At 40.1% G+C, this 56,788-nt stretch carries 57 protein-coding genes and 4 tRNA genes (2 of these 61 only partly in view); 35 read left to right on the top strand and 26 right to left on the bottom strand.

Going from position 1 to position 56,788, the window contains the following annotated elements; all coding sequences use genetic code 11:
• Window positions 1–474, top strand: the 3' portion of a protein-coding gene (locus ACM44_RS05315) for a T9SS type A sorting domain-containing protein (protein ID WP_048499021.1). The gene continues 426 nt to the left of window position 1, outside the view; the window shows 474 of its 900 coding nt (coding positions 427–900); its start codon lies off the left edge, out of view; it ends in the stop codon at window positions 472–474.
• Window positions 475–565: 91 nt separating this feature from the next.
• On the opposite strand, the gene guaB is transcribed toward ACM44_RS05315, so the two are convergent.
• From guaB to ACM44_RS05295, 4 genes are all read right to left on the bottom strand, one after another.
• On the bottom strand, window positions 566–2,026 hold the full coding sequence (guaB, locus tag ACM44_RS05310) for an IMP dehydrogenase (protein ID WP_048499020.1): 1,461 nt from the start codon (window positions 2,024–2,026) through the stop codon (window positions 566–568).
• 168 nt (window positions 2,027–2,194) lie between these two features.
• A complete protein-coding gene (locus tag ACM44_RS05305; protein ID WP_048499019.1) occupies window positions 2,195–2,911 on the bottom strand; it encodes a DUF937 domain-containing protein in 717 nt (238 codons plus the stop codon).
• A gap of 90 nt (window positions 2,912–3,001) precedes the next feature.
• A complete protein-coding gene (locus ACM44_RS05300) occupies window positions 3,002–4,273 on the bottom strand; it encodes a protein O-mannosyl-transferase family (RefSeq protein WP_048499018.1) in 1,272 nt (423 codons plus the stop codon).
• A gap of 2 nt (window positions 4,274–4,275) precedes the next feature.
• Window positions 4,276–4,785 (bottom strand): DUF2480 family protein, encoded by a 510-nt coding sequence (locus ACM44_RS05295; protein ID WP_048499017.1) that lies wholly within the window; start codon window positions 4,783–4,785, stop codon window positions 4,276–4,278.
• 56 nt (window positions 4,786–4,841) lie between these two features.
• On the opposite strand from ACM44_RS05295, the gene ACM44_RS05290 reads away from it, so the two are divergent.
• The 8 genes from ACM44_RS05290 to ACM44_RS05260 all read left to right on the top strand — a co-directional run bounded on the left by ACM44_RS05290 (window position 4,842) and on the right by ACM44_RS05260 (window position 12,094).
• Window positions 4,842–5,063 carry a hypothetical protein gene (locus ACM44_RS05290; RefSeq protein WP_048499016.1) on the top strand — a complete coding sequence of 74 codons (222 nt, stop codon included), beginning with the start codon at window positions 4,842–4,844 and terminating at the stop codon, window positions 5,061–5,063.
• Window positions 5,048–5,344, top strand: a complete 297-nt coding sequence (locus tag ACM44_RS05285) for a type II toxin-antitoxin system RelE/ParE family toxin (RefSeq protein ID WP_048499015.1) — start codon at window positions 5,048–5,050, stop codon at window positions 5,342–5,344. Before ACM44_RS05290 ends, ACM44_RS05285 begins: the two co-directional genes overlap by 16 nt.
• A 29-nt stretch (window positions 5,345–5,373) precedes the next feature.
• Window positions 5,374–6,480 carry a lipid-A-disaccharide synthase gene (gene lpxB, locus ACM44_RS05280; protein ID WP_048499014.1) on the top strand — a complete coding sequence of 369 codons (1,107 nt, stop codon included), beginning with the start codon at window positions 5,374–5,376 and terminating at the stop codon, window positions 6,478–6,480.
• Window positions 6,481–6,533: 53 nt separating this feature from the next.
• Complete coding sequence (locus ACM44_RS05275; RefSeq protein WP_048499013.1) at window positions 6,534–8,312, top strand: ComEC/Rec2 family competence protein; 1,779 nt, start codon at window positions 6,534–6,536, stop codon at window positions 8,310–8,312.
• The gene (locus ACM44_RS15155) at window positions 8,309–8,488 is read left to right on the top strand and encodes a hypothetical protein (protein WP_152669303.1); all 180 of its coding nucleotides are present in this window, start codon (window positions 8,309–8,311) and stop codon (window positions 8,486–8,488) included. Before ACM44_RS05275 ends, ACM44_RS15155 begins: the two co-directional genes overlap by 4 nt.
• 72 nt (window positions 8,489–8,560) lie before the next feature.
• The gene (locus ACM44_RS05270) at window positions 8,561–9,232 is read left to right on the top strand and encodes a succinate dehydrogenase cytochrome b subunit (RefSeq protein WP_048499012.1); all 672 of its coding nucleotides are present in this window, start codon (window positions 8,561–8,563) and stop codon (window positions 9,230–9,232) included.
• 60 nt (window positions 9,233–9,292) lie between these two features.
• Window positions 9,293–11,305 (top strand): fumarate reductase/succinate dehydrogenase flavoprotein subunit, encoded by a 2,013-nt coding sequence (locus ACM44_RS05265; RefSeq protein WP_048499011.1) that lies wholly within the window; start codon window positions 9,293–9,295, stop codon window positions 11,303–11,305.
• A gap of 21 nt (window positions 11,306–11,326) precedes the next feature.
• Window positions 11,327–12,094, top strand: coding sequence for a succinate dehydrogenase/fumarate reductase iron-sulfur subunit (locus ACM44_RS05260; RefSeq protein WP_048499010.1), 768 nt, complete (start codon window positions 11,327–11,329; stop codon window positions 12,092–12,094).
• Between the two features lie 75 nt (window positions 12,095–12,169).
• On the opposite strand, the gene ribB is transcribed toward ACM44_RS05260, so the two are convergent.
• Together ribB and ACM44_RS05250 are read right to left on the bottom strand one after the other, a co-directional pair.
• Complete coding sequence (ribB, locus tag ACM44_RS05255; RefSeq protein ID WP_048499176.1) at window positions 12,170–13,294, bottom strand: 3,4-dihydroxy-2-butanone-4-phosphate synthase; 1,125 nt, start codon at window positions 13,292–13,294, stop codon at window positions 12,170–12,172.
• A 203-nt stretch (window positions 13,295–13,497) separates the two neighbouring features.
• Window positions 13,498–14,502 (bottom strand): LLM class flavin-dependent oxidoreductase, encoded by a 1,005-nt coding sequence (locus tag ACM44_RS05250; protein WP_048499009.1) that lies wholly within the window; start codon window positions 14,500–14,502, stop codon window positions 13,498–13,500.
• 180 nt (window positions 14,503–14,682) lie between these two features.
• On the opposite strand from ACM44_RS05250, the gene ACM44_RS05245 reads away from it, so the two are divergent.
• From ACM44_RS05245 to ACM44_RS15935, 6 genes are all read left to right on the top strand, one after another.
• Window positions 14,683–15,939, top strand: coding sequence for a DUF4403 family protein (locus ACM44_RS05245; RefSeq protein WP_241477144.1), 1,257 nt, complete (start codon window positions 14,683–14,685; stop codon window positions 15,937–15,939).
• A gap of 33 nt (window positions 15,940–15,972) precedes the next feature.
• On the top strand, window positions 15,973–16,482 hold the full coding sequence (locus tag ACM44_RS05240) for an RDD family protein (RefSeq protein WP_048499007.1): 510 nt from the start codon (window positions 15,973–15,975) through the stop codon (window positions 16,480–16,482).
• 49 nt (window positions 16,483–16,531) lie between these two features.
• Window positions 16,532–16,605, top strand: a tRNA-Cys gene (locus tag ACM44_RS05235).
• A gap of 304 nt (window positions 16,606–16,909) precedes the next feature.
• Entirely contained in the window at window positions 16,910–17,452 is a 543-nt protein-coding gene (locus ACM44_RS05230) for a glycine zipper domain-containing protein (RefSeq protein ID WP_048499006.1), read from the top strand.
• Window positions 17,453–17,534: 82 nt separating this feature from the next.
• Complete coding sequence (locus ACM44_RS05225) at window positions 17,535–19,046, top strand: T9SS type A sorting domain-containing protein (protein WP_160303966.1); 1,512 nt, start codon at window positions 17,535–17,537, stop codon at window positions 19,044–19,046.
• 2 nt (window positions 19,047–19,048) lie between these two features.
• Entirely contained in the window at window positions 19,049–20,680 is a 1,632-nt protein-coding gene (locus tag ACM44_RS15935; protein WP_048499004.1) for an LIC_10190 family membrane protein, read from the top strand.
• A gap of 109 nt (window positions 20,681–20,789) precedes the next feature.
• Here the strand turns inward: ACM44_RS15935 and ACM44_RS05215 are convergent, their stop codons facing one another.
• On the bottom strand, window positions 20,790–21,671 hold the full coding sequence (locus ACM44_RS05215; protein ID WP_160303964.1) for a T9SS type A sorting domain-containing protein: 882 nt from the start codon (window positions 21,669–21,671) through the stop codon (window positions 20,790–20,792).
• Between the two features lie 382 nt (window positions 21,672–22,053).
• Between ACM44_RS05215 and rplK the strand changes: the two genes are divergently transcribed.
• The 6 genes from rplK (at window position 22,054) to ACM44_RS05185 (ending at window position 25,841) form a co-directional block, all read left to right on the top strand.
• Window positions 22,054–22,497 (top strand): 50S ribosomal protein L11, encoded by a 444-nt coding sequence (gene rplK / locus ACM44_RS05210; RefSeq protein WP_048499002.1) that lies wholly within the window; start codon window positions 22,054–22,056, stop codon window positions 22,495–22,497.
• An 11-nt stretch (window positions 22,498–22,508) separates the two neighbouring features.
• Entirely contained in the window at window positions 22,509–23,201 is a 693-nt protein-coding gene (rplA, locus tag ACM44_RS05205) for a 50S ribosomal protein L1 (protein ID WP_048499001.1), read from the top strand.
• Window positions 23,202–23,218: 17 nt separating this feature from the next.
• The gene (rplJ, locus tag ACM44_RS05200) at window positions 23,219–23,833 is read left to right on the top strand and encodes a 50S ribosomal protein L10 (RefSeq protein WP_048499000.1); all 615 of its coding nucleotides are present in this window, start codon (window positions 23,219–23,221) and stop codon (window positions 23,831–23,833) included.
• 101 nt (window positions 23,834–23,934) lie between these two features.
• Window positions 23,935–24,306 carry a 50S ribosomal protein L7/L12 gene (gene rplL / locus ACM44_RS05195; protein WP_048498999.1) on the top strand — a complete coding sequence of 124 codons (372 nt, stop codon included), beginning with the start codon at window positions 23,935–23,937 and terminating at the stop codon, window positions 24,304–24,306.
• A 271-nt stretch (window positions 24,307–24,577) separates the two neighbouring features.
• A complete protein-coding gene (locus ACM44_RS05190) occupies window positions 24,578–24,964 on the top strand; it encodes an START-like domain-containing protein (RefSeq protein ID WP_048499175.1) in 387 nt (128 codons plus the stop codon).
• Between the two features lie 73 nt (window positions 24,965–25,037).
• Window positions 25,038–25,841: an aminotransferase class IV gene (locus ACM44_RS05185; RefSeq protein ID WP_048498998.1), complete on the top strand. Its 804-nt coding sequence runs from the start codon at window positions 25,038–25,040 to the stop codon at window positions 25,839–25,841.
• Between the two features lie 211 nt (window positions 25,842–26,052).
• On the opposite strand, the gene ACM44_RS05180 is transcribed toward ACM44_RS05185, so the two are convergent.
• On the bottom strand, window positions 26,053–26,601 hold the full coding sequence (locus ACM44_RS05180; RefSeq protein WP_048498997.1) for a YqgE/AlgH family protein: 549 nt from the start codon (window positions 26,599–26,601) through the stop codon (window positions 26,053–26,055).
• A gap of 52 nt (window positions 26,602–26,653) precedes the next feature.
• On the opposite strand from ACM44_RS05180, the gene pdxH reads away from it, so the two are divergent.
• On the top strand, window positions 26,654–27,298 hold the full coding sequence (gene pdxH, locus ACM44_RS05175; RefSeq protein WP_048498996.1) for a pyridoxamine 5'-phosphate oxidase: 645 nt from the start codon (window positions 26,654–26,656) through the stop codon (window positions 27,296–27,298).
• 192 nt (window positions 27,299–27,490) lie between these two features.
• Here the strand turns inward: pdxH and ACM44_RS05170 are convergent, their stop codons facing one another.
• Complete coding sequence (locus ACM44_RS05170; protein WP_048498995.1) at window positions 27,491–27,781, bottom strand: HU family DNA-binding protein; 291 nt, start codon at window positions 27,779–27,781, stop codon at window positions 27,491–27,493.
• A gap of 397 nt (window positions 27,782–28,178) precedes the next feature.
• Between ACM44_RS05170 and panD the strand changes: the two genes are divergently transcribed.
• Both panD and ACM44_RS05160 read left to right on the top strand, forming a co-directional pair.
• A complete protein-coding gene (gene panD, locus ACM44_RS05165; RefSeq protein WP_048498994.1) occupies window positions 28,179–28,529 on the top strand; it encodes an aspartate 1-decarboxylase in 351 nt (116 codons plus the stop codon).
• 25 nt (window positions 28,530–28,554) lie between these two features.
• Window positions 28,555–29,595: a lysylphosphatidylglycerol synthase transmembrane domain-containing protein gene (locus ACM44_RS05160; RefSeq protein WP_048498993.1), complete on the top strand. Its 1,041-nt coding sequence runs from the start codon at window positions 28,555–28,557 to the stop codon at window positions 29,593–29,595.
• A gap of 9 nt (window positions 29,596–29,604) precedes the next feature.
• Here the strand turns inward: ACM44_RS05160 and ACM44_RS05155 are convergent, their stop codons facing one another.
• Together ACM44_RS05155 and ACM44_RS14845 are read right to left on the bottom strand one after the other, a co-directional pair.
• Entirely contained in the window at window positions 29,605–31,119 is a 1,515-nt protein-coding gene (locus tag ACM44_RS05155; RefSeq protein ID WP_048498992.1) for a patatin-like phospholipase family protein, read from the bottom strand.
• Window positions 31,120–31,139: 20 nt separating this feature from the next.
• Window positions 31,140–32,057 carry a lysozyme family protein gene (locus ACM44_RS14845; protein WP_152669301.1) on the bottom strand — a complete coding sequence of 306 codons (918 nt, stop codon included), beginning with the start codon at window positions 32,055–32,057 and terminating at the stop codon, window positions 31,140–31,142.
• A gap of 625 nt (window positions 32,058–32,682) precedes the next feature.
• Between ACM44_RS14845 and ACM44_RS05145 the strand changes: the two genes are divergently transcribed.
• Window positions 32,683–34,062, top strand: a complete 1,380-nt coding sequence (locus tag ACM44_RS05145) for a tyrosine phenol-lyase (RefSeq protein WP_048498991.1) — start codon at window positions 32,683–32,685, stop codon at window positions 34,060–34,062.
• Between the two features lie 383 nt (window positions 34,063–34,445).
• Here ACM44_RS05145 and ACM44_RS05140 read toward each other — a convergent pair whose 3' ends face one another.
• Complete coding sequence (locus ACM44_RS05140; protein ID WP_048498990.1) at window positions 34,446–36,644, bottom strand: polyribonucleotide nucleotidyltransferase; 2,199 nt, start codon at window positions 36,642–36,644, stop codon at window positions 34,446–34,448.
• 198 nt (window positions 36,645–36,842) lie between these two features.
• Between ACM44_RS05140 and ACM44_RS05135 the strand changes: the two genes are divergently transcribed.
• Window positions 36,843–37,088, top strand: a complete 246-nt coding sequence (locus ACM44_RS05135) for a GlsB/YeaQ/YmgE family stress response membrane protein (RefSeq protein ID WP_048498989.1) — start codon at window positions 36,843–36,845, stop codon at window positions 37,086–37,088.
• A 47-nt stretch (window positions 37,089–37,135) separates the two neighbouring features.
• On the opposite strand, the gene ACM44_RS05130 is transcribed toward ACM44_RS05135, so the two are convergent.
• The 3 genes from ACM44_RS05130 to ACM44_RS05120 form a co-directional block, all read right to left on the bottom strand.
• On the bottom strand, window positions 37,136–37,423 hold the full coding sequence (locus ACM44_RS05130) for a type II toxin-antitoxin system RelE/ParE family toxin (protein ID WP_048498988.1): 288 nt from the start codon (window positions 37,421–37,423) through the stop codon (window positions 37,136–37,138).
• Window positions 37,424–37,651, bottom strand: coding sequence for a hypothetical protein (locus ACM44_RS05125; RefSeq protein WP_048498987.1), 228 nt, complete (start codon window positions 37,649–37,651; stop codon window positions 37,424–37,426).
• A gap of 104 nt (window positions 37,652–37,755) precedes the next feature.
• Complete coding sequence (locus ACM44_RS05120; protein ID WP_048499173.1) at window positions 37,756–38,478, bottom strand: hypothetical protein; 723 nt, start codon at window positions 38,476–38,478, stop codon at window positions 37,756–37,758.
• 60 nt (window positions 38,479–38,538) lie between these two features.
• Between ACM44_RS05120 and ACM44_RS05115 the strand changes: the two genes are divergently transcribed.
• Window positions 38,539–38,970 (top strand): RNA-binding S4 domain-containing protein, encoded by a 432-nt coding sequence (locus ACM44_RS05115; RefSeq protein WP_048498986.1) that lies wholly within the window; start codon window positions 38,539–38,541, stop codon window positions 38,968–38,970.
• Here ACM44_RS05115 and ACM44_RS05110 read toward each other — a convergent pair.
• Window positions 38,957–39,475 carry a shikimate kinase gene (locus ACM44_RS05110; protein WP_048499172.1) on the bottom strand — a complete coding sequence of 173 codons (519 nt, stop codon included), beginning with the start codon at window positions 39,473–39,475 and terminating at the stop codon, window positions 38,957–38,959. The genes ACM44_RS05115 and ACM44_RS05110 overlap by 14 nt on opposite strands.
• 144 nt (window positions 39,476–39,619) lie before the next feature.
• On the opposite strand from ACM44_RS05110, the gene ACM44_RS05105 reads away from it, so the two are divergent.
• From ACM44_RS05105 to ACM44_RS05095, 3 genes are all read left to right on the top strand, one after another.
• Window positions 39,620–39,692: transfer RNA gene (locus tag ACM44_RS05105), tRNA-Lys, on the top strand.
• A 38-nt stretch (window positions 39,693–39,730) separates the two neighbouring features.
• A tRNA-Leu gene (locus ACM44_RS05100) sits at window positions 39,731–39,813 on the top strand.
• A gap of 99 nt (window positions 39,814–39,912) precedes the next feature.
• A tRNA-Lys gene (locus ACM44_RS05095) sits at window positions 39,913–39,985 on the top strand.
• An 88-nt stretch (window positions 39,986–40,073) separates the two neighbouring features.
• Here the strand turns inward: ACM44_RS05095 and panC are convergent.
• Window positions 40,074–40,922, bottom strand: coding sequence for a pantoate--beta-alanine ligase (gene panC / locus ACM44_RS05090; protein ID WP_048498985.1), 849 nt, complete (start codon window positions 40,920–40,922; stop codon window positions 40,074–40,076).
• 171 nt (window positions 40,923–41,093) lie between these two features.
• Here panC and rpsO point away from each other — a divergent pair, with 171 nt between their 5' ends.
• The gene (gene rpsO / locus ACM44_RS05085) at window positions 41,094–41,363 is read left to right on the top strand and encodes a 30S ribosomal protein S15 (protein ID WP_048498984.1); all 270 of its coding nucleotides are present in this window, start codon (window positions 41,094–41,096) and stop codon (window positions 41,361–41,363) included.
• Between the two features lie 60 nt (window positions 41,364–41,423).
• On the opposite strand, the gene recO is transcribed toward rpsO, so the two are convergent.
• From recO to ACM44_RS05065, 4 genes are read right to left on the bottom strand one after another with little or no spacing between them, the layout of a single operon-like run.
• Window positions 41,424–42,113, bottom strand: coding sequence for a DNA repair protein RecO (recO, locus tag ACM44_RS05080; RefSeq protein ID WP_048498983.1), 690 nt, complete (start codon window positions 42,111–42,113; stop codon window positions 41,424–41,426).
• Window positions 42,113–44,389 (bottom strand): type IX secretion system anionic LPS delivery protein PorZ, encoded by a 2,277-nt coding sequence (porZ, locus tag ACM44_RS05075; RefSeq protein WP_048498982.1) that lies wholly within the window; start codon window positions 44,387–44,389, stop codon window positions 42,113–42,115. The genes recO and porZ overlap by 1 nt, the downstream gene beginning before the upstream one ends.
• A 4-nt stretch (window positions 44,390–44,393) precedes the next feature.
• Entirely contained in the window at window positions 44,394–45,344 is a 951-nt protein-coding gene (locus ACM44_RS05070) for a bifunctional metallophosphatase/5'-nucleotidase (protein WP_048498981.1), read from the bottom strand.
• Entirely contained in the window at window positions 45,337–46,107 is a 771-nt protein-coding gene (locus tag ACM44_RS05065; RefSeq protein WP_048498980.1) for a 5'-nucleotidase C-terminal domain-containing protein, read from the bottom strand. Before ACM44_RS05065 ends, ACM44_RS05070 begins: the two co-directional genes overlap by 8 nt.
• Before the next feature lie 111 nt (window positions 46,108–46,218).
• Between ACM44_RS05065 and dapA the strand changes: the two genes are divergently transcribed.
• Window positions 46,219–47,091 (top strand): 4-hydroxy-tetrahydrodipicolinate synthase, encoded by an 873-nt coding sequence (gene dapA, locus ACM44_RS05060; RefSeq protein ID WP_048498979.1) that lies wholly within the window; start codon window positions 46,219–46,221, stop codon window positions 47,089–47,091.
• An 88-nt stretch (window positions 47,092–47,179) separates the two neighbouring features.
• Here dapA and gcvT read toward each other — a convergent pair whose 3' ends face one another.
• Window positions 47,180–48,262 carry a glycine cleavage system aminomethyltransferase GcvT gene (gcvT, locus tag ACM44_RS05055; protein WP_048498978.1) on the bottom strand — a complete coding sequence of 361 codons (1,083 nt, stop codon included), beginning with the start codon at window positions 48,260–48,262 and terminating at the stop codon, window positions 47,180–47,182.
• 61 nt (window positions 48,263–48,323) lie between these two features.
• A complete protein-coding gene (gene hutH / locus ACM44_RS05050; protein WP_048498977.1) occupies window positions 48,324–49,811 on the bottom strand; it encodes a histidine ammonia-lyase in 1,488 nt (495 codons plus the stop codon).
• A gap of 84 nt (window positions 49,812–49,895) precedes the next feature.
• Here hutH and uvrC point away from each other — a divergent pair, with 84 nt between their 5' ends.
• Window positions 49,896–51,692 carry an excinuclease ABC subunit UvrC gene (gene uvrC / locus ACM44_RS05045; RefSeq protein WP_048499171.1) on the top strand — a complete coding sequence of 599 codons (1,797 nt, stop codon included), beginning with the start codon at window positions 49,896–49,898 and terminating at the stop codon, window positions 51,690–51,692.
• On the opposite strand, the gene ACM44_RS05040 is transcribed toward uvrC, so the two are convergent.
• The 3 genes from ACM44_RS05040 to ACM44_RS05030 are packed head-to-tail and all read right to left on the bottom strand — an operon-like array spanning window position 51,693 to window position 54,448.
• Window positions 51,693–52,442 (bottom strand): hypothetical protein, encoded by a 750-nt coding sequence (locus ACM44_RS05040; RefSeq protein WP_048498976.1) that lies wholly within the window; start codon window positions 52,440–52,442, stop codon window positions 51,693–51,695. It lies immediately after the preceding gene.
• Window positions 52,443–52,472: 30 nt separating this feature from the next.
• The gene (locus ACM44_RS05035; RefSeq protein WP_048498975.1) at window positions 52,473–53,555 is read right to left on the bottom strand and encodes a putative type IX sorting system protein PorV2; all 1,083 of its coding nucleotides are present in this window, start codon (window positions 53,553–53,555) and stop codon (window positions 52,473–52,475) included.
• On the bottom strand, window positions 53,555–54,448 hold the full coding sequence (locus tag ACM44_RS05030; RefSeq protein WP_048498974.1) for a DMT family transporter: 894 nt from the start codon (window positions 54,446–54,448) through the stop codon (window positions 53,555–53,557). The genes ACM44_RS05035 and ACM44_RS05030 overlap by 1 nt, the downstream gene beginning before the upstream one ends.
• A 372-nt stretch (window positions 54,449–54,820) precedes the next feature.
• Here ACM44_RS05030 and ACM44_RS05025 point away from each other — a divergent pair, with 372 nt between their 5' ends.
• Together ACM44_RS05025 and ACM44_RS05020 are read left to right on the top strand one after the other, a co-directional pair.
• Window positions 54,821–56,449 carry an acyl-CoA carboxylase subunit beta gene (locus ACM44_RS05025; RefSeq protein WP_048498973.1) on the top strand — a complete coding sequence of 543 codons (1,629 nt, stop codon included), beginning with the start codon at window positions 54,821–54,823 and terminating at the stop codon, window positions 56,447–56,449.
• Between the two features lie 37 nt (window positions 56,450–56,486).
• Window positions 56,487–56,788, top strand: partial view of a hypothetical protein gene (locus tag ACM44_RS05020; protein WP_048498972.1) — the 5' end (the start) only. Its footprint extends 325 nt past the window's final position; 302 of the gene's 627 nt are visible here — the first part of the coding sequence; its start codon is at window positions 56,487–56,489; its stop codon lies beyond the right edge, outside the window.

Below are 56,788 nucleotides of genomic sequence, written 5' to 3'. Positions count from 1 at the left end.
GATGATTTTTTGCCAGGTGAGTTATTGACTCCAAATATTGCCGCAAATACATGGTATAAAGTTATTGTTACCTATAATATTGCAGAGGGGACGATGAATGTTTCTATCAATGGGGCAAATTATGGGCCTTTCATCAAAGAAGCTTACCATTACCCAACAGAAATTGATCTGGTTTCTGACGGAGCAAACAATGCGGGATATGATAATATCGTGATTGCTGCAGATGCTGCTTTGGCTGTATCAAACGTGAACAAAACTAAAGTAAACGTTTATCCAAACCCAACCACTGATGTCTTGAACATTACTGCGGACAAAAAAGTGACTAATGTGACTTTCTTTGACATGACAGGAAGAAAAGTTAAACAAACCACTGAAAATGTAATCAATGTAGAAAGCTTGGAAAAAGGAAGCTATATTGTTAACATCACATTTGCAGACGGAACTGTGGATAGCAAGAAAGTGATTAAGGAGTAATTTCTTAAAACACCAATAAACAAAATCAGCTGCAAAATTATTTGCAGCTGATTTTATTTTAAAGCAGTCCGAAAACCGCAACCATTAATTTTTATAGAGAGTAATTCGGTGCTTCCTGTGTAATGATCACATCATGCGGATGAGATTCTTTCAGGCCGCTTCCGGTAATCATTACCATTTTGCTGTCCCGTTGCAAGGTTTCGATATCCTTTGTTCCGCAGTATCCCATTCCTGCACGGATTCCGCCGGTCAATTGAAACACCACGTCCTCGAGTTTTCCTTTATGCGGAACACGACCCTCGATTCCTTCCGGTACGAATTTTTTTGCTTCACTTTGGAAATACCTTTCCTTTCCTCCTCTTCTCATGGCAGAAAGACTTCCCATTCCCTGATACGATTTGAACTTTCTTCCTTGGAAGATGATTTCCTCACCCGGTGCTTCATCTGTTCCCGCGAGAAGTGAACCAAGCATCACTGCACTGGCTCCAGAAGCAATTGCTTTCACGATGTCCCCCGAAAGCTTTATTCCTCCATCGGCGATGACGGCTACGTTTTTCGTTTTCGCAAATTCGAAAACATTATAAATTGCAGAAAGTTGCGGAACTCCGACTCCTGCAATTACTCTGGTGGTACAGATGGAACCTGGACCTACTCCCACTTTCAGCACATTCGCACCTGCCTCGATTAAATCTTTTGCAGCTTCTGCCGTTACGATATTTCCACCCACAATATCCAATTCCGGGAAATTTTTTCTGATTTCCGAAATTTTATCCAAAACTCCGCGCGAGTGACCGTGAGCGGAATCCACCGCAATAATGTCCACTCCGGCTTTTACCAATGCGGAAACTCTGTCAATGGTATCTTCGCCGACTCCAACTCCGGCGCCCACAATCAGTCTGCCGTTTTTGTCTTTGTTTGCGTTTGGATATTCCATTTGATTGTCGATATCTTTTATGGTAATCAAACCAACCAGCTTGAAATTTTCATCCACGATTGGAAGTTTTTCCACCCGGTTTTCGAGCAGGATTTTTTTCGCCTGTTCCAAGGTGGTGTTTTTTCCCGAGGTGATGAGATGGTCTTTGGTCATCAGTTCTTCCACTTTCACTTCTAGGTTTTCCTGGTATTTCACATCCCGGTTGGTGATGATGCCGATAAGTATGTTTTCAGCATCTACCACAGGTAATCCCGATATTTTGTAGTTCGCCATCAGTTCTTTGGCCTGTTTAAGGGTGTGATCTTTTGACAAAGTCACCGGATCGGAAATCATTCCGTTTTCGGAACGTTTCACTCGATAGACTTGCGCCGCCTGTTCTGCGATCGGCATATTTTTGTGGATAAAACCAATTCCGCCAACCCGCGCCAAAGCAATCGCCATATCGGACTCGGTCACCGTGTCCATAGCTGCGGAAACGATGGGAACGTTTAATGTGATTTTGTCGGTAAGTCTTGATTTTAGGGAAACCTGGTTCGGTAAAACCTCTGAGTAAGAGGGAATGAGTAGCACGTCATCGAAAGTGATGGCTGTTTCTGTGATTTTGCTGTGAATAGACATCTTTACTTTCTGCGCGAAATTATGACATTTTTGCGAAATTTGAAAATGATTGCAGCTATTGTTAACGAAAATTATTTTTACACCTTTTAAAGAGATGAAAAAAAACCTCCCTTAAATCAAATTAAGAGAGGTTGAGTATTCAGTCTTTGGACAGAATTTTTTTTCGAATTATTTTCCGCCCAAAATATTTCCTAAGATTCCTCCAAGTCCGCCTTGCTGTTGGTTTCCACCGCTGCCAAGAACATTTCCGATAATACTTCCAAGTCCGCCTTGTTGATCACCGCCACCAAGAACGCTACCCAAAAGGTCGCCCAAACCGCCTCCCTGCGATTGCTGAGCACCACCGAGAACGCTTCCCAAAATATCGGTGATTGGATTTCCGCTGCCTTGAGCTTTTTGTTGCTGCACCTGATTGGATGCGTTTCCTAAAATCCCGCCTAACAAATCACCTAATCCGCCACCGGAAGTTACTCCGTTTTCTTGCTTTTGCTGACCGATATAGCCCATGATCAGCGGAGCTAACATTCCCAAAATAGGTCCCATCTTGTCCATGGAGATTCCCGTGCTTTGTGAAAGTTGATTCTCTACATCTGCTTTTTGTCCGCCAAAGATATGGTCCAGAATTGAACCGCCTTCAGCTTGTCTTGCAGCTGCTTGTGAAGGGTCGTTTAGAATGCTTCCGTTGTGGTCTTTGTCTAATGCATTGTTCAATGCATCTGCTTCCGCTGGACTTTCTTGCGATTTTTTTCTAAGGTAAGAAATCACTAGCGGTGCTGCCACTGCCAAAAGTGCAATTACCTGATTTCTGCTGATTCCGAATTTGTTTTCAGCGTCTGCTGCAACTTGATTTCCGGCATTTCCTGTGATGAGGTCGATTAAACTCATAGTTGGTTAGTTTTGTGTTATGATAAAAATCTGATGATTAAAGTTATCAAAAAACTTGCCGAAAAATTTTAGGGAGATCAAGAACGCCTATTAAAATTTCTTGATTTCTTCCAAAGAATAACCCTGAGAAATTTTCAGCTTGATGTATTCTTCAGCACTGATGGTCATCCAACTCATTGGTTCTGGTGCAGTTCTTTTTTCTGCCGTAAATTCTACAATTCCCACATTATTATTCATCCAGGGCAAAAGATAGTATTTTAACCCACCTTTGTAAGCCTTTTTTTCTTTGAAGTCTTTTGATTGTGGCAAACTGGAAATCATTAAAAATGAAAACAGGTAAAACAAAGGAGTGAGCAATACCAAAGGAGACCATTTTTTGACCCAGGTTAGATCCTGATATTTTCTTAAACCCATACCGACCCCAATAATAAAGATAAGGTAAGACGGAATGAAGAAAACGTAATTATCTGAAACGGCATAGAAAGTCGCAAATCCATAATGCAAGACAGCCGCGATAAATAGTGGATAAAAAATCTTCTTGTTGAATTTGTAAAGCTCGAATACCCCTATGATTCCTAAAATTGCAAAAACATTGAAGTTATAAACCAAATAGATCAATGACACCAAAAAGTCCTTTAGGTATTGTCCAAAACTTTTGTTGAGAGAGTTTCTCACCCACCCAATGTCTTCATTAGAATTGAAAGGAGAATTGAGCGGATATCCTTGGAAATAGTTAACCAAAAAAACAGCACCAAAAACCAGCAAAAAAACCAAAAATGAAAGGATTACCGTTTTTCGATTTTGTCTAAAATAGTACAGGAAAAGTAAAAATGAAGGAATGAAGAAAATGTTTTGGATATGCAGCCACAAACATAATCCAAGAAAAAAGGCAGCTGCAATGATCGCTGTGTTTCTTTTCTTTTCACATTGATAAGATAATACCAAGAAATAGAGAAATATCATAATCAACGCGGCATTCTGCGTATAAACTTCCACAATTTCAGCATTGCGCCAAAAACTGAAACTCAAACCAAAAACAAATGCGGATACTGTGGGAATCCAGGTTTTATCTGTGAGCAAGGAAACGGTTTTATACACAAAAAAAACAGTGAGCGCAGCAGAAAATATGACTACAATTCGATTGGCCAAAATGGCGTCAACTCCTGTGATTTTCCTAATTAATATCGCCGTATTGATATAGAGTGGGTGAGAAGTCGAGCTGAAAACCGTTTCCAACTCTCCTTTTTCTGTGTTCAAAACAAAGCCAACACAATCCGCAAAAGGAATCCGTGTGAAACTCCCCAAAGCGTAAATAAAAATAAAAATGAAAAAAATACAGAACGGGTAATATTTGGAATTCATCCTTAATTTTTAAATATTGGAACATTAGAACAAGCTTCGCCAAACATCAGGGATTTCACGATCGGTTTCAGCTGTTCCACCAGTTCGATATAGGCGTTTTCGGGAATGGACTCATCGCTGCATCCTTTTACGAGGACTCTTTTGCCCATTAAATCAGTAAAATCATAGGTCTGTAAGGCGTTGTGCATGAGCAAAACTTCCAAATCTTCACGATTTCCGAAGACGATTTTTTTGGCAGAGTCGGTCAATTTCGCAGTGAGCAGAAAATAGGCCCAAAGCGGAACGATGGCGTCTGCAGAATTGTAGATGTATAGGTAAGAATCGCGGTATTCTTCAGGATTGATGGCGGCAACTTTTTCACGGAAATCTTTTTCCTTCAAAATCAAACCTTCATAAAGGAAATCCTTCAAATCGATTCCGGTTCTTTTTCCTTTCGGAACCAGTTTGGAAAGGTCGAAGTTCACCAAACCGCTTTCTGCAACTTTATTCTTTATTTCAAAATCTTGGGACATTTTTTCGTTATCTTTGAAAAGCAAATTTACTTTAAATATTTATTAAACCTAAAGTGATGATTACAAAAGAACGGAAATTAAGAATTAAGGCTCAAATTGATTTTACGAAAAGTGAGAAACTTATCAAACAGATTGAGGATTTGCTAGAGAAAGAAGAAATCGAGTTTCCTCAAAATATCATCGATGAAATGAAAAATGCTGAAAAGCGAATTGAAGAAGGACGTTTTATCACAAATGAACAATTGGAAAAAGAACTTGAAGAATGGTTAAACGAATAATTATCTGGGATATTGAGGCTGGAAAAAATCGTAAAGCAATTCTAAAATACTGGAGAGACCGAACAAAATCGGTCACTTACAGCAAAAAGCTAAATTTGTTATTTTCTAATTCGGTAAAACGCTTGGTTGATTTTCCTTTTTCGGGTAAAAAATTTGATGAGTCGGAAATTCGCTATATTTTCGTAAAAGATTATCTTATTTTTTATAAATTTAGTGATAGTCAAATCATTATTTTAAAAATCTGGGACGGTAAACAAGTCCAAGAAAATCTGGATATTTAGCTGATTTTTTTTACTCATCAAAATTCTTAATGAAATATTACATCATCGCAGGAGAAGCATCCGGAGATCTGCACGCTTCCAACTTAATGAAGTCCATCCTGAAAAAAGATTCCAACGCTGAATTCAGATTCTGGGGTGGAGATTTAATGCAAAAAGTAGCCGGAACCGCTCCGGTAAAACATTACAAAGAGCTAGCTTTCATGGGATTTTTGGAGGTTGCCAAAAACTTGAACACCATTCTGAAAAACATCAAATTCTGCAAAACGGATATTGAAAACTACCAACCGGATGTCTTAATCCTGGTCGATTATCCTGGTTTTAACTTAAGGATTGCAGCCTTCGCCAAAAGTTTGGGAATTAAGGTAGTTTACTATATTTCTCCCCAACTTTGGGCCTGGAAAGAAAGCCGGGTTGAAAAAATTCAAAAGTTCGTAGATGAAATGTTGGTGATCCTTCCATTTGAGAAAGCGTTCTACAAAAAACATAAGATCGATGCACATTTTGTGGGACACCCATTATTGGATGCGATTTCTGATTTGGAGCCGATCGATATTGCTAAATTTAAAAATGAAAACAGCTTAAATGAGAAGGAAATTATCGCGCTGCTTCCGGGTTCGCGCGAACAGGAAGTTGGCAAAATGCTGGATTTGATGCTTTCGGTTCGGCCGTTTTTCCGCGATTATCAATTCGTGATCGCGGGTGCGCCAAGTTTGCCGAAAAGTTTTTATGAAAAATATGTGGATGAAAATGTCCATTTTGTATCCAATAAAACCTATGATTTGCTGAGGTCTTCAAAAGCCGCTCTGGTAACTTCCGGCACGGCAACTTTGGAAACTGCTTTGCTCAATATTCCAGAGGTAGTGTGTTATCGGGGAAGCAGAATTTCCTATGAAATAGGGAAGCGCCTGATAAAAAACATCAAATATATTTCTCTGGTCAACCTGATTATGGACCGGGAAATTGTGACCGAATTGATACAGGAAAACCTGACCACTAAAAATTTAGTTGCTGAACTGACCAAAATATTGGGGGGAACAAAACGAGAAGAAATCCTCAACAATTATGCGCTGCTCCGGGAAAAGCTGGGCGGAAAAGGGGCAAGTGACCATGCTGCAGAAGTGATCGTAAATGGGTGATTTGACGGTGGGTTTTATCAAAATAATTTGATATTTTTACCCGAAAACGCCCGTTGAAAAAGCAACCCTTATTGATCCTGTGTACTTTTTTTATTCTTGGAATTTTCTTGCAGGATTATTTTTTGCTGAATGAAAAGCTGATCCATCTCTTTTTGGGAATCAGTTTTTTGTTGTTGTTTTCTTTTCTGGTGAAAAATTATTTCGTTTATCGGTTTCGGTATTTTTTCCTAATGCTTTTGTTCTTTTCATTAGGTCTTTTTGCCCATTCCTTGAGTTTGCAGAAATCGAAATTGCCCGAACTTCATGGAAAGGAGTTCATCTATTTCAAAATCAACCAAAAACTAAACTCCAACGAGAAAAATAAACGTTACGAAATTTCCGCTTGGTGCAACAAGGAGTTTTTTAAAAGCGTGCTTTCTATGCCGAGAGCAGAAAAGGATTTGGATTTTCGGCATTATTATAAAGGAGAAGTTTATGTGAACCCGATTTCGAAACCCTACAGTGATTTTCAGTTTGATTATGGGAAGTATCTTGCTAGAAAAGATATTTATTTTCAAAGCTATCTCCCGAATTCGTATCAAAGTGGAGCAAGAAACGATCTCACTTTTGCCGAAAAAATCCGTCAAAAACGCCTGGAAACATTAAATAAAATTGATGCGGCCCATCTCAGCAAACCCACCCGGGAATTTACCAAGGGAATTATTTTGGCAGATCGGACGGAAATGGACAAAGAGACCGTGCAGGATTTTCAAAAATCTGGTTTGATGCATATTTTGGCGATTTCCGGTTCGCACATGGCGATAATTTTTATGTTGATTTTATTGGTTTTAAATCCGATTTTCCCACCGAAATTCCGAAATTCCAAAATCATAATTTCTTTAGTCTTGATTTGGGCATTTGCCATTTTCATTGATTATGGAAGCTCCGTCGTTCGAAGCTGCGTGATGATTTCTTGCTACTATATTTATGTATTGCTCCAAAGGAAGACATATTTGCTTCATTCGATGTCCATTGCGGCATTTGCAATTCTCATTGTGGATACCAATCAACTTTTTGATGTGGGTTTTCAACTGAGTTTTGCGGCGGTCTTCGGAATTTTTTGGTTGAATCAGCCCATTTTGAAATACCTGCCGAAACCCAAAAATAAGATTCAAAACTTTATGGTCAATGTGGTTTCGGTGAGTTTGGCGGCACAGATTTCCACGCTTCCATTGGTGGTTTATTATTTTCACCAGTGGTCGCTAATATCAATTATCGCCAATTTGGTGGTGATTCCGGTAGCGGAAATTCTGATTATTTTCGCTTTATTGATGACGCTTTTAATCGCATTCTCCATGACTTTTTCATGGCTGAATGTCTTGTATGATATTTGTGTGACCTTGATCCTGAAGATGATCCATTTTTTTGCGAACATGGACGTTGCTTTTTATAAGATGATCCCGATTACTTTGCTAGAAGTTTCAGTTTGTTACCTGGTCATTTTCTATTTAAGGTTTGCCATTTTGAAATTCAATGCTAAAAACATTTCTAAACTGGTTTATTATTTTGCTTTATTTGTCGCTTTACGGGTTGTCTTAAATTTTAGGGCCAATCAAATCAATGAAGTTTTGGTTCACCAATATTTTAAAGAAAACCTGGTTTCCATTAAAATGAATGAAAAAGTTCAATTTCTAATTCCGGAGCATTTGGATCTTGAAAAACTGGGAACTTATGTGATTGAACCTTACCTTACTTCCCGTAGAACCAAAAATTTTGAGATTAAATTGATTCCAAAAGATGTAGAGTCCATTAATATAGATGGAAAAAAATATTACCTAAAAAGCAAAAAGTGAGTCTATTCGAAATCAAAGGTCTTCAATTTACCCATCGTGACAAAAATGTGCAATGTCAGTTTGATTTGCAAAAACAACATCATTTCCAGCGTTTCATCATTTGCACATGGTCATTCACCTCTGGTGATTTGGATTTTGATTTGGCCCCTTATTTAGAAACATTACAAACTGAATAATTCTGATGAATCTCACTTTTTAGTAGCTTAACAATTCTTTAACTTTGTGGGAATTCAAATTTAAACACAGTTATGTCAGGATTTTCACGTTCTACCATCGGTAGAAAATACGCAATGGCATTGTCCGCAATGTTCCTGCTTCTTTTCCTAATCATGCACCTTTCGGTGAATCTACTTTCGGTTTGTGGCAAAGATGGGCCATTCAATGAGGCATCCTATTTTATGGGCTACAACTGGATGGTGCAATATATCATGCAGCCGATTTTGGTTTTTGCGGTGATTTTTCACTTCGTCATGGGATTCGTCCTAGAAATCAAGAACCGAAATGCAAGACCAGTGAAATATGCGGTTTACAATGGGAATGCGAACACCACCTGGATGTCCAGAAACATGATTTATTCGGGATTGGTCATTTTGGCTTTCCTGGGACTTCACATGTACGATTTCTGGCTCCATGAGATGACTTACAAATACATTCCGGGAGGTGGCGATCCAACCGATATCGCAAGATTTTGGCCAGATCTTCATGCAAAATTTGCCGAAACTTGGAGAGTTGTTCTATATGTGATCGCTTTCATTTTGCTGGGATTACATTTGGCACACGGTTTCCAATCATCTTTTCAATCCGTGGGAGCTAGACATCCGAAATATACGCCGCTGATCAAGAAGATTGGAACTTGGTATTCGATTTTGATTCCTGCAGGTTTCATCTTCATTGCGCTTTTTCATTTTTTAACTCAATAATTTGAATTTTAGTCAAATTCAAACTCTAAAATTCAAACCTTAAATCTAAAATTTCAAATAATGAGTAAATTAGATTCAAAAATCCCAGCTGGTCCATTAGCCGACAAGTGGGAAAATCATAAAAACCACATGAACCTGGTCTCCCCAAATAACAGAGACAAAATCGATATCATCGTTGTTGGAACTGGTTTGGCAGGAGGTTCTGCAGCGGCTACTTTGGCTGAGCAAGGATATAATGTGAAAGCATTTTGCTATCAGGATTCGCCAAGAAGAGCGCACTCCATAGCCGCTCAAGGTGGGATTAATGCCGCAAAAAATTATCAGGGTGATGGTGACTCCATTTATAGATTGTTTTATGACACGATCAAAGGTGGAGACTACCGTTCCAGAGAAGCAAACGTTTACCGATTGGCTCAGGTTTCTGCAAACATCATCGACCAATGTGTGGCGCAAGGAGTTCCGTTTGGTAGAGATTATGGTGGACAGTTGGACAACCGTTCTTTCGGTGGTGTGCAGGTGAAAAGGACTTTCTATGCCAAAGGACAAACCGGACAACAGTTGTTGCTTGGAGCATATTCCGCAATGAGCCGGCAAATTGGTAAAGGCCGCATCAAAATGTATAACCGTCATGAAATGATGGATCTGGTTATCGTGGATGGCAAAGCGAGAGGAATTATTGCAAGAAATCTTGTTACCGGCGAAATCGAAAGACATTCGGCACATGCTGTGGTGATTGCTTCCGGTGGTTACGGAAACGTTTATTTTCTTTCGACCAATGCAATGGGCTCCAACGTTTCTGCAGCCTGGAAAATCCACAAAAAAGGGGCGTACTTCGCAAATCCTTGTTACGTTCAAATTCACCCAACGTGTATTCCGGTGCACGGAACGCAGCAGTCTAAACTGACTTTGATGTCTGAATCTCTTAGAAACTCCGGAAGAATTTGGGTTCCGAAGAAAATTGAAGATGCGGAAGCCATTCGCGCAGGTAAACTGAGACCTGAAAACATCAAAGAAGAAGACAGAGATTACTATCTTGAAAGAAGATATCCCGCGTTCGGAAACCTTGTTCCTCGTGACGTGGCATCCAGAGCGGCAAAAGAAAGATGCGATGCAGGTTTTGGCATCGAGAATAATGATACAAAAGAAGGCGTTTACCTGGATTTCTCCACAGAAATTATCAAAAAAGGTAACGAAGCCGCTATCGAAAAAAATATTCATAATCCTACTCAGCAGCAGATTTACGATTTAGGCAAAGCTTGGGTTGAAGAAAAATACGGAAACCTTTTCGTAATGTATGAAAAAATTACCGCAGACAATCCTTATGTGACGCCAATGAAGATTTATCCGGCCGTTCACTACACCATGGGTGGTATTTGGGTTGACTATAATTTGCAATCTACAATTCCGGGATGTTTTGTGATTGGTGAAGCGAATTTCTCTGACCACGGAGCAAACAGACTTGGAGCATCAGCACTGATGCAAGGTTTGGCAGACGGTTATTTCGTTCTTCCTTACACGATTGCCGATTACCTATCTGCGGATATTAGAACAGGAGCAATTCCAACAGATACTGCTGATTTCGATGCGGCAGAAAAGGAAATTAAGGATAAGATTAATTTCTTCATGACTAACAACGGTAAACATTCGGTAGATTATTTCCATAAAAAACTTGGTCACATCATGTGGAACAAAGTAGGTATGGGAAGAACACCGGAAGGTTTAAGAGAGGCGATAAAGGAGATTGAAGAGGTAAGAAACGAATTTTGGAAAGACGTGCGAGTTCCGGGAGATGCCAACGAAATGAATATGGAGCTGGAGAAAGCGTTCAGAGTTGCAGACTTCCTGGAATTAGGACAGTTAATGGCAAAAGACGCATTGCAGAGAGAAGAATCGTGCGGCGGACATTTCAGGTGGGATCACGCAACGCCGGAAGGAGAAGCTGAAAGAGATGATGTGAACTTTATGTATGCTGCAGCTTGGGAATATCAAGGTGATGACATCAACGCTGAGGTGATGCACAAGGAGCCCCTACTTTATGAAAATATTGAAGTTAAACAAAGAAGTTATAAATAATCTCCAAAATACAGTAAGAAAATGAGTGCAAAAAAAGGACTTAACCTGACTCTGAAAATTTGGAGACAGAAAAACAATAAATCAAGAGGACAGTTTGAAACCTATAAGATTTCAGACGTGTCCACCGATTCTTCATTCCTGGAAATGCTGGATATCTTGAACGAAAATCTCATCAATCAAGGAAAAGAACCAATCGCTTTCGACCACGACTGCCGCGAAGGAATCTGCGGAATGTGTTCACTCTACATCAACGGAAGACCTCACGGTCCGGATACCGGAATCACAACTTGTCAGCTTCACATGAGGATGTTCAAAGACGGGGAAACCATCACCATTGAACCTTGGAGAAGTGCAGCATTCCCAGTAATCAAAGATTTGGTGGTGGATAGGAGCGCTTTCGACAGAGTGATGGCCGCCGGCGGATTTATCTCGGTAAACACCTCCGGAAATACCACCGATGCAAACAGCATCTTGGTAGAGAAAGAAAAAGCCGACAAAGCCATGGATGCTGCAACCTGTATCGGCTGTGGAGCTTGTGTGGCGTCTTGTAAAAACGGTTCCGCCATGCTTTTCGTGGGAGCAAAAGTTTCCCAATACGCTCTTCTTCCACAAGGACAGGTGGAAAGAAAAAGAAGAGTCCTGAAAATGGTTGCCGCGATGGATGAAGAAGGATTTGGAAACTGTTCAAACACCGGAGCTTGTGAAGTGGAATGTCCGAAAGGAATTTCTTTGGAAGTGATTGCCAGGTTGAACAGAGAATATTTCGGAGCTTCATTAGACCAAGCTTAACGGAGAATTCTCAATAATAAAAAAATCGTCTGAAATTGTTCTTCAGACGATTTTTTATTTTGAATGTTTGTCGGCTTAAACCAGTTCCACCATTTCGGTAACCTCTACATCGTAGCCGCCAACTACTGGTTTTTGGTTCACATTCTGGGTAATTACCCGAAATTTATTGATGCCCAGATTCTTCAAAATTTGAGTTCCAATCCCATAATCCCTGAAGTTCGAAGACAGAGTAGGCCGAACTTCCTGGCCGTTTTGGAAATCCAGAAACTGTTGCAGTTTGCGCATCGTGTTTTCGGAATTGGAAACGTTGTTGATGAAAATCAGGGCGCCTTTCCCTTCATCGTTAATCATTTTGGTGACTTTCGCCAACAATGGTTTTTCGCCCGAAACCAATCTGCTCAACACATCAAAATAGGAGTTGGAAGATTGTACCCGAACCAAAACCGGCTCGTCTTCCAGCCAAGTACCTTTGGTCAGTGCAAAATGGATTTGATCGGTGCTTGTTTCCTTAAAGGCAAAAAAATCAAAATCACCATAGGTGGTTTTCACTTTTCTCTCCTCAATTCTTTCGATGAGGTCGCCTTTCCTTAAAAGATATTTAATGAGATCCTCGATTGAGATAATCTTCAGTCCCAGGTTTTGAGCCAAGGTATAGAGTTGCGGTAATCTGGCCATGGTTCCGTCTTCATTCAGGATTTCGCAAATCACACCTCCTTCTTTCAGGCCTGCAAGTTTCGTCAGATCAATCGCCGCTTCGGTGTGTCCCGCCCTTTTTAAAACGCCGCCTTTTTTAGCACGCAAAGGAAAAATATGTCCCGGTCGCATCAAATCGGTTGGCTTGGTATTTTCATCCATCAATGCGAGGATCGTTTTGCTTCGGTCACTCGCCGAAATCCCAGTGGATACACCGTCTCCCAACAAATCCACAGAAACCGTAAAAGCCGTTTCCTTTGGGTCGCTGCTTCTGGTGACCATGATTTCCAGTTCCAGCTCGTCACATCTTTTTTCAGGTAGCGGCGTGCAAATCAAACCTCTTCCGTGAATTGACATAAAGTTGATGATTTCAGGGGTGGTCAGTTCTGCGGCACAAAGAAAATCGCCTTCATTTTCGCGATTTTCATCATCTACCACGATGATGACTTTTCCGTTTTTCAAATCTTCAATGGCTTCCGGAATCGTGTTGAGTTTTATTTCAGACATTTTACTTTTAGATTTTTGCAAAGGTACAGAGATTTGGAGCGAATCGCAATTTTTATTTGGGCGTCTTTTTCCGTCTTCCGCTCCCAATCTTTTTTCGCCAACAACTAAATCCAACGCAGAAAAAAGGATTTCCGCTCAAGCCGGGACGCGGGAGTTCGCCTGCAAAATAATTTGGGATTTCGCTATGACGGTAGTCTTTTCTTTCAAGCCTTATTCAAAAGATCCACCACCTGCCGGAAAATTTCGTAACTCTTCAATCTCGCTTCCTGTTCGTAAATATGCGAGGTAATCATGAGTTCATCCACCTGAAACCGATCCTGGAAACTATGGATCTGGCCTTGCAAAGTTTCTGGACTTCCCACAAAGCTGTACCGAAGTTTTTGCAGAACGGCGGCTTTTTCCATGGGGCTCCAAATGGCATCCATGTCGTCAACCGGCGGCGAATATGGTTTTCGGTCGTTTCTAATGATATTTAAAAACGCCTGGTAAAGCGTGGTAGTCAATTTTTTTGCCTCTTCGTCAGTTTCCGCGGCAATTCCGTTTACACAAGCAATCAGGTACGGTTCCGGAAATTTTTCGCTCGGTTTGTAGTTTTCTCGGTAAATCTCAAAAGCAAAACTCATCATTTCTGGCGCAAAATGCCCTGCAAATGCATACGGCAATCCGAATTCCGCAGCAAGCCATGCACTGTCTGTGCTGGAACCCAAAACAAATATCGGAATGTCGCAACCTTCGCCGGGAATTGCGCGAACAGCACTATTCTGGTTTTCCACCGAAAAATATTGCTGAAGTTCGCGGATTTGCTTTGGGAACTGTTCGTTGATGGTCATTGGATTTCTTCCCAAAGCTTTTGCGGTCAAACCGTCGGTTCCGGGAGCTCTGCCAACTCCCAAATCGATTCTTCCGGGGAAAAGGCTTTCCAACGTTCCGAATTGTTCGGCAATGACGAGTGAACTGTGATTCGGCAACATCACGCCACCTGAACCGACACGGATTTTTTGGGTTCCGTTTGCGATAAAGCCTATTAAGACAGATGTTGCGGAACTGGCAATAGACGCCATATTGTGATGTTCGGCGAGCCAAAATCTACGGTAATTCCATTTTTCTACATTTCTGGCCAAATCCAAACTGTCATTAAAAGTTTCATGAATGGATTTGTTTTGCTTTACTGGAGCCAAATCAAGTACAGATATTTCTAAGGGTTTCATTGAAGTTTAAAATTTTTCTTGATTCTGATATGAAATTTTTGTTGAAATTTGCGTTTCATACAAAATGTAAAAATGCGAAATTTTCCGGTAATCTTTTTTGTGCTTATTTTCTGCAGAACGTTTTCCCAACAAACAATACAAGATAGTTATAATTTCCCAAAAATAAAGTCGTCGATTTCCATGCCGGTGAAAATTCCGCTTGCAGAGATTTCGAATATCATCAATAATTCCGTTCCACAGCTGGTTTATCAGGATGATTCCTATATTGACAATGATAATGATCAGTTTAAGGTAAAAGTTTGGAAAACCCGACCGATTCGTTTGGTGGGCGGAACCAACCAGAATCTGCTGATCGAGGTTCCGCTTAAAATTTGGGCAGAAAAGGGAATAGGAACTTTGGGGGTTTACAATTATCAAAATACGACTTTCGAGACCGTGATGTATTTTAATGTGCAAATCAACTTTAATAACAATTGGACCATCACCACCAAAACTTCTCCGAATGGTTTCAAGTGGGTAACCAAGCCTGTCCTTGATTTTGGAAAAATTAAAGTTCCCATCACATCTTTGGTGGAAAGCAATCTGAAAAAACAACAACAGGATTTCTGCAAAACGATCGATGAAATGATGGCGGCACAACTGAATTTTCAACAGTATGCGATTATGGGATGGAATCAGTTTGCGCAGCCTTTTAAGGTTTCCGAAGAATTTAACACCTGGTTGAAAGTGACGCCGGTTGCCATTAATATCACGCCGCTGGTTTTCTACCTGGACCAAATTCAGGCAAATATCGGGATTGACACCTATTCCGAAACTTTTACCGGACAAAGGCCCGCAGATTCGCCATTGGTTAAATCGGTTGCCAATTTCAGTTCGGTTCAGGCTCTTCCACAAAAATTCTTAATTCAAACCACTGCAAATATTCCATTTACCGAGGCCACGAAAATTGCTGAAAATATGTTTCTCAACAAGGAATTTGACTTTAGAGAAGGGAAATCAAAAATCAAAATTACGGGAATCAAAGTTTATGGCGAAAACGGGCGAATTATGTTGGAAGCCAAAACGGAGGGCACTGTGGAAGGAACTTCATTCATTTCCGGAATACCGGTTTATGACCAAGGGAAAAGGAAAATTGTCTTGAATAATACCACATTCAATCTGAAGACCAAGAATATCCTGCATAAAGCCGCCACATTGCTTTTCCGGGGAAAAATTGTGAAAATGATTGAGCAAGAATATGGAATTCCGACTGCGGAATTGGAGGATTCTTCCAAAAAAAGCATTGAGGAAACCTTTAACAAAGAATATTACAAAGGCTTGAAAATGCAGGGAAAGGTCTTCAGCTTGAAACCCTCGAAAATCATTTTGAGTGCATCGGTCATCACCGCCGTAATCGATACTGAAGCGCAGTTGAAACTTTTTGTTCAGGGAATGTGATTTTTGTTTATTTTAGCTAAAATTAAAAAGTGTATGGCAAAAGTTTTACAAATTGTGGAAAGAAATCGCGCAAGTTCCGGGCTTCGACTTGCCAATTATTTTATTGATTTTGCTTTGTGTTTTTCGGGCACGATATTGCTTTTTGGAATCCTCGCCGTAGTTTACAGTTTTATTACCGGTTCAGAGATCGATGAGGTGACCTATCAAATGGAAAACATCAATGGTCTGGTTGACCGGGTTTTGACCATGATTGTTTATGCGGTGCTGATGTTTCTAACGGAATGGGGAACCAACGGCAGAAGTGTGGGCAAATATATTACCGGGACCAAAGTGGTCAAGGCAGATGACAGTCCGCTCACCGCAATGGATTTACTCAAACGAAGTTTTTCGCGAATCGTTCCTTTTGATGCACTTTCATTTTTGGGAAAAAATGGATGGCATGACAGCTGGTCAGATACAAGGGTTGTAAAATTGAAGGATTTTGAAAAAGCGAAAAGTTTAGATACCGATATCAATGCCATTGGAATGAAAGAAAGCGGGTGAAAAAAGTTTTTCCATAGTTCAAAAATTGTCTATATTTGCAAACCCAAATGGTACTTTGGCCGAGTGGTTAGGCAGTGGTCTGCAACACCATCTACAGCGGTTCGAATCCGCTAGGTACCTCCATAAAACTCTAATTCTCTTATTTTTAAGTGGTTAGAGTTTTTTTTGTTGGTGATGATAACCGATGGTGCACCGGTGGGAATAGTTTTTACTGCGAAGATTTTTCATATTTGATTCTTCACCTTCTGAATTTTTAAAATTTTTTCCATTTTCGACCTTATTAAAATCATTGAATATTAACTTGTTAACCTCAAAAATTATGATTTTTTTAAATATTTAACATTTCTTTAACTCAAGAATGGTTTCGTTTTTGGCATATCCTTTTCGACGATGAGATAGATATATTGACTTTTAAAAATTTAAGATTATGAAAAATATATTGTTAGCAGGTTTTGTGTCAATGTTAATGATGACTGCCTGTAAGAAAGACAACACCATAGCTGAAAAATCGTTAGAACAGCAAAAGGTAGAGTTCCAACAAAGACAATTGGAAATTGAGCAGCAGAAATTGGCTATTGAAAAAGAAAGAATGGCTTATGAAACCCAGAAAAAGGCAGACAGTATCGCTGAGGTGAATAAGGCCGCAGCTGCAGCCGCTCCAAAAGTAGTGACCAGAACGAAAACCGTCTATGTGAACAGGACCCCACGTAGAGCATCAAGCTCAGGAAGTGTTGCATCAAATTCTGGAGCTAGTGCGGGAAGCACTCAAGGAACCGCTCAAAAACAAGGCATGAGTAAAGCGGCGAAAGGTGCAATTATCGGTACCGTGGGTGGTGCCGCAGCAGGAGCCATTATCAACAAGAACAATCGTGGAGCTGGTGCGGTGATCGGTGGTATCGTGGGTGGAGCAACAGGTTATGCGATTGGTAGAGCACAGGATAGAAAAGACGGCCGAGTGCAGCCGAGATAGTTTTAAAACCAAATCACTCCATATATTCGAAAGATTGCTTATTTTTAGGCAATCTTTTTTTATTGCTATGAAGCTTCCATTTTTGTTTACATTTTTATCCATTGGTTTTTTTCTGGCGCAGCAGAACGTGGTTATCCATTCCGGAACGCCTACTGAACCATCGATCGCAATTCACCCCACCAATCCCAATATTTTGGTTGCGGGTGCCAATATCAATAATTATTACTATTCCACAAATGGCGGTTTGAATTGGACTTTAAAATCCTTAAGTTCAACTTATGGAGTTTGGGGTGATCCGGCTTTGGTTTTTGATAATGCCGGAAATTTATTTTTTGCGCATCTTTCTAATCCAAGTTCCGGTTCTTGGCTGGACAGGATCGTGGTTCAGAAATCAACCAATGGTGGTGCAACCTATGATAACGGAAGCTATGTGGGACTCAACGGGAAACAGCATGATAAGCAATGGCTTGCAGCAGACAGTAACAATAACCTCTACATGACCTGGACTCAATTTGATTCCTATGGCAGTGCAAATCCCAATGACAAATCTTCCATTCTGTTTTCAAAATCAACCAATGGCGGCACATCATGGAGCACACCCATTAAAATAAACCAAATCGATGGAGACTGTGTGGATCAAGACAATACCGTGGAAGGAGCCGTTCCCGCGATTGGACCAAACAACGAAATCTATGTTTCGTGGGCAGGACCCGCTGGTTTGGTTTTTGACCGCTCCCTGGATGGGGGAAATACCTGGCTCACTAATGATATTAAAATTGCCGATATTCCCGGAGGGTGGGATTTTTCGATTCCGGGACTCGACCGCAGCAATGGACTTCCGATTACGGCTTGCGACATCAGCAATGGACCTAATCGCGGCACAATTTATGTGAATTGGAGTGATCAAAGAAACGGTATCGATAACACCGATATTTTTTTGAGTAAATCAATTGATGGCGGGAATACTTGGAGTACACCCACCAAAGTAAATAATGATAATTCCGGAAAGCAGCAATTCCTAACTTGGATGGCCATCGATCAGTCTAATGGAAACCTATATTTCGTTTTCTATGACCGAAGAAGTTACAGCGACAATCAAACAGATGTGTATCTTGCGCGGTCCACCGATGGAGGTCAAACTTTCGTCAATATTAAAATAAACCAAACCACGTTCACTCCCAATCCAAGCATTTTTTTTGGTGATTACACCAATATTGCCGCCAGAAATGGGGTGATTCACGCAATTTGGGGAGACCGAGTCGGTGGAAGCAGTAGAATCGTGACCGCTAAAATTCTTGATAGCAATATTCTGCAAACGGTTGAAAATGTAACCGATCAAAACATCAACTTTTACCCGAATCCGGTAGATAAGGAAGCCTATATTTCCTACAAACTTCACGCGTCATCTTTGGTTGAGATCAATATTTACGATATGTCCGGAAGATTGGTTCGCCAGGTTTTGAGAGAAAATCAAGGCTATGGAAAATATATTCAAAAAATTGATGTGGAACACCTGAAAATGAAAAAGGGAAATTATATCTGCGAATTGAAAGTAGATGGGGTGCTGAAAAAATCGGTTCCGTTTATAAAATAGCTGTGCTTTCTATTCTTTTTTCAGCAATTGTCTTAATACCCGTTTTTCTCGGATTCGGGCGGGTTTCTTGCAGTTTATTTAAAATCGAGGTTGACGGGATTTCCTTAAAGTTGATTTTGGGAACCCTGTCTATTTCAACCCTTTTTTGTTTGATGGCTTTTTTTGTTCCTTTAAACATCTTTGTCGAGATCCCTTTTCTGGTCTTTGGATTTTGGGCCTTCTTTTATTTTAAAGAATATCGCGGAATCTTGCAATTTGCTCCTAATCATAGAAGTATATTTTTATCGGTAACGGCCATCATTCTATTTTTCGGATCTTTCTATCCATTTATTTTAGACCATTTCGGTTATTATGTTCCCACAATCAGTTGGCTTTCAAAAGTGGGTTTGGTCCAGGGAATTTCGAATTTGGATTTACTCTTAGGACAAATGTCTTTTTGGCATATTTTGCAGGCGGGCTTTTCAAATTTCACAGACTCTTTTTTAAGGCTCAATGCGGTAATCCTTGTCATTTTCCTGATTTATATTTTCGAGAAAAAATCTTGGATTCATCTTGTTTTCCTGCCAATTTTGTTTTTATTCGCACAATCTCCAAATCCGGATTTGCCGATGCTCGTTTTTTCACTGATCGTATTAAATGAGATTTTCCTTGGATATAGGGATTCTTCAGTGCTTTTCCTGATTTCCGTTTTTATATTTGCGGTCAAACCGACCATGATTTGGCTGCCTGTATTGAGCTTTTTATATTCGGTCTTCATGTTGCGGTCTGGTTTGAGAGTATTCTTGCCGGGAAAAATCTTATTATTTTTATTCCTATTCAAGAACATTTGGACCTTTGGGTTTCCAATTTTCCCCGTGCCGTTTCCTGACTTTGGTTTTAGTTGGGCGCCTAATTCCGTTGTTTTGGCAAAATCATCAGATATGGCGATTCTTAAAACCTATGATTTGCAATATACTGTGGAAGAGATCCGGCAATTTTCTACAATGGATTACATCAAAAACTGGCTTTTTTTGGATGGGATCAAAGGTAAAATCCATATGCTTTTTGTGGTAAGTTTAGCGCTATTTCTGCTATTTTCTATTTTAAGAAAATCAAAACTTGTTTGGCTCATTTTCATTTCTATTTTGCTGAAAACTATTATGGTTTTATGGTTCTCGGCACAGTATCGGTTTTTTATCGATGTGTTTTTCGTGATTTTCTTTGTGGTTTTTTGGCAGCGGATTTCAAAGTTCGGCTCGCTGCTGATTTTTTCGATATTAACTTTCATTTTTGGTCTGTTTTTTTGTTTTCCAAAATATTTCCAATCTCAACTTCCGAGTTTTAAGATGAGCGGTTTTATGGGTGGTTTCGTTCCGACTCAGTTTTGTTCACCGGCTGTCTATGAATGGAAAAAGTTTGAAAATCACCAGATCGGAAACCTGAAGTTTAATGTGGTCAAAGATTATCCATTTAGTTTTGATACCCCGATTCCTGCTATTTCTCCCTCTTTTGTCCAGCAATATCTCGATGCAGGAATTTTTCCGCAATTGAAAGGTCCAGATTTTAGAGACGGTTTTGTGTGGAAGAAAATCACTCCATTTGAAAAAGCTAAAATTCAAAGGATTTTAGACTTACATTATGATGAAGGTCGGTAAGTTGACATCGATTCGGCGCCAAATTTTGATCGAATTTTTTAGCCTAAAAAACTGCAACCCATAAGATTGCAGCTCTCTCAAAAATACTAAAATAGATTAAAAAAATGGATTATTTTTTTATGATCCTCATGCTTTCGTGTTTTCCATCGGTATATTTAATGTTTAGAATATAAATCCCAGAATTCAACCCCGATAAATTCATTGCCTTGGAGTTTGAACTTGCCACCATTCTTCCGTCATGATCGAATAGGAATACTTGGGAAATTCCTTTGTCTGTTTTTATCGTGAAGAGATCGTTTGCCGGATTTGGAAAAACCGTGGTCTGCGAAATCCCATTCTCGGTGGAAGCCGAAAGCTGATTGATTGCGGAAACTTTTAAATCATCGAAGTTCAAAGTATGAAGTCCGTCAAATGGATCGGAAGTAAACTGAAATCTGTCTGGGGATTTTCCGGCGGCATCTGAAAATGGACCGAAAGTGGCGCCCTCGATCACAATGTAGGACTGGCCATTATTGGAATTATAAGTCATGGTGCAGTCGTACCATCTGTTTTCCTCGACGTTGGAAAATGTTATTGTTCCGTTGGGATCCATATTTTGGCTTCGGAATAGGAATGAACCACTGCTCGCAAAATAGACCAGTTCACCTACTTTGTAGCGTGTAATTCCGTCGGCAAATACTTGAATCGCGGATTTACCAAATCCCCGGCCAGAAAAAATTTTGAAATCCACTTTCAAAATATTATTTCCAGGACTTCGGGAAGACCAAGGAAGAGCTTTGTGCAAGCCGATTTCATCTAGGGTAGAGCGGTCAAACTGGAGTGATTTTCCGTTGGTCTGATTGGGCAAGTTCACTATTTTTATTTGGTCGGGATTTCCTCCTTCTCTTTCCCAGCCTCTCTGTTTTTCAAATTTTCCCAATGGGTAGTTTTCAAAATTTTCAGATATTAAAGCTTGGCCGAAGATGATGGATCCGGCAAGAATTAACGTCAATAGAATAGAAATTTTTTTCATCACAAACTCCAAATGCTTTCATCAGGTATTTGTGCAAATTTATGATGAAGTGTGGTTGGGAAAACCAGTGAAAACGCCTGATTTATCTGGGTGAAAACACGTTGTTTTGCTGGGTGAAAAGACGCAGAGACACCCGTGAAAACACTGAATTAACTTGACCGGTAATTAAAAAGTGGTGCAACGGATCATGAATCCCATTAATTTAAAAATTCTTTCTAAAAATCAACATCTTACACTTGTGGAATTAAAAATATTTCTTAATTTTGCAGTCCGAAAAGTAAAGTAGAAAGGTGAGATAATCTATTTTGCTGATTTATAAATGCTTCCACATTCATAAATTAAAAAATCTTAAAACAAAAAAATGGCTAAAAAAGTCTTTAAAATGGTTAAACTCCAAGTGAAAGGAGGGGCAGCAAACCCTTCTCCACCGGTAGGTCCAGCTTTGGGTTCTGCAGGTGTGAACATTATGGAGTTTTGCAAACAATTTAACGGAAGAACTCAAGACAAGCCAGGACAGGTTTTGCCGGTAGTAATTACTGTATACGAAGACAAATCTTTTGAATTCGTTATCAAAACTCCTCCTGCTGCAATCCAACTTTTAGATGCTTCTAAGCAGAAAAAGGGTTCCGGAGAGCCAAACAGAGCTAAAGTGGGTTCTGTATCTTGGGATCAGGTTAAAAAAATCGCAGAAGATAAAATGACAGACCTTAACTGCTTCAACATCGATTCAGCAATGACTATGGTTGCAGGTACGGCAAGATCTATGGGATTGAGAGTGACAGGAACTAAACCAACTAACGCTTAATACTTATTGAAATGGCAAAATTAACGAAAAAGCAAAAAGAAGTTGCAAGCAAACTGGAGAAGAACAAAGTCTATAACTTAGACGAAGCTTCTGCTTTGGTAAAAGAACTGAACTATGCGAAGTTTGACGCTTCTGTAGATTTGGCGGTTAGATTGGGAGTTGATCCAAGAAAAGCAAACCAAATGGTAAGAGGAGTTGTTTCCCTTCCGCACGGTACCGGTAAGGATGTGAAAGTTCTTGCTTTAGTTACTCCAGACAAAGAAGCTGAAGCTAAAGAAGCGGGAGCAGACTATGTAGGTCTTGATGAATATCTTGATAAAATTAAAGGAGGTTGGACAGACGTTGACGTTATCGTGACAATGCCTGCCGTAATGGGTAAATTGGGTCCATTGGGTAGAATTTTGGGACCGAGAGGTTTGATGCCAAATCCAAAATCAGGAACCGTAACGATGGAAATCGGAAAAGCTGTTTCTGAAGTGAAATCAGGTAAAATTGATTTTAAAGTTGATAAATACGGAATCATCCACGCAGGAATCGGAAAAGTGTCTTTCGACGCTGCCAAAATCAAGGAGAACGCATCTGAATTAATTCAGACGTTGATCAAGTTGAAACCGACTGCTGCAAAAGGAATTTATGTGAAGTCAATCTACTTGTCTTCTACCATGAGTCCTGGAATTTCAGTTGATACAAAATCTGTAAACTAATTTAAATCCTTAAGACAATGACTAAAGAAAATAAAGTTGTAGCAATACAAGAAATTAAAGATTTGCTTCAGGATGCAAAAGTAGTTTATGTAGCAGATCTAGAAGGGTTAAACGCTCAGAAATCTTCAGATTTCAGAAGGGCTGCCTTCAAGCAAAACATTAAGGTAAAAGTTGTAAAAAACACTTTGCTTCAAAAAGCAATGGAGCAGATTGAAGGAGTTGATTACTCTGAAATGTTCGAAACTTTCAAAGGAAACTCTGCCATCATGATTTCTGAAACAGCAAACGCACCTGCGAAACTGATCAGAGATTTCAGAAAGAAAGAGGTGAAACCAGCTTTGAAATCTGCATTCCTTCAGGAAACTTTCTATGTTGGAGACAACAACCTTGAGATGTTGGCAAACATCAAGTCAAGAGAAGAAATGATCGGAGAAATCATCGGATTGCTTCAGTCACCAATTCAGAGAGTTATTGGCGCATTGCAAAACAAGCCTGAAACTGTAGAAGCAAAAGCAGAAGCTGCAGCTGAACCGGTGGAAGCACCAGTGGTTGAAGCAGAAGCACCAGCAGAAGAAACCGCACCGGAAACTCCGGAAGCAACCGCAGAAGGAGAAGCTCCCGCTGCAGAATAATCTTTGAATTATTCAACCCGCCGGAAGCCAAAAGCCGAAAGCAACCTGAGATTTACTCAAAAAAACAAAAATAAATCGTTCAACAACAAAAACATTACAAAATGTCAGATTTAAAAAATTTAGCTGAAACGCTAGTAAACTTAACAGTAAAAGACGTAAACGAATTAGCTGCAATCCTTAAGGATGAGTACGGAATCGAGCCAGCTGCCGCTGCAGTAGTAGTAGCAGGTGGAGCAGGAGCTGGAGAAGCTGCTGAAGAAAAAACTGAATTCGACGTGATCCTTAAATCAGCTGGAGCTTCTAAATTGGCTGTAGTTAAATTGGTAAAAGATTTAACAGGTGCAGGTCTTAAAGAAGCAAAAGATATGGTAGATGGCGCTCCTGCTCCAATCAAACAAGGTATCTCTAAAGATGAGGCAGAAGCTTTGAAAAAGCAATTGGAAGAAGCTGGTGCAGAAGTAGAATTGAAGTAATTCCTTTTTACATACAATTTGGAACTCCCCAATTTGGGGAGTTTTTTTTGGTTTCCGGCCCAAGGTGAGTTTGACTTTTTGCTCCTGAAATGAGCCAGAATTGGTGACTTGTCAAGACGCCATAAAAGTTCAAAGCGATCTTTTCAGGAGTTACCAGCGAATCCTATCAAATATCATGTTTTTCCATCCGCTTTTCTTCGTTTTTAGTTCAAATAGTTTGTACAAATCAAAATTAAATTTATATATTGCGGCACATAAAAAAGTGAGCAATATGGCGAAAACGAAAGTGCACTACGAATTCCCAATGCACTGTCAGTCAGAGATTTTATATGAATATATGGCGAGTGCGGAAGGACTTTCTGAATGGTTTGCGGATGAGGTAGTAGAAAAGGGAGATGATTTTTTCTTCAGTTGGAATAACGGTCCTTCTGAGAAAGCCACTTTGATCCGATACAAACCGGAAAGTTTCGTTCGTTTCCGCTGGGAAGAAGATGAGGGAACCAAAAATTTCTTTGAAATGACCATTGTGATTGATGACATTACAGAGGATTTATCTTTAAATATAACCGATTTTTGCGATCCCGGAGACGAAAATGAAAACCAGCTCTACTGGGAAAATCTTATAGAAAACCTGCAGATCAAACTGGGAGCCGCATAATTTGATCTATAAACGAACAAACATGATGGACGAGTTTTTCGTTCATTATTTTTTTAGCTAAATCCAAAGCAAAGTGCAAAATTATTTTAGTTCAGAAAATTTTCAGGAAATAAACAGGGCTTTCCTTCTCGGAGATGCGGTGAAGGTATCTTTCTTTGTCCGAAATTCAAAACTAATTTTAGCCGAAGAATGTTATTTTTTCCTGATGTCCTCCATGCGGAAAATGCGGATGGATATTCCGCTGACTTATACCCTGGAATTTTTTCAGGAATTATTCCAAGCTGAAATCATTGACAAAGGAATTTCAAGCGGGATCATCAATTTCATGGCCTACCGAAATTCCACCGAATTGCTGCCGTCTAAAGCGGAAGTAGCGTTTTTTTTTAATGTAGATGAAATTCCAGATATACTATCCCTGCAAAGGGGATTCGAAATGGATATGATCAAGGAAATCAACGTCAATACCAATCTTCTGAGTAGTATTCGGGTGCATTGTCCGGAAAATGTCTATGCTGAAATTTATGCCCAGGAAAATGATTTGGACGATGTCATCCTGCAAAATCCAAATAAACGGATCGCCCGATCAATTTATGGCAATCTCCTTTTCCTGAACGGAAATACCATAAAAATCCCGAAACAGTCAGAAGGTGCCTTGATTTCGCCCTTAATGGAAAGCTTTATCACATTTATTCACAACAATAATTTGGCATTGATTGAATTAAGCGAGATGATAGGCTTTGAATCCCAAAAGGCTGACGAGATCCTAATGATTTCCGATGAAAAAGGAATCTTCCCTGTGATGAAAATCCGAAATAAAACCTTTTCTAAAGATCGTTTCGGCGAAATGATCGAAAAATGGAAATCTAATTTACAGTAATAAAGTCTAAGGAATCTTGATTTTTTTAGGCTTTTCCAGCTTCTTTACACGCTCCCAAAAATTGACAAACCCGATAAACAACAAAAAGGTCATTTACCGGGTTTTAGTTTTTTTATGTTACTATGAAAACGAGAACTTTCAGTACAAATTATGTGGTGGGTTGCTAAAGTTTTGTTAAAGTTACTGATTTAGATTTTTCCGCGATTCAGCATTAATTCATGGAAACATCTTCTGGCGAGTTTGCCCAAAGAAGATATTCTCCGCCAAGATTCTGCATGATGTTTTTCCAGAGGTTTTGATCATTCGGGGAGGTGTAATCCAAATTATAAACATCCACCACGGTCCACATTTTTCGGTGGATCTCACTTTCGAGCTGGTGTGCCGCCCAACCTGAATATCCGGAAAAAACTTTAATATCGCTCACCGAAATTCTTTGGTCTAAAATTGCTGCAACCACGTTTTCTACATCTTCAGAAAGGTAGAACTCCTCAGTAATGTCGGAATAATTTTCCGTGACTTTTTGGGATTTGCAAATAAAGAAAATTTTGTCATTTTCCACCGGTCCGCCTTCGTAAACATCTATATTGAACCCAAAAATATCTAAAAGTCGGGCACTTATATTGTTGTTCTTTTTATTTAGAATCAGGCCGAAAGCGCCATTTTCATTGTGGTCAATGATCAAAACCACCGAGCGGGAAAATATGTCGCCGGAAATATCAGGAGTGGAAATTAATATTTTACCTTTGTAAGAGTAATTCATCTTTGTAATAACGAGTTCTAAAACCTCTTATTCAAAAGTAATAAAAAAATTAATGGAAAACCTTCACGATTACCGAAAAGTTTACGACAAATCTCAACTCCTTGAAAATCAAGTCAGGGAAAATCCCATGCAGCAATTTAGGGACTGGTTTTTGGAAGCTGAAGAAAATCCAAATATTTCGGAGGCGAATGCGGTGTCGGTTTCTACCCTGGAGAAAGACGGCTGCCCAAGAACCAGAATGGTTCTCCTTAAATCATACGATTGGGATGGTTTCGTTTTTTATACCAATTATGAGAGCAGAAAGGGAAAAGCGATCGAACAAACCCATAAAGCATGTTTGCATTTTTTCTGGCCTAGTCTGGAAAGGCAGATCATCATTAAGGCAGATCTGGAGCGGGTTCCCGAAAATATAAGTGATGGATATTTTCATTCCAGACCAAAAGGCAGCCAACTTGGTGCAAAAGTCTCTCCACAGAGCCAGGTTATTCCCAGCAGGGAATTCCTTGAAGAAAAACTCAAAGATCTGGAAGTCGAATTTGAAGGAAAAGAAGTCCCACGACCTGAAAACTGGGGTGGTTATCTGGCAAAGCCTTACGAAATTGAATTTTGGCAGGGAAGACCAAATCGTCTTCATGACAGGATTATTTACGAACTCCAAGAAGATTTTGATTGGAAGATTTCTCGGCTCGCTCCATGAAGTTGGAGCTTCTGAAAGCTTCCGGCAAGAGAAATGGTGAATGATGGAGCTTGCGTTTTAAGCGGCTTTTTTTCCGATATAAGTGAATGGTGCCGAAAAGTGATTGAGCTAATTCAAAAGCAGTTATTGAGGTGTTAAAATCAAAAAACCCCGTCTTTCGACAGGGTTTGATTTTTTAGGTCTAGCGAATGACTATTTTTTCTTTCCACCCATTACCGCTCCAGCTAAATCAGCACCAGCTTTGAATTTGGCAACTTTCTTAGCAGCAATTTTGATCGGTTTCTTAGTTGCAGGGTTAATTCCTTGTCTTGCAGCTCTTTCAGCTACTGAGAAAGTACCGAAACCTACCAAAGAAACTTTTCCGTCTTTTTTCTTCAATGTGCTTGTCACATTAGAAATAAAAGATTCAAGAGCAGCTTTTGCCGCTACTTTTGTGATGCTCGCATCCTTTGCGATTGCGTCGATTAATTCAGACTTGTTCATAATGTAATTATTAAGGTTAGTTTATTATAAAAGCAAATTTAAAACAATTTTCAAATTGTGCAAACTTTTTCGTAAAAATTAATCAAAAATTGACAATATTCATTGAATTAACAAAAATATGCAAATTTCATATTTTTGGTTTTATAACCTTTTGGAGATACTAAGATTGTGCCAATTGCTTTTAAAATGGACTTTTTCGTAAATTTTATTGTGAATTTTTCAGATTGCGAATTATTTAATTTGGCTGTAAATGTTTGTGGATTTCTTTCGGTTTGGTAGCAGCGATAGGCTTTCAAATTGCATCAAGAAGTAGTTATTTTGGCTTTTTACACTTCAAAGTTCGTTTCCGGATTTAATTTATTGGTGCTTTTTTGATTAAAAGCTTTAAATTTGCGCCATGCTAATTGAAGTTTTTAAATCGAAAATTCACAGGGTCCGCGTCACCGAGTCAGATCTTAACTATATTGGAAGCATCACTATTGACGAGGAACTTCTGGAGGCATCCGGAATCATCGTGGGTGAAAGAGTTTTTATCGTGAACGTGAACAATGGGGAGCGATTTGATACTTATGCGATTAAAGGAAGAAGAAAATCCGGCGAAATCTGTCTGAATGGTCCTGCTGCGAGGCTCGTTCAAAAAGGAGATATCATCATCATAATGTCCTATGCAAAGATGACGCCTGAAGAAGCGAAATCCTTTCAGCCAAAAATTATTTTTCCCGACGAAAAAACCAACCTTTTAACCTAGGATTTCTTTCCTTCAAAATTCAATTGTGGAATCCGCCAAAAAGAACAATTCCGTAAAAACCTTTCTCACCATTGCCATTTCATTGTCAATTGCCATGTTTTTTATGTGGCTTGCCGTCCGTGGATTGGAGTTTCAAAAAATTGCCGGGTATTTTGCCAAAGCAAATTATTTTTGGGTTTTGGCAGCTGCAGTTTTCGGGGTTTTGGCGTATTGGTTTCGTGCTATTCGCTGGAACTTATTACTTGAACCACTCGGTTATCGCATATCAAATTCCAATTCTTTCTGGACGATTGCTTTCGGGTATTTGATGAATCTCACGATTCCTAGGAGCGGGGAATTAGCCCGGTCAACAGCACTTTTCGGAGTTGAGAAAGTTCCCGTGGAGAAATCTTTCGGAACCATTATTTTGGAAAGGGTAGTGGATTTGGTCTGCATGTTTGGGTTTCTAGGATTGACCATGGCTTTCAAATACAGTGCAATTGTTTCATTTTATAAGTTTGTCACTGAAGAAAACAACAAAACTGCCGAACCTGCAACTGGAAATAAATTGGTCATTATAGCGGGAATAGTTCTGCTGCTGGGTGTTTTGTTTTTTATTTTCCGGAAAAATTTGGAGAAGTTTGCGATTTACAAAAAGGTTGTAGATTTTGGCAAAGGAATTTTCCACGGACTGACTTCGATTTTTAAGCTTAAACAAAAAGTTCGTTTTATTTTGCTTTCCGCCGCGATTTGGATCTGCTATTATTTGGCGGCTTATCTTGTTTGTTTTGCGCTGCCGGAAACTTCAAACTTCACCTTTGCGGATGGTTTTTTCATCATTGTGGTGGGAACTTTAGGTATGATGGTACCGGCTTCAGGTGGAATTGGTGCTTTCCATCTTGCATTAAAATTAGGCATTATGGCTCTGTTTCTTTCGATGGGGAAAAACCCGGATGAAGGTGCGGAAGTTGGACTTTCTTATGCTTTCATTTCGCACACCATGCAGCTTGTCATTATGATTGTAATGGGCGTGATTTCCATTCCTTTTTTGGCGAAATCCAGAGCGGCTCTTGGTAATGGCAATTAATTCTGGATTCTAGGTGTTGTTTTCAAAAAAAACTTTTGCGCGGTTCATTTTGTAGTCAAACCAGTCGAACTCGTCCATAAATTTGATCGCTGATTCTACCCCCTTTAGGAAGAGTGCTCTTTTGGTTTTCTCGTCCATATTGAAATCGAGCCAGTTTGCGTTGGTCAAATAGGTGTCGATATCTGCAATGCTGAATTTTTCGTAGAAATTATTTTTGGTGAGAAAATCTTTGTCGTAATTATTTTTCATGGTGTTTAAGATTCTTCCGGCATAGTTTCCCAGGTTTTTAATTTCGGTTTCCGCGTTTGGTTTGGAGTCATTTATTCTGATTCCGAAAATCGGTACCCGCGGAATGATGATCCTGTGATTATGAAAAATGCTGATGGGAAAATTAGAAATGGAGCCACCATCTACAAATATTCCTTTATTTGGAATTTCATTTTGATAGACAAAAATCTTTTCCCAGCTCTCCACAATTTTGAGATCCGAGCGATCGATTTTCTGAATAACAGGTTCGAAAAACAAGGGAATCGCCATGGAAGCGCGAACAAAAACCGCCGGATTCACATCAAAATTGGGATTACTCCAGTAAAGTCCGGCCTGTGCGGGAAATTCAATTTTCCTTTCGGATGAAATATCCACCGTAATAAAGGTGTAGTCTGCAGTGAGGTTCTTTAGGGTGAAGACACTTTGTAAATTGGTATGGTATTGCTCATTCAGGACATCCATGATGTTCTGATTTTCATCTACGTGTTCGCTCCTGGCCAGGAATTGATAATTTGAATTTCCTTCCACGGTACCATCTTCATTGATTACAAATTTTGCGATGCGGTCCAGTTGGAGTTTTCTGGATATACCTTTTTTTTGCAGATTTTCGACCAGGAATTTCAGGAATATGCTCCCTGAATTAACCCCATAATTGGCCTTTTTAAAACGCATGTACAGATAGACATTGATGGCGACAAATAGGGCCAAAATTCCAAGTGCAACCCAAAATGTAGCACTTGGTATAAGATCGAAAATGTGAAGTATTGGAAATAAAACCATTAGAAATAGCACCAATGCCACAAAGATGAAAACCGTGGTCTGTAACCAGCCATCTTTAGAAATAATGCTTTTGACCGCACGTCTTGCGATCCGGTGACCATCCACAAATGAAAACATATCCATGTTTTTTACAATCTGGAAGAGTTCGGGAGTTGCAGGACATTCCTTGTTTTTTCCTAAAGCAGCCATGAACAAGGTGTTGATGGCGCCTGCGCTAGTTCCTGCAAGCCGGAGAAAACGAATGCCCAGAAATTCCAGCACAAAACAGAATCCTACCAAGGAAATTCCCAATGTTCCGCCGCCTTCCTGTACCAGCTCGGCAAATTGAAACCTGCTGTCATCTTTATCCTTCGTATAAACGTCGGAATAAGTTTTGTTTTGCGCTTTCAGGGCATTCAATTTGCTTACCAGCTCCTTTCCTTCATCATCTTCGCCAATGTAATACAGTATTTCAGAAAAATCGTAAATATTCATCATTATTTTTTTTACTTGAAAAATTAAGCGAAAATGTAATCTTGAGTCCGGACAAAATATTTTGCATTCTCAACTAAGATTGCCTCGCGTTCCCGCCTCAGAAGGAGTCCGCGCATATTGGGTTTGTCTTGCCACAGTCTTTTCATTTTGCGAATTTCATTGGCAATTCCAGGCAGATTTTTCGACTTGACCAGTCCTGCGATATTCTTCATTTCTATTCTGGTGTCGCCGACCAGTGAACCGCCGCGGTTGTAAACCAGCGAAAGCAACGCTCCTTGAGCATCCGGAGGAAGAAGCTCTATGCCGGGATAAACATTGGCCGTCTCTCTCGCATAAGTCGGTACAGAGGATACATAAAATACCGATATAGCATCGTCATAAGGGATCTCGATCTGTCTTAATGATGAATTTAATGCATTTTTTGCCGTATCGCCTTTTAATCCGATCACGTTTTTCAGCATGTTGAGTTTATTTTCACTAACCGAATTTTTCCAGTCTTTTTCAAATTGTTGTTTGGTAACATATCCCAGGTCATAACCGATTCCGATGGTGATTCCGCTGTTTCCTTGCGGCCAAATCGGGAATTTGTATTTGGAATTATAGGATGCCCGTGAACTGATCTCACTTTCAATAACCAGCTCAAGCGATTTTTTTGAAACGATCATTCTAGCTCCGGAAGGGATTACGGGCAGTTTTTCGGTGAGGAACATTTCAATTTTGGTGGTGGTGTTCACTCCAAAAATACCGTCAATGGCTTTTCCGGTGAAGCCGAGTAATCTTTGGATGTTCTTCTTTTTTTCTTCCAGGTTGAAGTCGGTGATTAAACCCCCTAAAAGTATTTCAAGTTGATTGCAGGTTGCTAAGTCAAAAATACCTGTTTCAGTGACGGAAAGTTTTTTCTGGATTTCTTTAATTCTTGTTTCTAATGGATTTGTCGGCATGGCTGTTAATTTTTTGTTGGTTTTTTTTCTAATGATGTTCAATACATTCAGCCCATAAAATTAGAAAGAACCACATCAATAAATAGTAGTGAAAAAACCCTTTTTTCAAACAAATTGATTTTTTTATTTAAAATGGAAAGCTTTTTAATGGAAATTTTAGGCATGCAGCAATATGAAGAACCCACAGAAGTGAAGTTTTTAGTTCAATATTTTTCATTGAAGTGATTTGATTCTTTTGGTTTTTCTGAAGCCGATCTATCTATCCGTTTTTTTTTCAATGTTTCCCGCAATTTGTGGTACGGTACCAACATGGTTTTTCGCAAAATTGCTCGATTTATCATTTTATTTTTATTTAATCCTGTTTGTGGAATGAGGTCAATATTATGACGCAAATCACAAAATCTATGTTATTATATTCCTTAAATTTGTTCAGTTTCAAACCTTATGGGAACAGCAGAACTACACTTCTTAAAATTTTTCGAAAGTACTTTCGATATATTTTCGTTGCTGCTCTATAAGAAATTTCTGCGCAAACCCACCTGATTTGATTTTACATTTTCGGACAACATGGATTTTCAGCTGAATATCCAACTATTTATTATGTTTAAAATTTAAAATCAAAAAAATGCAACTAAAAAGAGATAGCTGGGCAGAACCCTACAAAATAAAAATGGTGGAACTTTTGAAAATGACCACCCCAGAACAAAGAAGAAAAGCACTGGAAGACGCCGGTTTCAACACTTTTCTGCTGAGATCAGAAGATGTATATATCGACCTTTTAACCGATTCCGGAACCAGCGCGATGAGTGACGAACAGTGGAGCGGCATGATGCGTGGCGACGAAGCTTATGCAGGAAGTAAAAACTATTACAATCTGGAAAAAGCGGTTTACGAAGTATATGGTTATAAATATTTGGTTCCAACCCATCAAGGTCGTGGTGCGGAAAATATACTTTCGCAAATCATGATTAAACCCGGCGATATTGTTCCCGGAAATATGTATTTCACCACCACTAGATTGCATCAGGAACTGGCAGGAGCCGTCTTTCACGATGTAATTATCGACGAAGCACACGATTCCAATTCGGAATATCCTTTCAAAGGTGATGTGGATTTAGGCAAAGTTGAAAAACTGGTTCAGGAATATGGTGCTGAAAAAATTCCATACATCTGTGTCGCAGTTACCGTAAATCTTGCAGGTGGGCAACCGGTTTCCATGAAGAACCTGAAAGAACTTCGTGCATACACCCATGAAAAAGGCATCAAAATCATGCTCGATATGACCAGAATTGCTGAAAATGCCTATTTCATCCAACAAAAAGAAGAAGGTTACCGACTGAAAACCATCGCGGAAATCGTGAAAGAAATCTGCAGTTACACAGACGGAGCTACGTTCTCCGGAAAAAAAGATGCGTTGGTCAATATTGGAGGATTTTTGGCTTTGAATGATTTTGACAAATTCGAAGAAGCCCGAAATATGGTCGTGGTTTATGAAGGTTTGCACACCTATGGCGGTTTGGCCGGAAGAGATATGGAGGCGATGGCAATCGGGATTTATGAAAGTGTTCAGGATGAGCACATGAAAGCCAGAATCGGACAGGTAATTTACCTCGGTGACAAAATGCGGGAATTCGGAGTCCCGGTTGTGAAACCAATTGGCGGACACGGAATTTTTGTGGATGCAAAACAGTTTTTGCCCCACATCAACCAAGATGATTTCCCGGCGCAGACTTTAGCTGCAGAAATTTATCTGGATGCCGGAATCAGGACCATGGAAAGAGGAATTGTTTCAGCCGGAAGAAATTCGAAAGGTGAAAACTATCACCCAAAATTGGAACTTGTGCGTTTTACCATTCCAAGAAGAGTTTATACACAAGCCCACATGGACGTGATCGCCGAATCTACCGCGCGAGTTTATGAAAGAAGAAACCAGATCAAAGGTTTGAAAATGATTTACGAACCTAAATATTTGAGGTTTTTCCAGGCGAGGTTTGAGCAGCTATAATTGAATTAATCCTTCCGGGATTTCAAATCCTAGAAATATTTAAAGACAGAACCCTTTCGGATATTTAAACTCCGGGAGGGTTTTTTCATTGGCTTTTAACCTAGTTTCACTCTTTTGAATCCGAGGCGAAATTTTCTTAATAATGGACCTGCAAAACTACATCAGGCGGATTCCTTCCACATGGTGAGCAAATAAAATTACCAGGTTCAATGATAGCTCTTCGAAAACTTTCCACGCTTACTCTTGATGCTTTTTAGCATTAGAAAATTTAAAATCGATTCAGATTTCAAAAGGTGTCTTCTAATACAAAAATCCCGCTTAAAAGCGGGACTTCTATCAATTTTCGCAAATCCCAAAACGGGATTGGCAAAATTATTTAAGCATTATTTTTCACCTTCATTCTGTGGCTTTTGGTTTTCACCATTCCCATTTCTCGGTCTGTCCTGTCTTGGTTTGTCGCCTTCAGGTCTTGGAGGTCTTGGCAGAAGCACTTTTCTGGAAAGTTTCATTTTCTTGCGGTCATCATAACCCATGAATTTCACTTCCACTTCGTCGCCTTCCGCGTAAGGAACTTTGTCCAGTCTTCTCCATTCGATTTCGGAAATATGGAGGAGTCCTTCTGTTCCTTTTGCAATGGCTACAAATGCGCCGAAATCCATTACTTTCACCACTTTTCCTTTGTAAACTTCTCCTACAACCGGTACGAAAGTGATTTCGTTGATCGCTGCAATGGTTGCGTTGATGTTTTCTCTGCTCACTCCGGAAATCTCGATTCTTCCGATTTCGCCAATTTCTTCAATCGCAATCACGGTTTCGAAATCTTTCTGCATCTGCTGAATGATTTTTCCACCAGGTCCGATTACCGCACCAATGAAGTCTTTTGGAATTTCCAGAACTTCCATTTTCGGAGCGTGTGGTTTCACATCGGCTCTTGGTTTATCGATGGTTTTCAGGATTTCTCCTAGGATATGCAACCTTCCTTCTTTTGCCTGGTTCAAGGCAGTCGTCATGATGTCCATTGTCAATCCCTGGATTTTGATGTCCATTTGGCAAGCGGTGATTCCGTCAGCTGTTCCTGTGACTTTAAAGTCCATGTCTCCAAGGTGGTCTTCGTCACCAAGAATGTCTGAAAGTACGGTGAATTTTCCCGATTTTGGATCAGTAATCAATCCCATCGCAATTCCGGAAACCGGTTTTGAGATCTGCACACCGGCATCCATTAGCGCCAAAGTCCCCGCACAAACCGTCGCCATTGAAGATGAACCGTTGGATTCCAAGATATCGGAAACGATTCTGATGGTGTAAGGATTTTCAACAGGAATCATGTTTTGAAGCGCTCTTTGAGCCAGATTTCCGTGACCTACTTCTCTACGCGAAGTTCCTCTCAAAGGTCTTGCTTCACCGGTGGAGAATGGCGGGAAATTGTAGTGCAGGAAAAACTTTTGATCGTATTGAGATGCCACCGAATCCACCATGTTTGCATCTTTGATGGAGCCTAAAGTTACCGCGGTCAACGATTGAGTTTCCCCTCTCGTGAAAATCGCAGAACCATGTGCTCCCGGAAGATAATCGATTTCTGACCAAATCGGACGAATTGTTTGCGGATCACGACCATCCAAACGAACTTTTTCGTTCAGGATCATTTGTCGCATAGCTTCCTTCTCTACGTCGTGGTAGTATATTTTAGCGAACGGCTCTACTTCCGCTCTTTCTTCTTCTGAATACTGCGAAAGGAACTCCTCCAAAACCGCAGCGAAGTTATCATGTCTTTCTTCTTTTGCGGAAGGGGTTTTCGCTATATCGTAAACTTTTTCGTAAGTTTCTTTCCAAACCTTTTCACGGATTTCCTCGTTGTGGTTTTCGTGGGAATATTCTCTTTTTGGGAATGCTTTTCCCACTCTTTCCGCCAATCTTTCCTGGGCAGCGATTTGAACTTTAATCTCTTCGTGGGCATATTGAATCGCTTCAATCATTTCCGCTTCCGAAATTTCGTCCATGATTCCTTCCACCATCACGATGGAATCTTTCGTTGCGCCTACCATGATGTCGATGTCGGCTTTTTTCAGATTTTCGAAACTTGGGTTCACAGAGAGTTCACCGTCGATTCTCACCACTCTCACTTCGGACATAGGTCCATTGAAAGGGATATCCGTAATTGCGATGGCTGCAGATGCCGCTAAACCGGCCAAATCTTCCGGCATGGCTTCTTTGTCATAGGAAATCAGGGAAATCATCACCTGAACTTCAGCGTGGAAATCTTCCGGAAAAAGCGGACGTAGAACCCGGTCCACCAATCTCATGGTCAAAATTTCCTCATCGGAAGGTCTTGCTTCTCTTCTGAAGAAATTGCCCGGAATTTTACCTCCTGCGTAGAATTTTTCTCTGTAATCTACCGTCAGCGGAAGGAAATCCACTCCCGGATTGGCGTCTTTGTTGGCTACAACTGTTGCAAGAAGCATCGTTCCGCCACATTTTACGACCACAGAACCGTTTGCCTGTTTTGCGAGCCGTCCTGTCTCGATGGAGATTTCTCTCCCGTCTTTCAACTGAAATTTTTCAATAATTGCTTCTGGAGCATTCATAAAATAAAACTGTCTTTTGCACTCCGTATTGAGTGCGTTAATATTTAATCTCTTTAAATTTTCGTGTGCAAAGATAGGGAAAAACGCTGGAATTCTTTAAGATAGTTTTGGTTGATATGATGAACTTTCAGTTGGTTTGATTTTACGCTTGGCATAAAATTGGAATTTTAATTTGTCAAATCACTAAAAAATATTATTATGGGAATTTTATGGACATTAATCATCGGTGCAGTTGCAGGATGGTTGGGCGCTCAGATTTTTAGGGGCGGAAGTTTAGGTTTAATTGGCAATATTATTGTCGGAATTGTGGGCGGTTTCATCGGCTATTGGTTATTGGGAACCACTTTTGGTACAGAAATTATCGGCCAGATTCTTACCGGAGCAGTTGGAGCAATCATTTTGCTGGCAATTGTTAATTTAGTAACCCGCGGAAGAGCGGCGTAAATGCTTACCTTTTTAAAAAGCAAAAGCAACCCGGACTAGGGTTGCTTTTAATTTTTATTTTTAGGATTTCTGCTGGTATGAAAAACCGAATAGATTACTATCCTGAATTCATGAATTTCATAGACAATGACAAATGGGAATTTTTTAATATATGCTTCACGAACTTCACCCAATTTCTTCTGAAAGTGGGCAGGGTTTTCTTCGATTTTGTCTAAATATTCTTTAACAGTTTCAATGAATTTTTTCCCCAACCCTTTTGATTTCATTTCATAAAATTCATACGCATCTTCGATTTCAAAAACTGCTTTATCCCTAAAAATTAATTGATATTCCATTTAGGAAATCTTTTGCTCGATTCTCTTTTTCACTTCATCGTAGCTGAAATATACCCCTTCACCACTTAAATATTCTGTTCTTCTTTCGGCAACAATTTTGATTTGTTCCTCAGATAAAAAGGTAGTTTCCTCCTTCTGAAAAATTGCTCTAATTTTTTTTAAAACAGATATTTTGTCGGTATTCATTAGCATTTCGATAAGTTCTAACTTTTCCAAATTGATATCCATGACTTCAAAATTATGATTCAAAGATAATAATAAAAGCAACCCGGACTAGGGTTGCTTTTAAATTTATCAAAAGAATTTTTCAAGCTTTTCGGTTTTAGTCCTGATCAGGGAATAACCCTGGGTGTGGTTTTATAAACCTGGAAATTGAAGATGAAGCTTCTGTTCCTGAAGGAAATATTAGAATAATTAAAATGTGGATCTCTGGCAAATGCTGCTCTGGATGGAACAATGATCACACCTTGCAGATTGTAGTTGTCTTCATCAGGAATGTCAAAGGCTCTGAATTTCTGGAGTGCCTCCCGAAATCCTTCAATCTCATAATAAGAATGGTCATAACTGGTTCCATATTTTGTATTAAAAGCTGCTAATACTGAGTTTTTCACATAGTAATAAGCAGGGTCAACTTCCGGGTTTCCTGTAGAAACTGTATTTCTGAATGGATAAGACGAACCGAATTTCACTTTGCCATCTGTACTTTGTGCCACATAGGTGGTTGCGATATTCATCAGCCTCAAGCTGTCTTTGTCACCGATTTCGGTGCCGGGAACTGGTTGTGAACTTGCTTTCTTTACATAAACCACACCAGAAGGCAGGGTAACCGGATTTAGGTCAAATAATTTAGTATTCACCGTGTCGGTTTCCACAAAATCCTTTACATTTCCCCTTGCATCAAGGTAGTGCGTCTTCAGGAATTCTACTATGGCTTGATCGTCGTATGTGTTTTGAGTTTCTATGCTTACTTCTGGTTCAGTAGAAGTGGGGTCGTCTTTTCTACATGAAATCACTGAGATTGTTGCCAAAATCAGGAGTAAGATTGTCTTTTTCATATTCAATTTTATCATTAAATTGCTGAGATTTTTTTAATACGGCAAAAGTATAAATAAAATATGAGAATAGATAAATTTTTGTGGTGTGTGCGCTTTTACAAAACCAGAAGCATTGCAGCCGATGAAATTAAGAAAAACAGGGTATCTGTGGGCGGCCAGGTTGTAAAATCTTCCAAAGAAGTGAAAATCGGCGATCTCCTTAAAATCAGAAAAAACCAGATCGATTACCAAATAAAGATTTTGGAAATCCCCAAAAGCAGAATCGGCGCAAAACTGGTTCCACTGCATATCCAGGATCGAACGGAAAAAGAACAGTACGAGATTTTGAGGTTGAGGAAAATGTCTCAGGATTATTACCGAACGAAAGGAGAGGGAAGGCCCACCAAAAAAGACAGAAGAGATTTGGAGGATTTCACCTCCGATGAGCTTACTTTGGAAAATACCGATTGGGATTTCTTCTTCAGCGATTTGGAGGATTCTAACGAGGATTAAAAAGTGCCCGGATTTCGGAGGAAATTTCGTCAGGGTTTTTGTGGTCAGTATCCACCGTGAATTTTGCCCTGCTGTAAAAGTGATTTCTCTCGAAGAGGTGCTTTGCTATAAATTCTGGCAGGTCGTCATCATTAATTTTTGCGATTATAGGCCGTCTCGATTTTTGCCTTGCAAGCCTATTAGCTAAAGTTCCGACAGAGGTGCGCAAAAAAACGCTTTCCGTGTTTTGGTTGATGATTTCCATGTTGTTGTAATAAGCCGGAGTTCCTCCGCCAACACTTAAAACGCAGTTTTTTTCCTTTGCCAGGATTTCCTCCAATTTTTCGCGTTCGGCCCGTCTGAAAAACAGCTCGCCTTTCTTTTCGAAAATTTCTGAAACCGGCATCTTGTACTGCAAAGAAATTTCCTTATCGAGATCAATTAATTTCAAATCCATTTCCTGGCTCAATAGTTTGGAAATGTGTGATTTGCCGCTTCCCATGTATCCGATGAGTGAAATGATCATTTTTGAATTTTTCACAAATTTCTAAAAAAATTTTGAGATTTTAAAAAAAGACTTATCTTTGCACCACCAAAAATTAATGGATAAATAAATACTTGACGCTTTGTCAGTCAAGATTTGTGAATTATCAATTACAAATTTGTGACAGACCTGGTAGCTCAGCTGGTAGAGCAATACACTTTTAATGTATGGGTCCTGGGTTCGAATCCCAGCCAGGTCACAAGTAAAGAAATTCCGTAAGATTTACGGTTTTTTTTTGCCTGCGTGGTGAAATTGGTAGACACGCCATCTTGAGGGGGTGGTTTCCTATGGATGTGCTGGTTCGAGTCCAGTCGCAGGCACGACAAATTCTTTCAGGAATTATGAAGAATTAAAAATGAATAATTTTTCTTTCGTCTGATTTCCGAATTTATTAATGCTTAATTATTCATCATAATTAAGACCTGGTAGCTCAGCTGGTAGAGCAATACACTTTTAATGTATGGGTCCTGGGTTCGAATCCCAGCCAGGTCACAATTTACTTCTAGGAGTAAATTTTTTTCATATTAATATTTTGTGATTTGGTGTCCAAAAGCTTTCTGACCAGGAAGCTTTTGGCTTTTTAAGTAAGGTGCATATTGTCTATTAAACGCACGTCTCCCACGAAAACCACGATAAAGGCGCGGTACTTTTTGTCCTGGTAAAAAAAGTCGGTTTCTTTCAAAGTGTCTTCATCGGCAATTTCGAAATACTCTAGCTTCATTTCTTTTTGGTCTTCGAAGATCTCCTGAACCCGTCTGTAGATTTCGGGAATGGTGATGATTCGGAACCAATCGTTGACTTTGACCAGAGTCTGGTGGATGAGTTTCGCGGGTTCTCTTTGCTGTGGACTCAATCTTTCATTTCTAGAACTCATCGCAAGCCCGTTTTTTTCCCGATAGATAGGTACTCCGTGGATATGAACCGGAAGATTCTGTTTTTCAACCAGTTTTTTGATGATGGCCAGCTGCTGATAATCTTTTTCCCCAAAATAGGCATTGTCCGGCTTTACCTGGCGGAACAATTTTTCAACCACCGTGCCAACTCCGTCGAAATGTCCCGGGCGGAATTTGCCTTCCATCTCATTTTCCAAACCATCAAAATCATATTGCTGACTGCTCAAACCTTCAGGATAAATATCGCTCACTTCCGGAATATAAACCGCATCCACGAATCCACAATCCTTCAAAATTTCGATATCTTTTTCTATATTTCTGGGATATTTTTCCAGATCTGTGGGATTGTTGAACTGTGTGGGATTCACAAAAATGGAGGAAATTACCAGATCGTTCTCTTTTTCGGCCGCTTCATACAGGGAGATATGACCCAGGTGAAGAGCTCCCATCGTGGGTGCAAATCCAATCTTTTTTCCCATTTCCTTCTGTCTTTCAATATAGTTTCGAAGGCTTTGCTGGTCGCGAAAAATTTCCATAGTTTATTTTAATAGACCGTGTAAAAATAGAAAATTTTGATAAAAAATGAGATGGGGGAAATATAAATTTCGTTCTTTTCTTTTTTCCCCGATCCAAATTCTACTTTGTGAATTAAGAAAATAGTTGTAATTTTGCAGCCGTTACATAATAATCATTAAAATAATATTGGAATGTACTTAACAACTGACAAGAAGAAAGAAATCTTCGCAAAACACGGAAAGTCTGATGCAGACACAGGAAGCGCAGAAGGACAAGTAGCCCTTTTCACTTTCAGAATCAATCACTTATCTCAACACCTGAAAAAAAACCAAAAGGATTTCAACACTGAAAAATCTTTGGTGAAACTGGTAGGTAAAAGAAAGAGACTTTTGGATTACCTTAAGCAAAAAGATATCGCACGATACAGAGCGATTATTGCGGAACTTGGTTTAAGAAAATAATCTTCCGAAAAAGAAAATAAGCAACTCAGAAATGGGTTGCTTTTTTTTTTGAATTAAATTCTATTCGTAAACCTGGCGCATGATTTCCAGCGATTTCGGGATCCGGAAACCGGAAAAATGAATCTGGTAATAGCGCATCAGCGAATCGGTAAACAGATTTCTGTCAGTTCTTTTCAATGAAATTTCATAGGGATTCGGTGCAGCTAAAAAATGATGCCAAATCTGAGAAAGTTTCTCATCAAATAATTCGTGGATTTCTTCGTGCCCGAAAGTGCCCGATTCTGGATGAAGGAATTGTTGATCGCTGAGTAGTGGGGCAATTCCGGAAATTTGGAGAAATTTCACCAGAAACGCATTATAAGCATTGATGTTTCCGCCCAAGGTTTCCTTCCGGACTACCGTTATTTCATGGAAAATGGTCTCGCTTTGCCTTTCCTCCCTTAAAACCTGATTCAGGAATTCTGCCACGAAAAACAGGATGGTGTTTTGCACAAGATTCCCTTTTTCTTCATGCTCCTCCGCCGGTTCCAATTTCGAAATATTCGGAATTTTCCCTGATTTGTTGGCGGGAATTATCGAGATATTCAGTAAAATCAGCGGAATGAGATAGGGCTTTTTTTTGTTTCTAGGCGCATAAATGCCTCTTGCAAAAAAGCTCTCAAATCCGGATTCCTGCGAGAAACAATGCAGCACAGCATCATTGTCGCCGTATTTGATGTAGGAAAGGAGAAAGCATTTTTGATCTTGCATTAATTCACCACTGCGATTTTGGCGGTCGCTTTATCGGTTGCATCAGCATTGGTCATTAAGACAAAATAGATTCCGGAAGCTACCCGGACTCCACGCTGGTTATTGAGATCCCACTCATAATAACCACCACGCGCAACGGCTTGGTGAACAAGGTTTCCGGCGGCATCCGTAATTCTGATGTTGGTCTTATCTGCTAAACCCCTGATTCTGACGTTTCCTTTGTAATTGGCATAAACCACGGGATTGGGATACACCAATACATCTCCAAAGTTGGAAGTCACATCTAAGACGTCACCTTGGTAAACCATGATTCCGTCTGCAGTCACGAAATAGACTTTTCCGGTTTTGCTGTCAACTTTTATGTCTGTCACGCTATTTGTAGGGAGCGGCGAGTTTTCTTTGGTAAAGTGCAAAATGGTTTGCTCACCCGTGGAACTTAAATAAAAAACACCGCCGCCGTCAATGGATACCCATTTTTGATTTCCGGAATCCACTTCGATCTGCAAAATGATACTGTCCCTGAATAGTTCCTCTCCAAGTCCATTTTGTTCGATGATGATGGGTTCCACAGTGGGCGTGTTCTTGATTTCAGTTGCAGCGGATCTCAAAATCCTTAGTCCACTTTCCGTTCCGATCCATCCGTCACCGTTTTTATCGATCGTGAAAGATAGCGTTCCTCCGGAGTTGCTTGGTAATCCCTGATCTTTTTGAATGACGTAAATCTGGTCATCAGAAACAGGTTGGGTATTTTTGTAATCCACAGCTCCGAAATTGTTGGAACGTGGAAATGGAATCCAAAGGTATCCTTCCGAAATATAAGCTTTTTGTACCGCCTCTCCATTTGGAGCCACCAAAAGGTTTCTCCCGTTGAAACTGTCACTGGATGGGTCGAAAGCCAGATATCCGGTTGAGTGATTGGAATAAGTCGGGGTGTAGTAACTTGCCGTCGCATAGAGGATTCCGGTGTCGGTATAGGTTAATCCAACTGGTCTGTTGTAAGAGTAATTGTTCCCCAGCGAATAGTATTTTTGAAAATCAAAATCTTTAGTGCCTGGATTGTATTTCATTCGATAGATTCCCTGACCTGTGTTCTGATTATAATTTGTAAAAAAGAAATCAGTTTTTACGGATGGATTTTGAACTGCGTCCAAAACATTAAACTGAATAGGATTATTTTTGAAGTAGCTCGGATAAATCCATTCAGAACCATTGAAATAATAGAAACCCAGATTTTTGGGATTGTACCCTGCAAAATTGAAACGAGCTTCCCGGAATCCGGTGGAAACCACCAGTTCGCTGCCATTGACAGTAATTTTATATGAAAAATTATTATAGGGTCCATCTGGTTTCAGGATTTCACCGGATTCCTTTTTCATTCCGGAGAGTACTGTTCCTGCGTATATCACGGAATTGCTGTAGAAACCTGTATTCAAAGATTCGGATGCATCGTATGATTTTACAAAAGCACCTGTAGTACTAAAAATTTGCACAGTCTGGGAATCCGCTACAATAATATTCTGCGGAGTGGCTACCACATCTTTCACTCCATTAAAGGTTTTTGGAATTGCATTAAAAGTGGTGCCGTCACCCACAAATACTGTGGTGCTGTTTGCATAAGCCATCGCTGCTGTTGACAAAGAAATCTGCGTGAAATTACCGGATGCCGCAGTGTTCCAGGTGCTGTAAATCGGGAAAGTTACGTCCATTTTGTGGGTCTTCAGACCCGTGGAGGTTAGTGAATAAACGGTGTCACCTTTAATGACCGATTCTCGTGCTGCATCATAAACTCCACCATTGTTGAAGAAAGCGGAATCCCCGAATTCTTTTTTATCCAGTTTAAAGATGGAAACGCCATAACCCACTGAAATGACCGCTAAATTTCCGGTAATATGAATATGGTTGATTTTTTTGTCTCCCATATATCCGGTTGCAATAGGAATGTCCACTACGAATGTAATTCCCTCCGGGGAAATAATGTCCATGGAACCGCTACTGTAGCCAACAAGGCCTATTTTGGTGTCCGGATTATAGTCAAAAGCAGAAATTTTCACCTCATGTAAACCATTTGCTTTGGAGAGTTTCTTGATTTCCCCGGTAGCCGGAGTGTAGTAAAAAATTCCGTTTTCAGTGGCTGCAATGAGCTTTCCTGCATCTTCACGGATTTCCAGTACGTTGTTGTAAGAAAATAGGTCGCTCCATTTGCTGGAGGTGATTACCTGTGCAAATGTTTGCGAAACAGATATTAACAATAAAAAAAGTAGGGATTTCTTCATCATTGGGCTAAACTAAAATTTTTTCATCTATAACTTGATTGTGCCACGAAATATTTTTCACGGTTTTATTTTCATCGAAATAAAAATCGATTCTTCCCAAAAGCAATCCAGCCCAGCCAACTTGGTTCACCAGGACATTTTTCCCGCTTTTGTTGATAAAGTTTTGTGGTTCAGGCAAAAAGGTGTGGGTGTGTCCGCCCAGAATCAAATCGATTCCGTCTGTGTTTGCTGCCAACAATTTGTCTGAAATCTTTTTGGGATCGTCTTTGTAATCATATCCGATATGCGAGAGGCAAATCACCAAATCGCATTTTTGTTCTTTCCTTAGAAATTCCGAATAGTGCTGAGCGATTTCTATGGGATTTCGGTAAACCGTTTCGCCATAACTTTTCTTCCCGACCAATCCGGCGAGTTCAATTCCCACGCCGAAAATTCCGACTTTAATGCCGTTTTTTTGGAAAGTCTTATAGGGAATTGTGTGTCCGTCTAAAATGGTGTTTTTAAAGTCATAATTCGAACAGATGAATGGAAATTTCGCATTGGGCTGAACTTTTTTGAAGCCTTCCAAGCCATTGTCGAAATCATGATTTCCCATCGTGGAGGCATCATAACCCATCATCGACATTAACTTAAATTCCAGTTCGCCACCGAAAAAATTAAAATACGGCGTTCCCTGAAAAGTATCTCCCGAATCCAATAAAAGGACGTTGTTTTCCTCCTTTCGGATTTTTTGGATCAAAGCCGCCCTTCTTGCAAAACCGCCCTGGTTCGGATTTCTGCTGTAGCTGGAATCAAACGGCTCGATTCTGCTGTGCTGGTCATTGGTGTGGAGAATAGTCAGTTTGGTTGCAGATGATTTTTCCAGAAACTTTAGGTTTTCTGCTAAAAGCAAATTCGGAGCTAAAGTCATCGCTAAAGTTCCGCCACCAATCATTTTCAGAAATTGCTCTCTAGTCATCGGTTTTGTTCTTTTTGTTTTTAAAAAGTAGTCGCACGTCTTTTGGAATGGTGATTTCTGGATTTTCTTTGAATTTTTCCAGGAACAAATCCCGCAGTTTAATTCCGGTCGAAATCATTTCGCCTTTGCCAAAAAACGCCATGTTGTCGCCACCTAAAGCCAAATAATCTGAAGTCGCGATGTAGTAAGTTTTAGCGGGATCCACTTCTTTTCCATTGATCAATTCCTTCACACTCATTCCGTTATCGGTTTCAATATATAGTCTGGAAACAGGATTGTTTTTCTGGGTTTTCGCATAATATTCGTAAAGACCTTTCAAATCCGAACCTTTCATCTTCACGATCATCACCTCATTTTCAAAAGGCATCACTTCGTATACATGTTTGGTCAGAATATCTCCTTTCCCGATCGTGGACCGGATTCCGCCTACATTGATCACCGCAGCATCCACACCGGTTGGGATTCCGTTTTTCCTGGCCCAGTTGTCTGCTCCTTCAAAGGTATAATCTGCAAGCAAATTCCCGAGATTGCTGTTGTCTCCCTGTTTGTTTAAATCCACATTGGTGTGAGAAATCTTGGTATTCATTTTTCCTTCCAACTCGTTTTTGTAAGGTTCGATGAATTGAGTGAATGTGGGATCTTCCGGTAAATCTTTTGCAATGGAAATATTTTTCTCGGGGCTCACTTTGGCCACAGTCATCGCGGTTCGGCAAGATGAAAGCGACAAAACGATCAGTCCAAGAATCAGAAATCTGTTTTTCATTGAGATATTATCTAGAGTTGCAAATATAGAGATATGAATATTAAGTTCTGATTTTTTTTCGCAAATTCTCGCATTAATTTTCGTAATTTTGAAACATTAATTTTATTTAAAATGAGCAATTTAAGAGGAGTTGGTGTTGCTTTGGTAACGCCTTTCAATGAGGATCTTTCGGTTGATTTCGATTCGCTGACAAAACTGGTGGAGTTCAATATTGCAAATGGCACCAATTATTTGGTGGTTCTAGGAACGACCGGGGAATCTGCGACCCTGTCCTCTGATGAAAAAACCGCGGTAATCAACCATATTATTAAAGTAAATAATGGCCGTCTTCCGTTGGTTTTGGGAATTGGCGGAAATGATACGATGGCGGTGAAGAAACAAATTGAAGAAACTGACTTATCCGCATTCGAAGCCGTGCTTTCTGTTTCGCCATATTACAACAAACCGAACCAGGAAGGGCTTTACCAACATTACAAAGTTTTGGCGGGAACCGGCAAAAACATCATTATTTACAACGTTCCTTCCAGAACCGGACAAAATATTGAGGCAGGAACAACCCTTCGACTGGCAAACGATTTCCCGAATTTAATAATGGTCAAAGAAGCCGCGCCGAACATTTTGCAGTATTTCGATATTTTAAGGAAAAAACCGGCAAATTTCAATTTGGTTTCAGGGGACGACGAATTTACGCTCCCTGTAACTTTGGCAGGTGGAAACGGTGTGATTTCGGTGATCGGACAAGCTTATCCGAAAGAATTTTCAACCATGGTACAGCTTGCTTTTGACGGAAAAGTGAAAGAAGCTTATGAAATCCACAACAAACTGGTGGAAATCACCCGACTGATTTTTGCCGAAGGAAATCCTGCCGGAATCAAATTCGTTTTGGCTGAAATGGGAATTGTGAAAAATTATCTCAGACTTCCTTTGGTTGCAGCCAGTGCAGGTTTGCAGGATAAAATTAAGACTGAAATGTCCAAAATCTGATTCGAAGAAAATTCCGTTTACCTAAAAAATGAAGGACTTTATTACAAAGTCCTTCATTTTTTTTTTAGAGCTGATAAGAAACAAATCCTTACACAAAAGGAGTTTTCACCACTTTGGCGGGAACGTTTTTATTTCTGATCTGGATGAAAATATCTGAACCTATCTTGAAATTAGGTTTTGCGACGTAAGCCAAACCGATTCCTATACTTTTCATCGGACTCATCGTTCCGGAAGTCACCACGCCGATTTCATTTCCTTCGGAATCCACCACCACATATCCGTGTCTTGGAATGGCTCTTTCCTGCATTTCAAAACCGACCAGTTTTCTGGAAATGCCTTCTTCCTTTTGTTTTGCAAGAAATTCCCTGTCCACGAAATCCTTGTCGAATTTGGTGATCCAACCCAATCCGGCTTCGAGTGGGGAGGTGGTGTCGTCAATATCGTTTCCATAAAGACAGAACCCTTTTTCCAGGCGCAAAGTATCTCTGGAAGCCAGTCCGCAAGGAATCAATCCGAATTCTTTTCCGGCTTCCGTCAATGCGTCCCAAAGTTTCACGGCATCCTCGTTTTTAAAGTAAATCTCGAAACCGCCGCTTCCGGTGTATCCCGTGTTTGAGATGATGACATGGGAAACGCCGTCCACAGTTCCTTCCACGAAATGATAGTAAGGAATTTCGGAAAGATTGGTGTCTGTCAATTTTTGCAAAGTTTCTGTCGCTTTCGGACCCTGAATCGCAATCAGTGACATTTCATCGGAAGCATTGGTCAATTTTGCTCCGAATCGGTCATTGTATTTTTGGAACTGTTTCCAGTCTTTATCGATGTTTGATGCGTTTACTACGATAAAATATTTTTCATCGTTCATTTTGTAGATGATCAGATCGTCCACAATTCCGCCATTTCCATTCGGCAGACAAGAGTATTGCGCTTTTCCGTCTTCAAGCAAATCCACATTATTGGTGGTGATGTATTGCAGCAAATCTTTTGCAGAAGGACCTTCCACAAAAAACTGTCCCATGTGTGAAACATCGAAGATGCCCACTTTTTCGCGTACCGCAAAATGTTCTTCGGTTACGCCAGAATATTGAACCGGCATTTCGAATCCTGCAAAAGGCACCATTTTAGCCCCCAAAGAAACGTGTTTGTCGTATAACGCTGTTCTTTTTTCCATTCCTAAACTTTTATTTTGAATTTTATTTTTAAAGTTAACGAAGTTAAGGTTTTCAGGTAAATTAATTCACCTCAAATTTCCTGTCTTTTATCAGTTGCGCGATCGCTAAAATATCTTCGCCGATCAACCGGTCATCCTCTAATTTTGGAACTTTCGTTCGAATTAAATCATAAGCGGTTTCCACGAATTTCGAGCATTTCGCAGGTCTTCGGAATTCCAGTCCCTGTGCGCCGAACATCAGTTCCACGGCCAAAATATTTTCAAGATTTCCTAAAACCTGATTGAATTTCCTTCCCGAAATACTTCCCATGGAAACATGGTCTTCCTGTCCCAAACTGGTCGGAATGGAATCTGCCGATGCCGGAAAACAAAGCGTTTTATTTTCAGTAACTAAAGCCGCGGAAGTGTATTGCGGAATCATAAATCCCGAATTGAGTCCGGAACTTTCCACCAAAAGTTTTGGTAGTCCGTATTTTCCTTCCAACAAAAGATAACTTCTGCGGTCGGAAATATTCCCGATTTCTGCCGCCGCCAAAGTGGCGTAATCCAAAGGCAAAGCCAGCAACTGACCATGGAAATTTCCGCCGGAAATTGATTCTTCCGCACTTAAAACTATGGGATTATCGGTAACGGAATTGAGTTCGGTTTCTGCCAGATTTTTCAGATGTTCAAAAGCATTTCTGCTCGCGCCGTGAACTTGCGGAACACATCGCATGGAATACGGATCCTGTACTCTGTCGCAAAATTCATGGCTTTTCAGGTTGTCGGAATTTTTCAGGAATTTCAACATTCTTGCCGCTACTTTTTTGCTGCCCGCAAACGGTCGGATTTCATGAAGTTCTTTCTTGAAAGGACTTGCCGAACCGCGATAAGCTTCCAGACTTAACGCTGCAGTCAAATCTGCCAAATCCAGTAAGTATTCGAATTTATTTAAGCCTAAAATGGCGTGCGCCAAAATGAACTGGGTTCCATTGATCAGTCCTAAACCTTCTTTTGGTCCAAGTTTTAATGGTTTCAAGCCATGTTTTTTCAAAACTTTGGAAGTTTCCGCGGGATGTTCATTTTCCCAAACTTTTCCCAAACCCAGAAGCGGCAAAACCAAATGCGCAAGCGGAGCTAAATCTCCGGAAGCGCCCACAGAACCTTGCTCGGGAACAACCGGAATGATGTCTTTCTCCAACATCAAGATCAGTCGTTCAATCACCTCCAGTGAAACTCCCGAAAATCCTTTTGAAAGGGCGTGGATTTTAGCAATCATCATCACCCGTGAAAAATCTTTGGGAATGGGTTTCCCAACGCCAACTGCGTGAGAAATGATCAGGTTGTGCTGAAGTTGGGCGGTTTCTTCTTCCGATATTTTCACATCGCAAAGTGGTCCAAATCCGGTGTTGATGCCATAAACCGTGCGGTCTGATTCTACGATCTGCTGAACGTTTTTCTGGGATTTCAGAATCTTGTCTTTTGCTGCCTTATTGAGTTTCGCTTTCTTGGGATTTTCCAAAATAGCCATTATATCGGAAATAGTGAAGGTATCTATGCCGTAAATCATTATTAATTATTTGGTCTTAAAATTACGGTTTTTTCGAGGATTATGAAAATTCCATTTCCAAATCCATTTCCCTATTTTTGTACCATGAATCCCAATTTGGAACTTCAGCTCAAAACTTTGCCTTCAGATCCTGGAGTTTACCGTTATTATGATAAAAACGGGCAGCTTCTGTATGTGGGAAAAGCAAAAAATCTGAAGAAAAGGATCCTTTCTTACTTCAACAAAAATCTTTCCGGCTACCGAACCAAAATCATGGTCGGGAAAATACACCGGTTGGAAACAACTGTGGTAAACAGCGAGTACGACGCACTTCTCCTTGAAAATAACCTGATCAAGGAACATCAGCCGTTTTATAATGTGATGATGAAGGACGATAAGTCTTTTCCATGGATTTGCATTAAAAACGAGGATTTCCCGAGGATTTTTATGACCCGGAATCTGATTAAGGACGGTTCGGAATATTTTGGTCCTTATGCAAAAGTTCGTCCGGCAAAGGTTTTGCTCGAAACCATTAAACATATTTATAAAATCCGAAGCTGCAACCTGAACCTTTCACCTGAAAAAATCGCGGAGGGAAAATACAAGGTTTGCCTGGAATACCACATTAAAAATTGTGAAGGGCCATGTGAAATGTTCGAAAGCAAAGAGCATTATGATTCGAAAGTTGATGCCATCCGCGGGATTATCAAAGGTGATTTCCGGAAAGCGAAGGAACATTTGATTGGTCAGATGATGCAATATGCTGAAAATCTGGAGTTTGAAAAAGCCCAATCGGTGAAGGAAAACATGGCATTGCTTGAGGATTACGAACATAAGCACACCGTGGTAAATCCGAATATTGACGATGTGGATGTTTTCGGGATGACGAGCGACGAAACGGCGGTTTATGTGAACTATTTCAAAATCCAGAACGGAAATATCATTCAAAGCTACACCACCGAAATCAAAAAAGTCTTGGAGGAAACCGATGAAGATATTTTGGAAGAGGCGATTATCGAAATCCGGCAAAAATTCAATTCGGATTCCAAGGAAATTTTGTTGCCGTTTCACCTTCCCACCGAGATTCCCAATGTGAAGCTGATTGTGCCAAAAGTGGGCGATAAAAAGCGAATCGTGGAACTCTCAGAAAAAAACGCGAAGGAATACCGGGTGGAAAAATTGAAACAGGTCCAAATCGTGGATCCGGAAAGGCACACGAACCGAATCATGGCGGAAATGCAAAAACTGTTGAGAATGCCGGTTGAACCGCGCCACATCGAGGGTTTCGACAATTCAAATATTCAGGGAACGAACCCGGTTTCGGCGTGCGTGGTTTTTAAAGACGGAAAAGCGAGCAAAAGCGATTACCGGATTTTCCATCCGAAAACGGTTGAGGGAGCGAATGATTTTGCGACCATGGAAGAAGTGGTTTATCGCCGGTATAAAAGGCTGATTGAAGAGAACGAGCCACTTCCGCAATTAATATTGATTGATGGCGGAAAAGGGCAGCTTTCCTCTGCGGTAAAGAGTTTGAAGCTTTTGGGACTTTATGGGAAAATCACCATTATTGGAATTGCAAAACGTTTGGAAGAAATCTATTTTCCTGAAGATTCTATTCCGCTTTATATTGACAAAAAATCGGAGACTTTAAAAATTCTTCAAAGGGTTCGCGACGAATCCCATCGTTTCGGCGTGAAACACCACAGAACCCGCAGAAAAAATTCTACCATCAAATCCGAGCTGGAAGAAATTCCCGGAGTGGGAGAGAAATCAGTGGAACTTTTGCTTTCAAAGTTGAAATCTGTGAAAAGGATCCGTGAATCCAATTTGGAAACTCTGGAAGAGATCCTCGGGAAATCACGGGGGAAAGTGGTCTTTGAATATTTTAACGGAACGGATTAATTATTTCCTGGAAAAAACCTGCTTTCCAAAACTTCCATCAGAATTAGGGGTCTCAATCACAATATTTCCGTTTTCAAAATAACCGAAAGTCGCCGTACCGTTTTCCAGCTGAACCCGGTAAACATCTTTTTTGGAGGTTGCGGAGAAAACTGCGTAGGGAACGGATTGATTCGGATTTGCTAAAATAAACTGATTTTCAGAGAGTTTAATTTTGTTTAAAGTCAAAGTCCCATTGGTATAGACTTCTGCATTATTTTGCGCAGCGATTCCGTTTTGGGTTTCGGTTTTTGGTTTCGGGTTTGCATTTTCGTTCTTGGAAACTGTTTCAGTCGGCTCTGTCATTTGGGACGACGCGTGAGTTACGGGATTTGAAACATTGATTCCTTTCATGGCGTTTTCCAGCGCATTCTGCATTCCTTCTTCTAATTCCTTAAGGTTTGATTTTCCGTCAAAAGTTGCAATCGTCTTATTTTGGCAGTCTTTGAAATCTACCCGAACTTTGTTGGTGAGAAAATTTCCGGTGTCTACAATTTCCGCATGTAATGACTCGCAGCTGGTTTGGATCGGATCGGTCAGAATTACGTATTTTTTGCTTTTCAATTTCTTTGCCAACAGGTCGCTCAAGCCGTATTTGTTGGCCTTTGCATTGGCGAACTCTTTGGGGATAAAAATATATTGGTAATCGGAAATATTTTGTCCGGAAAGTATTGCAAACAGGAAAATAAAAGATAATTTAAAGATGTTTTTCATGATTTTTTCATTGACTTAAACAAAGGTAACTTAATTCCTGAAATTGCCCATATCCAGTTTCAAAGAAAAGAAATTGGAATAAAAGTTGGAGCCGCCGACTCCCGAATTGGTAATGGCGTAGTCCAAAGTCAGCCCCTGATATTTTATCCCGATTCCCGCGCTGGGCTGAAAGGAAATTTTTCTCTTCAGACTTTCGATGTCGGTGACGGTTTGAAAACGGTTGACGCCCACTCTCACAAAAATCATATCCTGAAATTTCAATTCAGCACCTGCATAAGGTGTAATGCTTGCAAAATCTGTGGAAATCAGAGCAGCAGTTTTGGCGAAATCGATATTGAGACCTGCTTCCGGTTCCAGTTCCAGATCACGGTTGATCTCAAAATTTTTGCTCATGCCCAGGTTCAGTTTCGGCATGGTGATTTCCATTTTGTCTTTTGGAGCGGGGTTGAATTCCTCACCATTCACCACGGCGGAAAGTTCCTTTTGGTTCACGTTCCAGAAATTCACGGTGGTTGTGGCGTCTCTCAGCATTGCACCATATTTCCAACCGGTATCCGCAAAATAAAGTGCTCCCAAATCAAATCCAAATCCGAATCCGTTTGCGAATTTACCGACATTTCTATAGACCAGTTTCGCATTCACTCCCACTGCAAGTTTTTGATTTCCACCCGGATTAAATGCGTAAGACAATATTCCCGCATAATCGGACTGGGAAAAACTGGTGATTTTGTCATAATCAATATTTCCTTCGGAATCGATCATTTGAGTGGTGTTCAAAATATTATCCACACCCAATCTGACAACAGAAATGGCGAAAGTTCCGTTTTTGTGATCAAGTGCTTTTGCATAAGCGATATAGTCGTATTTTGCGATGGATTCGAAATATTCCGCGTGCATTGCCGCTCCTTGCCAATCGCGCTCGATTCCGATCAGTCCTGCCGGATTCCACATTGGGGAATACACGTCGTTTTGGTTGGAAATCACCGCTCCTCCCATTGCCAAACCTCTTGCACCGGCGCCAATATTCAAAAACTCGTTCGAGTATTTTCTCACGATTTGTGCTTGGGAAAGGATTCCTGAAAGAATTAAAAAAGTAAGGAAGAGTTTTCTCATCAAATTTCTAATTTTTTGGTCGCGGCATTTCTTCTTTGCTTTATCACGCCGTTTGCAACAATCGCCAGAATCATTATCAATGAGGCAATATAGAAAACCGGACTCATCTGCTCAGATTCCCCAAAGATAAAAAAAGCGAGAATAATCCCATATATCGGCTCCAGATTTACCGTCAAGATCAAGGTAAACGGAGAAATATATTTCATCAGCTGAACCGATTCCAGCATCGGAAAAGCGGTAAAGATACTTGCCAGTAATAAGATTAACGCCAAATCCCGGTAACTTATTTCATGGAGCTGGGAAATTTGACCGGTAAACAAATAGAAAAAACTTAGGATCAGCAAACCCGAAAAAATTTCGTAAAAAATAATATTTCCTGAACTGGTTTTGCCAAAGATTTTTCCATTAAAAACGGAAAAAACAGTTCCGAAAATCGCCGTTAAGATCCCAAAGAAAATTCCCTCCTTATACTGAAATTCTGTTTTAAAGATCAATCCCATGCAGATCACAATCACGATTCCCATGATGACTTCTGAAATGTCAATTTTTCTTTTAAAGATAATAGGTTCAAGAATCGACGCAAAAAGCGTGGAAAGCGAGAGGCAACTCAATGCGATGGAAACATTGGAAACCTTGATGGAGTGGAAGAAACACAACCAATGAAACGCCATAAATCCACCAATTGCGGACAGCTGCAAGAACAGTTTCTTGGAAATCTTTAGACTTTCCCCCTGAAAAAAACGGATGAACAAAAAGAGGAAGAACGCTGCAAAAGCCATTCGGTAAAAAACCAGAATCTGCGCATTGGCATGAATCAGTTTTCCTAAAATAGCAGTAAATCCCCATAAAAATACGATGAAATGCAACCGAAAAAGTGCAGGTTTATTGACCATGAAAAACTGTCTGTTTTGAAGTTCCGCAAAAGTACGAATTTGGTTTGAGTTGAGCTATTGCCTTAGACCTCTCGGAATTGGCATTCAGCAACTCGATGCTCAAAAAAAACCCCAAAAATCTTTCAACTTTCGGGGTCCTCAAATAATAAACTATTAAAAAAAATAAACTAGGAACAGCATATAAAATGGTTGAAACTGTTTCAATTTTTCTACATTCAACGAGATTTTTGGCGAATTATTATATAGAAACGCTTTCAAAAAATGTTAAAATAGGATAATTAAATTTCTGTCAGTCAAACGTTTAGTACAGATGGTTGAAACCGAAACATTTACGCTGAAATATCTTATCTTTATGGAAATTTTTTTTAAGGAATGGATTTAGAATTTAATAAAAGAGAAGACCACAATAAACTGAAACTTGCAGAAATCAACAAACTACTTTCGGAAATTAAAAAAGGAGGTGGCGAAAAACGGTTGCAAAAACAAAGGGAAGAAGGCAAATTAACTGCACGTGAAAGAATTGAATATCTCCTCGACAAAGGTGCAGAATCCATTGAAATTGGTGCGTTCGCCGGTTTTGAAATGTATCAAGAACAGGGAGGTTGTCCCAGTGCGGGAGTTGTGGTGGTGATGGGATACGTTTCCGGCAGACAGTGTTTGGTGGTTGCCAATGATGCATCCGTGAAAGCGGGAGCTTGGTTTCCAATCACTGCAAAAAAGAATCTCAGAGCCCAGGAAATTTCCATTGAAAACAGACTGCCAATTATTTATCTGGTGGATTCAGCCGGGGTTTTTCTTCCGATGCAAGACGAGATTTTCCCTGATAAAGAACATTTCGGCAGGATTTTCAGAAACAACGCCAAAATGAGCTCCATGGGAATCGTGCAGATTTCCGCGGTGATGGGAAGTTGCGTTGCAGGTGGTGCCTATTTGCCGATTATGAGTGACGAAGCGATGATCGTGGATCAAACCGGTTCCATCTTTTTGGCGGGAAGTTATTTGGTGAAAGCCGCCATCGGAGAAAATATTGACAATGAAACTTTAGGAGGTGCAACCACTCACTGCGAAATTTCAGGAGTAACAGATTACAAGGCTAAAGATGACAAAGATGCTTTGGACCGTATCAAAAATATTATGAAGTCGCTTGGCGATTTCGATAAAGCTGGTTTTGACCGAATTGAAAGTTTCCCACCCAAACACAAAATAGAAGATATTTTCGGTTTGATGCCGATTTCCAGAACCGAACAATATGATACTTTCGAGATCATCAAATCTTTGGTGGACAATTCAGAATTTGAAGAATACAAACCCGACTACGGAAAAACAATTATCTGCGCTACCGCAAGAATCGATGGTTGGAGCGTGGGAATCGTGGCCAACCAAAGAAAATTGGTAAAAAGCGGAAAAGGCGAAATGCAGTTCGGTGGAGTGATTTACTCGGATTCCGCAGATAAGGCGACCCGGTTTATCGCCAATTGCAACCAAAGAAAAATCCCGCTCGTTTTCCTTCAGGATGTCGCAGGATTTATGGTGGGTTCCAAGTCGGAGCATGGCGGAATCATCAAAGACGGTGCAAAAATGGTGAACGCGGTTTCCAATTCCGTGGTCCCGAAATTCACAGTGATTACCGGCAATTCTTATGGAGCAGGAAATTACGCGATGTGCGGAAAAGCTTATGATCCCAGATTGATTGTAGCTTGGCCGTGGTCTGAATTGGCCGTGATGGGCGGAAGTCAGGCTGCAAAAGTTTTGGCGCAGATTCAAACTTCTACGCTTAAAAAACAAGGTAAAGAAATTTCTCAACAGGAGGAACAGGAAATCTTGGACACCATTTCAAAGAAATATCAGAAACAGACAGAATCCACCTATGCCGCCGCAAGATTGTGGACGGACGCCATCATCAATCCGATTGACACACGGAAGTGGATTTCCATGGGAATTGAAGCCGCCAATCACGCCCCCGTTACGGAAAAATTTAATTTGGGTGTGATCCAGGTTTAATCCTTGTATTTAAACTTTAAATTAAAACACAGAAGCGATGAAAAAAAATATGCTTTTATTGAGCCTGCTCATTTTTGCTGCGGGATTTTCACAGTGCTATATCATTGGAAATCCAAACATAAAAATTGGCGAAACAGAAACTTACACTGTGGAAAAAGACATTGCACAATGTAAAGACTGCCATCTTTGGACCATCTATGGAGATCGCGTAACGGTGGATGGTGATGTGAAACAGAATTCCATTAAACTAAAAGGAAATACCGGTGGTCAAACCATACTCTCACTGGCAATGATTGCGCCGCAAGGAATGGTACAATGCAGCAAAGTGGTAGATGTTGT

The sequence above is a fragment of the Chryseobacterium koreense CCUG 49689 genome (assembly GCF_001045435.1).
In the GTDB taxonomy this organism is placed as follows: domain Bacteria; phylum Bacteroidota; class Bacteroidia; order Flavobacteriales; family Weeksellaceae; genus Kaistella; species Kaistella koreensis.
The sequence above is the reverse complement of the archived record's forward strand: the minus strand, read 5'-3'. Positions and strand labels throughout refer to the sequence as shown.

Bases quoted from the DNA above. Each gene is read 5' to 3' on its own strand.
- guaB (WP_048499020.1), bottom strand. From the start codon at position 2,026: ATGTCTATTCACAGCAAAATCACAGAAACAGCCATCACTTTCGATGAC.
- ACM44_RS05305 (WP_048499019.1), bottom strand. From the start codon at position 2,911: ATGAGTTTAATCGACCTCATCACAGGAAATGCCGGAAATCAAGTTGCA.
- ACM44_RS05300 (WP_048499018.1), bottom strand. From the start codon at position 4,273: ATGAATTCCAAATATTACCCGTTCTGTATTTTTTTCATTTTTATTTTT.
- ACM44_RS05295 (WP_048499017.1), bottom strand. From the start codon at position 4,785: ATGTCCCAAGATTTTGAAATAAAGAATAAAGTTGCAGAAAGCGGTTTG.
- ACM44_RS05290 (WP_048499016.1), top strand. From the start codon at position 4,842: ATGATTACAAAAGAACGGAAATTAAGAATTAAGGCTCAAATTGATTTT.
- ACM44_RS05285 (WP_048499015.1), top strand. From the start codon at position 5,048: ATGGTTAAACGAATAATTATCTGGGATATTGAGGCTGGAAAAAATCGT.
- lpxB (WP_048499014.1), top strand. From the start codon at position 5,374: ATGAAATATTACATCATCGCAGGAGAAGCATCCGGAGATCTGCACGCT.
- ACM44_RS05270 (WP_048499012.1), top strand. From the start codon at position 8,561: ATGTCAGGATTTTCACGTTCTACCATCGGTAGAAAATACGCAATGGCA.
- ACM44_RS05265 (WP_048499011.1), top strand. From the start codon at position 9,293: ATGAGTAAATTAGATTCAAAAATCCCAGCTGGTCCATTAGCCGACAAG.
- ACM44_RS05260 (WP_048499010.1), top strand. From the start codon at position 11,327: ATGAGTGCAAAAAAAGGACTTAACCTGACTCTGAAAATTTGGAGACAG.
- ribB (WP_048499176.1), bottom strand. From the start codon at position 13,294: ATGTCTGAAATAAAACTCAACACGATTCCGGAAGCCATTGAAGATTTG.
- ACM44_RS05250 (WP_048499009.1), bottom strand. From the start codon at position 14,502: ATGAAACCCTTAGAAATATCTGTACTTGATTTGGCTCCAGTAAAGCAA.
- ACM44_RS05245 (WP_241477144.1), top strand. From the start codon at position 14,683: ATGCCGGTGAAAATTCCGCTTGCAGAGATTTCGAATATCATCAATAAT.
- ACM44_RS05240 (WP_048499007.1), top strand. From the start codon at position 15,973: ATGGCAAAAGTTTTACAAATTGTGGAAAGAAATCGCGCAAGTTCCGGG.
- ACM44_RS05230 (WP_048499006.1), top strand. From the start codon at position 16,910: ATGAAAAATATATTGTTAGCAGGTTTTGTGTCAATGTTAATGATGACT.
- rplK (WP_048499002.1), top strand. From the start codon at position 22,054: ATGGCTAAAAAAGTCTTTAAAATGGTTAAACTCCAAGTGAAAGGAGGG.
- rplA (WP_048499001.1), top strand. From the start codon at position 22,509: ATGGCAAAATTAACGAAAAAGCAAAAAGAAGTTGCAAGCAAACTGGAG.
- rplJ (WP_048499000.1), top strand. From the start codon at position 23,219: ATGACTAAAGAAAATAAAGTTGTAGCAATACAAGAAATTAAAGATTTG.
- rplL (WP_048498999.1), top strand. From the start codon at position 23,935: ATGTCAGATTTAAAAAATTTAGCTGAAACGCTAGTAAACTTAACAGTA.
- ACM44_RS05190 (WP_048499175.1), top strand. From the start codon at position 24,578: ATGGCGAAAACGAAAGTGCACTACGAATTCCCAATGCACTGTCAGTCA.
- ACM44_RS05180 (WP_048498997.1), bottom strand. From the start codon at position 26,601: ATGAATTACTCTTACAAAGGTAAAATATTAATTTCCACTCCTGATATT.
- pdxH (WP_048498996.1), top strand. From the start codon at position 26,654: ATGGAAAACCTTCACGATTACCGAAAAGTTTACGACAAATCTCAACTC.
- ACM44_RS05170 (WP_048498995.1), bottom strand. From the start codon at position 27,781: ATGAACAAGTCTGAATTAATCGACGCAATCGCAAAGGATGCGAGCATC.
- panD (WP_048498994.1), top strand. From the start codon at position 28,179: ATGCTAATTGAAGTTTTTAAATCGAAAATTCACAGGGTCCGCGTCACC.
- ACM44_RS05155 (WP_048498992.1), bottom strand. From the start codon at position 31,119: ATGATGAATATTTACGATTTTTCTGAAATACTGTATTACATTGGCGAA.
- ACM44_RS14845 (WP_152669301.1), bottom strand. From the start codon at position 32,057: ATGCCGACAAATCCATTAGAAACAAGAATTAAAGAAATCCAGAAAAAA.
- ACM44_RS05145 (WP_048498991.1), top strand. From the start codon at position 32,683: ATGCAACTAAAAAGAGATAGCTGGGCAGAACCCTACAAAATAAAAATG.
- ACM44_RS05140 (WP_048498990.1), bottom strand. From the start codon at position 36,644: ATGAATGCTCCAGAAGCAATTATTGAAAAATTTCAGTTGAAAGACGGG.
- ACM44_RS05135 (WP_048498989.1), top strand. From the start codon at position 36,843: ATGGGAATTTTATGGACATTAATCATCGGTGCAGTTGCAGGATGGTTG.
- ACM44_RS05130 (WP_048498988.1), bottom strand. From the start codon at position 37,423: ATGGAATATCAATTAATTTTTAGGGATAAAGCAGTTTTTGAAATCGAA.
- ACM44_RS05125 (WP_048498987.1), bottom strand. From the start codon at position 37,651: ATGGATATCAATTTGGAAAAGTTAGAACTTATCGAAATGCTAATGAAT.
- ACM44_RS05120 (WP_048499173.1), bottom strand. From the start codon at position 38,478: ATGAAAAAGACAATCTTACTCCTGATTTTGGCAACAATCTCAGTGATT.
- ACM44_RS05115 (WP_048498986.1), top strand. From the start codon at position 38,539: ATGAGAATAGATAAATTTTTGTGGTGTGTGCGCTTTTACAAAACCAGA.
- ACM44_RS05110 (WP_048499172.1), bottom strand. From the start codon at position 39,475: ATGATCATTTCACTCATCGGATACATGGGAAGCGGCAAATCACACATT.
- panC (WP_048498985.1), bottom strand. From the start codon at position 40,922: ATGGAAATTTTTCGCGACCAGCAAAGCCTTCGAAACTATATTGAAAGA.
- rpsO (WP_048498984.1), top strand. From the start codon at position 41,094: ATGTACTTAACAACTGACAAGAAGAAAGAAATCTTCGCAAAACACGGA.
- recO (WP_048498983.1), bottom strand. From the start codon at position 42,113: ATGCAAGATCAAAAATGCTTTCTCCTTTCCTACATCAAATACGGCGAC.
- porZ (WP_048498982.1), bottom strand. From the start codon at position 44,389: ATGATGAAGAAATCCCTACTTTTTTTATTGTTAATATCTGTTTCGCAA.
- ACM44_RS05070 (WP_048498981.1), bottom strand. From the start codon at position 45,344: ATGACTAGAGAGCAATTTCTGAAAATGATTGGTGGCGGAACTTTAGCG.
- ACM44_RS05065 (WP_048498980.1), bottom strand. From the start codon at position 46,107: ATGAAAAACAGATTTCTGATTCTTGGACTGATCGTTTTGTCGCTTTCA.
- dapA (WP_048498979.1), top strand. From the start codon at position 46,219: ATGAGCAATTTAAGAGGAGTTGGTGTTGCTTTGGTAACGCCTTTCAAT.
- gcvT (WP_048498978.1), bottom strand. From the start codon at position 48,262: ATGGAAAAAAGAACAGCGTTATACGACAAACACGTTTCTTTGGGGGCT.
- hutH (WP_048498977.1), bottom strand. From the start codon at position 49,811: ATGATTTACGGCATAGATACCTTCACTATTTCCGATATAATGGCTATT.
- uvrC (WP_048499171.1), top strand. From the start codon at position 49,896: ATGAATCCCAATTTGGAACTTCAGCTCAAAACTTTGCCTTCAGATCCT.
- ACM44_RS05040 (WP_048498976.1), bottom strand. From the start codon at position 52,442: ATGAAAAACATCTTTAAATTATCTTTTATTTTCCTGTTTGCAATACTT.
- ACM44_RS05035 (WP_048498975.1), bottom strand. From the start codon at position 53,555: ATGAGAAAACTCTTCCTTACTTTTTTAATTCTTTCAGGAATCCTTTCC.
- ACM44_RS05030 (WP_048498974.1), bottom strand. From the start codon at position 54,448: ATGGTCAATAAACCTGCACTTTTTCGGTTGCATTTCATCGTATTTTTA.
- ACM44_RS05025 (WP_048498973.1), top strand. From the start codon at position 54,821: ATGGATTTAGAATTTAATAAAAGAGAAGACCACAATAAACTGAAACTT.